The sequence below is a fragment of the Geobacillus sp. Manikaran-105 genome (assembly GCF_002809955.1).
Taxonomy (GTDB): domain Bacteria; phylum Bacillota; class Bacilli; order Bacillales; family Anoxybacillaceae; genus Geobacillus; species Geobacillus thermophilus.
In genome coordinates this window covers 1-47,529 of sequence record NZ_PIJG01000017.1, presented here as the reverse complement: position 1 = coordinate 47,529, position 47,529 = coordinate 1, and the positions used below count along the sequence as shown (strand labels likewise).

The 47,529-nt window shown below is 49.5% G+C and carries 43 protein-coding genes, 2 pseudogenes and 1 riboswitch; of the genes and pseudogenes, 37 read left to right on the top strand and 8 right to left on the bottom strand.

From position 1 onward, the window contains the following. Positions 1–236 precede the first annotated feature (236 nt). A complete protein-coding gene (locus CV945_RS07100; RefSeq protein WP_011230849.1) occupies positions 237–902 on the top strand; it encodes a ribonuclease H family protein in 666 nt (221 codons plus the stop codon). Positions 903–908: 6 nt separating this feature from the next. Beyond that, positions 909–1,124 carry a zinc-finger domain-containing protein gene (locus CV945_RS07095; protein ID WP_100659460.1) on the top strand — a complete coding sequence of 72 codons (216 nt, stop codon included), beginning with the start codon at positions 909–911 and terminating at the stop codon, positions 1,122–1,124. Between the two features lie 464 nt (positions 1,125–1,588). Here the strand turns inward: CV945_RS07095 and CV945_RS07090 are convergent, their stop codons facing one another. After that, entirely contained in the window at positions 1,589–1,858 is a 270-nt protein-coding gene (locus CV945_RS07090) for a DUF2564 family protein (protein ID WP_100659459.1), read from the bottom strand. Between the two features lie 130 nt (positions 1,859–1,988). Continuing rightward, positions 1,989–2,189 (bottom strand): cold-shock protein CspD, encoded by a 201-nt coding sequence (gene cspD, locus CV945_RS07085; RefSeq protein WP_033015550.1) that lies wholly within the window; start codon positions 2,187–2,189, stop codon positions 1,989–1,991. A gap of 322 nt (positions 2,190–2,511) precedes the next feature. On the opposite strand from cspD, the gene CV945_RS07080 reads away from it, so the two are divergent. The 12 genes from CV945_RS07080 (at position 2,512) to CV945_RS07025 (ending at position 13,455) form a co-directional block, all read left to right on the top strand. Continuing rightward, positions 2,512–2,763 carry a hypothetical protein gene (locus CV945_RS07080; protein ID WP_033015581.1) on the top strand — a complete coding sequence of 84 codons (252 nt, stop codon included), beginning with the start codon at positions 2,512–2,514 and terminating at the stop codon, positions 2,761–2,763. 197 nt (positions 2,764–2,960) lie between these two features. Next, complete coding sequence (locus CV945_RS07075) at positions 2,961–3,362, top strand: sporulation protein (RefSeq protein WP_050368554.1); 402 nt, start codon at positions 2,961–2,963, stop codon at positions 3,360–3,362. 207 nt (positions 3,363–3,569) lie between these two features. Then, on the top strand, positions 3,570–4,388 hold the full coding sequence (locus tag CV945_RS07070; RefSeq protein WP_100659458.1) for an MIP/aquaporin family protein: 819 nt from the start codon (positions 3,570–3,572) through the stop codon (positions 4,386–4,388). 49 nt (positions 4,389–4,437) lie between these two features. Then, complete coding sequence (gene glpK, locus CV945_RS07065) at positions 4,438–5,928, top strand: glycerol kinase GlpK (protein WP_100659457.1); 1,491 nt, start codon at positions 4,438–4,440, stop codon at positions 5,926–5,928. A gap of 320 nt (positions 5,929–6,248) precedes the next feature. After that, positions 6,249–7,274 (top strand): ABC transporter ATP-binding protein, encoded by a 1,026-nt coding sequence (locus CV945_RS07060; protein WP_100659456.1) that lies wholly within the window; start codon positions 6,249–6,251, stop codon positions 7,272–7,274. Further along, complete coding sequence (locus CV945_RS07055) at positions 7,261–8,187, top strand: ABC transporter ATP-binding protein (protein WP_100659455.1); 927 nt, start codon at positions 7,261–7,263, stop codon at positions 8,185–8,187. The genes CV945_RS07060 and CV945_RS07055 overlap by 14 nt, the downstream gene beginning before the upstream one ends. Positions 8,188–8,205: 18 nt before the next feature. Further along, positions 8,206–9,174, top strand: coding sequence for an oligopeptide ABC transporter permease (opp4B, locus tag CV945_RS07050; RefSeq protein WP_100659454.1), 969 nt, complete (start codon positions 8,206–8,208; stop codon positions 9,172–9,174). 21 nt (positions 9,175–9,195) lie between these two features. Then, a complete protein-coding gene (locus CV945_RS07045) occupies positions 9,196–10,104 on the top strand; it encodes an ABC transporter permease (RefSeq protein ID WP_100659453.1) in 909 nt (302 codons plus the stop codon). Between the two features lie 13 nt (positions 10,105–10,117). Continuing rightward, a complete protein-coding gene (opp4A, locus tag CV945_RS07040) occupies positions 10,118–11,902 on the top strand; it encodes an oligopeptide ABC transporter substrate-binding protein (RefSeq protein WP_100659452.1) in 1,785 nt (594 codons plus the stop codon). A gap of 61 nt (positions 11,903–11,963) precedes the next feature. After that, positions 11,964–12,068, top strand: a riboswitch (SAM riboswitch). Between the two features lie 81 nt (positions 12,069–12,149). Further along, positions 12,150–12,473, top strand: a complete 324-nt coding sequence (locus tag CV945_RS07035; RefSeq protein ID WP_198518487.1) for a hypothetical protein — start codon at positions 12,150–12,152, stop codon at positions 12,471–12,473. Between the two features lie 15 nt (positions 12,474–12,488). Further along, a complete protein-coding gene (locus CV945_RS07030) occupies positions 12,489–12,872 on the top strand; it encodes a VOC family protein (protein WP_100659451.1) in 384 nt (127 codons plus the stop codon). A gap of 100 nt (positions 12,873–12,972) precedes the next feature. Beyond that, positions 12,973–13,455 (top strand): PaaI family thioesterase, encoded by a 483-nt coding sequence (locus CV945_RS07025; RefSeq protein WP_015374490.1) that lies wholly within the window; start codon positions 12,973–12,975, stop codon positions 13,453–13,455. Between the two features lie 356 nt (positions 13,456–13,811). Here the strand turns inward: CV945_RS07025 and CV945_RS07020 are convergent, their stop codons facing one another. Then, positions 13,812–14,228 carry a PaaI family thioesterase gene (locus CV945_RS07020; protein WP_015374492.1) on the bottom strand — a complete coding sequence of 139 codons (417 nt, stop codon included), beginning with the start codon at positions 14,226–14,228 and terminating at the stop codon, positions 13,812–13,814. A 270-nt stretch (positions 14,229–14,498) separates the two neighbouring features. On the opposite strand from CV945_RS07020, the gene hutG reads away from it, so the two are divergent. The 5 genes from hutG to CV945_RS06995 all read left to right on the top strand — a co-directional run bounded on the left by hutG (position 14,499) and on the right by CV945_RS06995 (position 21,548). Next, complete coding sequence (hutG, locus tag CV945_RS07015) at positions 14,499–15,467, top strand: formimidoylglutamase (protein WP_100659450.1); 969 nt, start codon at positions 14,499–14,501, stop codon at positions 15,465–15,467. 4 nt (positions 15,468–15,471) lie between these two features. Then, positions 15,472–16,953, top strand: coding sequence for a helix-turn-helix domain-containing protein (locus CV945_RS07010; RefSeq protein WP_100659449.1), 1,482 nt, complete (start codon positions 15,472–15,474; stop codon positions 16,951–16,953). Between the two features lie 223 nt (positions 16,954–17,176). Then, positions 17,177–18,832 carry a urocanate hydratase gene (gene hutU / locus CV945_RS07005; RefSeq protein WP_198518486.1) on the top strand — a complete coding sequence of 552 codons (1,656 nt, stop codon included), beginning with the start codon at positions 17,177–17,179 and terminating at the stop codon, positions 18,830–18,832. A 14-nt stretch (positions 18,833–18,846) separates the two neighbouring features. Beyond that, positions 18,847–20,121 (top strand): imidazolonepropionase, encoded by a 1,275-nt coding sequence (gene hutI, locus CV945_RS07000; RefSeq protein ID WP_100659447.1) that lies wholly within the window; start codon positions 18,847–18,849, stop codon positions 20,119–20,121. A 98-nt stretch (positions 20,122–20,219) separates the two neighbouring features. Further along, on the top strand, positions 20,220–21,548 hold the full coding sequence (locus CV945_RS06995) for a YjiH family protein (protein WP_100659446.1): 1,329 nt from the start codon (positions 20,220–20,222) through the stop codon (positions 21,546–21,548). Positions 21,549–21,678: 130 nt separating this feature from the next. Here CV945_RS06995 and mscL read toward each other — a convergent pair whose 3' ends face one another. Beyond that, positions 21,679–22,074 (bottom strand): large conductance mechanosensitive channel protein MscL, encoded by a 396-nt coding sequence (gene mscL / locus CV945_RS06990; protein ID WP_100659445.1) that lies wholly within the window; start codon positions 22,072–22,074, stop codon positions 21,679–21,681. Between the two features lie 150 nt (positions 22,075–22,224). Between mscL and CV945_RS06985 the strand changes: the two genes are divergently transcribed. The 3 genes from CV945_RS06985 (at position 22,225) to CV945_RS06975 (ending at position 25,459) form a co-directional block, all read left to right on the top strand. Then, positions 22,225–23,445, top strand: a complete 1,221-nt coding sequence (locus tag CV945_RS06985; protein ID WP_033010151.1) for a YeeE/YedE family protein — start codon at positions 22,225–22,227, stop codon at positions 23,443–23,445. A gap of 167 nt (positions 23,446–23,612) precedes the next feature. Continuing rightward, positions 23,613–24,551 (top strand): carbohydrate kinase family protein, encoded by a 939-nt coding sequence (locus CV945_RS06980; protein WP_100659444.1) that lies wholly within the window; start codon positions 23,613–23,615, stop codon positions 24,549–24,551. 2 nt (positions 24,552–24,553) lie between these two features. Then, on the top strand, positions 24,554–25,459 hold the full coding sequence (locus CV945_RS06975; protein ID WP_100659461.1) for a pseudouridine-5'-phosphate glycosidase: 906 nt from the start codon (positions 24,554–24,556) through the stop codon (positions 25,457–25,459). 54 nt (positions 25,460–25,513) lie between these two features. Here the strand turns inward: CV945_RS06975 and CV945_RS06970 are convergent, their stop codons facing one another. Continuing rightward, positions 25,514–25,930, bottom strand: coding sequence for a hypothetical protein (locus CV945_RS06970; protein WP_100659443.1), 417 nt, complete (start codon positions 25,928–25,930; stop codon positions 25,514–25,516). 583 nt (positions 25,931–26,513) lie between these two features. On the opposite strand from CV945_RS06970, the gene CV945_RS06965 reads away from it, so the two are divergent. Together CV945_RS06965 and CV945_RS06960 are read left to right on the top strand one after the other, a co-directional pair. Continuing rightward, entirely contained in the window at positions 26,514–27,674 is a 1,161-nt protein-coding gene (locus CV945_RS06965; protein ID WP_033006286.1) for a helix-turn-helix domain-containing protein, read from the top strand. Further along, the gene (locus CV945_RS06960; RefSeq protein WP_232722051.1) at positions 27,643–28,026 is read left to right on the top strand and encodes a hypothetical protein; all 384 of its coding nucleotides are present in this window, start codon (positions 27,643–27,645) and stop codon (positions 28,024–28,026) included. Before CV945_RS06965 ends, CV945_RS06960 begins: the two co-directional genes overlap by 32 nt. 385 nt (positions 28,027–28,411) lie before the next feature. Here CV945_RS06960 and CV945_RS06955 read toward each other — a convergent pair whose 3' ends face one another. Next, positions 28,412–29,179: a DODA-type extradiol aromatic ring-opening family dioxygenase gene (locus CV945_RS06955; protein ID WP_100659442.1), complete on the bottom strand. Its 768-nt coding sequence runs from the start codon at positions 29,177–29,179 to the stop codon at positions 28,412–28,414. A 430-nt stretch (positions 29,180–29,609) separates the two neighbouring features. On the opposite strand from CV945_RS06955, the gene CV945_RS06950 reads away from it, so the two are divergent. Next, on the top strand, positions 29,610–31,289 hold the full coding sequence (locus tag CV945_RS06950) for an MrcB family domain-containing protein (RefSeq protein ID WP_100659441.1): 1,680 nt from the start codon (positions 29,610–29,612) through the stop codon (positions 31,287–31,289). Continuing rightward, a complete protein-coding gene (locus CV945_RS06945; RefSeq protein ID WP_100659440.1) occupies positions 31,258–33,801 on the top strand; it encodes a restriction endonuclease-like protein in 2,544 nt (847 codons plus the stop codon). Before CV945_RS06950 ends, CV945_RS06945 begins: the two co-directional genes overlap by 32 nt. A 78-nt stretch (positions 33,802–33,879) precedes the next feature. Here CV945_RS06945 and CV945_RS06940 read toward each other — a convergent pair. Next, a pseudogene (locus CV945_RS06940) lies at positions 33,880–34,008 on the bottom strand (IS982 family transposase); the annotation flags it as partial. A 119-nt stretch (positions 34,009–34,127) separates the two neighbouring features. Between CV945_RS06940 and CV945_RS06935 the strand changes: the two are divergent. From CV945_RS06935 to CV945_RS06900, 10 genes and pseudogenes are all read left to right on the top strand, one after another. Further along, positions 34,128–34,463, top strand: a complete 336-nt coding sequence (locus CV945_RS06935) for a hypothetical protein (RefSeq protein WP_100659439.1) — start codon at positions 34,128–34,130, stop codon at positions 34,461–34,463. A gap of 45 nt (positions 34,464–34,508) precedes the next feature. After that, on the top strand, positions 34,509–34,745 hold the full coding sequence (locus CV945_RS17035) for a hypothetical protein (protein WP_157807513.1): 237 nt from the start codon (positions 34,509–34,511) through the stop codon (positions 34,743–34,745). 108 nt (positions 34,746–34,853) lie between these two features. Continuing rightward, a pseudogene (locus CV945_RS17830) lies at positions 34,854–35,089 on the top strand (IS701 family transposase); the annotation flags it as partial. A gap of 133 nt (positions 35,090–35,222) precedes the next feature. After that, a complete protein-coding gene (locus CV945_RS06930; RefSeq protein ID WP_232722049.1) occupies positions 35,223–35,660 on the top strand; it encodes a hypothetical protein in 438 nt (145 codons plus the stop codon). Positions 35,661–35,680: 20 nt separating this feature from the next. After that, the gene (locus tag CV945_RS06925; protein WP_050368571.1) at positions 35,681–35,974 is read left to right on the top strand and encodes a helix-turn-helix domain-containing protein; all 294 of its coding nucleotides are present in this window, start codon (positions 35,681–35,683) and stop codon (positions 35,972–35,974) included. 237 nt (positions 35,975–36,211) lie between these two features. Further along, positions 36,212–37,003: a hypothetical protein gene (locus CV945_RS06920; RefSeq protein ID WP_232722047.1), complete on the top strand. Its 792-nt coding sequence runs from the start codon at positions 36,212–36,214 to the stop codon at positions 37,001–37,003. A 30-nt stretch (positions 37,004–37,033) separates the two neighbouring features. Beyond that, complete coding sequence (locus CV945_RS06915; RefSeq protein ID WP_100659437.1) at positions 37,034–37,363, top strand: nucleotide pyrophosphohydrolase; 330 nt, start codon at positions 37,034–37,036, stop codon at positions 37,361–37,363. A gap of 425 nt (positions 37,364–37,788) precedes the next feature. After that, entirely contained in the window at positions 37,789–40,662 is a 2,874-nt protein-coding gene (locus CV945_RS06910) for an SNF2-related protein (protein ID WP_014195555.1), read from the top strand. Positions 40,663–40,679: 17 nt separating this feature from the next. Next, positions 40,680–42,263 (top strand): site-specific DNA-methyltransferase, encoded by a 1,584-nt coding sequence (locus CV945_RS06905; RefSeq protein ID WP_232722044.1) that lies wholly within the window; start codon positions 40,680–40,682, stop codon positions 42,261–42,263. Positions 42,264–42,275: 12 nt separating this feature from the next. Further along, a complete protein-coding gene (locus tag CV945_RS06900) occupies positions 42,276–44,948 on the top strand; it encodes a DEAD/DEAH box helicase (protein WP_100659435.1) in 2,673 nt (890 codons plus the stop codon). Between the two features lie 56 nt (positions 44,949–45,004). On the opposite strand, the gene CV945_RS06895 is transcribed toward CV945_RS06900, so the two are convergent. Continuing rightward, a complete protein-coding gene (locus tag CV945_RS06895; RefSeq protein ID WP_100659434.1) occupies positions 45,005–46,255 on the bottom strand; it encodes a deoxyguanosinetriphosphate triphosphohydrolase family protein in 1,251 nt (416 codons plus the stop codon). A gap of 248 nt (positions 46,256–46,503) precedes the next feature. On the opposite strand from CV945_RS06895, the gene CV945_RS06890 reads away from it, so the two are divergent. Next, the gene (locus tag CV945_RS06890) at positions 46,504–47,457 is read left to right on the top strand and encodes a hypothetical protein (protein ID WP_232722042.1); all 954 of its coding nucleotides are present in this window, start codon (positions 46,504–46,506) and stop codon (positions 47,455–47,457) included. Positions 47,458–47,529: the final 72 nt, after the last annotated feature.

Genomic DNA, 47,529 nt, shown 5'->3' with positions numbered 1-47,529 from the left:
CTTCGCTTGGTGGCCCCGACGAGCGTCGCGAACAAAAGTTCGCAACCCTCGTCGGGGAATCATTCCTGAATGTCACCCACAAATATTTTACTCACACTGGAAAAAAGATGGGCGCCTGCGGCAAAATGGTTGATACAAGAAGAAATTGCGCATAATATTAGGTAATGAACAAGGGCGCAAGTGTGGTAAAATAAAAACCAGCTCCGATCATCGCCACGCGGAAGGGTGATAATGCGTTGGACGTACAAATCCACTGGACGTATATCACGCCGAAAAAACAAGAGGCGTTTCTTGTCTCCGATTGGGTCGATGCCAAAAAGGCGCTCGCTTTGGCGGATGATTTTGAAAAAACCGGGCGGACGAAAACAGTGGAGTTCGTCGATCGAAACGGCACGGTGTGGTCAAAAAAAGAGCTGCAAAAGCTGCTTGAGGAGATCGCCGGCGAGCCGCATGAGATCGTTGTGTATTTCGACGGCGGGTTTGATCATGAGACGTCCCAAGGCGGCGCAGGGGCGGTCGTGTACTATAAGCAAAACGACCACCGCTACCGGCTGCGCGCCAACCGCCGGCTCGGCGAAATCAAATCCAATAATGAGGCAGAGTATGCGGCGTTTTGGTTTGTCATGCAGCTGCTCGAGGAACTTGGCGTCCATCATTTGCCGGTGACGTTCCGCGGCGACTCCCACGTCGTGTTAAAGCAGCTGTCCGGCGATTGGCCGTGTTTTGAGGATGATTTCAACATCTGGCTTGACCGCATTGAAGCGAAAATGCGCGAGCTTCACATCGAACCGGCGTACGAGCCGATTTCGCGCAAACAAAATAAAGAGGCGGATTCGCTCGCCCGCCAGGCGCTTGAAGGGCAGATCATCACAAGCCGAACGGAATTGACAGGGAAAGGGTAAGGTCGTATGGGAAAGAAGCGGAACCGACGCAAAGAAATATTGGACCAAATCGCTTGGCTGGAGGAAACGTACTGCGATGGCTGCTTTTTAAAAAGCGCGTTCCGGAAAGAGTACGGCAAAACGTACGCCCAATCGTTTTGCATCCAGCAATGCACGGTCGGGGAACAAATGCGGCAGTACGGAGAGATGCTCCTGTCAGCGCCGGCGCGTCCGCGTCGGTAATGAAGGAATTTTTTTCAAGAGGCGGTTGGTGCGGGCGATAGGAGCCCTAATCTGCGCTTTCGCGGGCCTGGGGCGGTGCCGGCTGCGACCAGGCAAGCTTTGGCGTTTGAACGGAGGAAGCGGATGCGCTGCGAAGGCCGGTGATTGACAGAACATACGTTTTAACATGGAGAAACCTCAAAAGCAGTTCTTCTTTTCACTCCAAAAGGAAATCGCTGTTTGTCCTCCGCCTTAATAGATGCAATTTTTTACTGAGCATTGGATCGACTGTCGAGTGACCGAACAACACCGCTTCCAGACCCATGAATGGGTCTGGAAGCGAGTCGTTGTTCGGTCTTCCGTCACGCTAAAGCGTGACGGAGGCAAGCCATAGGCTTGCCTTCGACAGTCAAAAATGGATGAGCCACTTTTCCGTCAAGGATATGTTAAACGATTTCGTTGCATCTATATATATCGTTTTGCTGTTATTGCTGCGCCTCGCGAAGCTGATGCTCGGCGCGGGCCAACGTTTGTTCACAGCGGGCGAGGAAATCGCCATCGACGCCTGTCGCTTCTCGGCGAGCGCGCGCCAACTGGTCGCGGGCGTTTTTCACCGCTTGTTCGGCATGGTGAACCATCTCAGGGTCGAGTTGCATCGTCGCCTGGCCGACCATTTTCTCCGCCGTTTCGACGAACATTTCCACTTGCTTTAAGTCGTTGTATCCCGTATGTACGTCGGCATCGCGTCTGACCATATGAACACCCCCTTTTCTTTATTGTTTGCCGCTTGGTGAAATTTATGCCAATCAAATGAAAAAGGCATCCTGCGATGGTGCAGGATGCCTTTCTTTCCGCTCCCGTTCTCTCGTCTATGTCAACGAAGTCTTATAATTTGACAACGTTCGCTGCTTGCGGTCCGCGGTTTCCTTGTACGATTTCAAACGAAACTTCTTGGCCTTCTTCCAACGATTTGAACCCTTCACCTTGGATCGCCGTGAAGTGAACGAATACGTCCGAACCGCCTTCCACTTCGATGAAACCATAGCCTTTTTCGTTGTTAAACCATTTTACTTTACCACGTTGCATAATGCTGAATTCCTCCTAATACCTTTAGCCTGTTCGGCTAACCTCAAGATTTTTATCAAATAACAAAATATACTTCACAGCCATCCAAGATGCGTCTTCATGTTGAATGCCTGAAATATATTCTGTTATGTGATGACTTTACTATACACTACCGCGGGTGGCCGCGTCAAGCAAAAGAAAGGAAATTTCCGAAAAAAAGTTGTTTGCCGGCCCGAAAAACAATGCGTTGAAAAGGAAAACGGGCCGCTGGGGAGAAAAAAGTCATGAGCGGGCAACAACGGCCATACATTGGAATAGGAACGACGAAAAGGGGGAGAAGCGGATGTACCGCGGAAAAATCGCGGGAAAAGAAGTGATCGTTCGATTGGGCAACCGGGTCAGCCTCCGCTATTTCAGCGACAATAAAATTTACCACATGGTTCTTTCGTACGGAGAGTCGGCGTTTCGCAAAGGGCAGGATATGTTTTGCATCTATAATGACCGCGTCGGCTTGATTGTCGCGGAAGTCGAGCAACAGGACGTCCCGGTCATTCGAATCGATTACATTATCGAAAACGAAAATGTGTACGAATAACCAATTGACAGCGGAAGGCGAATGCGGTAATCTCGAATGTAAGCGGTAACAAAACAAGCCGCATTCGTCCTTGTTTCTCCCAGGGGCAGACGTGCCGCGCCAGCATCGTCTGTTTCTTTTTTGGCTCGCGTTGAAACAAGCGGCTTCGTTTTTTCGTATGATGATATGACGACAAGAGAGACAAAGAGGTGACTACGGTGTTATTGCGCAAAATGATGTCAAGAGTCGGAGTCGGGTCGGCGCACGTCGACTTGATCTTAAATAAATCGTTATGGCGCCAGGGGGAAATGATTCAAGGGATCGTCCACATTTACGGCGGAACAGTGGAACAAAGGATCGAGCGGCTCGATGTGGAGCTCGTGCAAAAAACAATCGAAAACAGCAAGGAACTGGATGCCATTGTCGCCGTCATTCCGGCGGCCGGAGCGTTTTCGATCAAGCCGAGCGAGAAAAAGGAAATCCCGTTTTCCTACACGATTCCGGAAACCTTTCCGCCATCGCGCCCCGGCCGGTCGTACCGGTTCATCACCCGCCTTCATATCGAAGACGCGGCCGATACGCTCGACTTCGATTATGTGCAAATTTTGTCGAAAAAATAGGTTGACAGCGTTTTCAACAGATGATATGCTAAAAGCAAGTTAATACGTTGTGGTGGAGAAGCGGAGACCCACACATATTCCTCGTTGATGGGCGGGGAAGTGTGTGGGTTTTTGCTTTTTCGCCCAACGGTTCACCCTCCGGAGGGGCTGGACAAACAGGAAATGGAAGAAGAAATCACGAAATGAAGAAAAGGGGGAAGAGAACAAATGTCGCCATTTTTAGGGGAGCTCATCGGCACGGCACTGCTCATCATTTTCGGCGCGGGTGTATGCGCCGGGGTCAACTTGAAAAAATCATACGCGGCCAACTCCGGCTGGATTGTTATTACGATGGGGTGGGGGTTGGCGGTGGCCGTGGCCGTATACGCTGTCGGCCAGTATAGCGGCGCCCATCTCAATCCAGCGCTGACAGTCGCGTTGGCGCTCGCCGGTGATTTTCCGTGGAAAGACGTGCCGGGCTATATTGCGGCGCAAGTGCTTGGGGCCGTCATGGGAGCGGTCATTGTCTACCTCCACTATTGGCCGCATTGGAAAGAAACGGACGACCCGGGCGTCAAGCTTGGCGTGTTTGCGACAGGTCCGGCCGTGCCGAATGCGGCTGCCAACTTGCTTAGCGAGCTCATCGGCACGTTTGTGTTGGTGTTGGCCATCTTGGCCATTGGCGCCAACCAGTTCGCCGATGGGCTTAATCCGTTTGTCGTTGGTTTTTTGATCGTGGCGATCGGCCTGTCGCTCGGCGGCACGACCGGATACGCCATTAATCCGGCCCGCGACTTTGGGCCTCGGTTAGCCCACTTTTTGCTGCCCATCCCAGGGAAAGGATCATCAAACTGGTCGTACGCATGGGTGCCGATCGTCGGACCGCTGCTTGGCGGCGCGTTAGGCAGTTTGGTCTATAAAGCCGTTTTCTTGGGAAAACCGACAGGCGCATTATGGGGAGTGCTGGCGGCAACCGCAGTCGTTTTGGCGGCGGCGAAGATGGCAAAAGGAAAAACAACCAGCGCCGCAAGCCGCCGTTCTCTCTAGTTGGCGTACCGGGTTTGTAAGCAAATAAAGGTGAAGGGGGAAGAATGTCATGAATCAATACATTTTAGCCATCGACCAAGGCACAACGAGTTCGCGCGCGATTTTGTTCAATCAAAAGGGCGAAATCGTTCATATGGCGCAAAAAGAGTTTACGCAATATTTTCCGCAGCCCGGCTGGGTCGAGCATAACGCGAACGAAATTTGGGGCTCGGTGCTCGCCGTCATCGCGAGCGTCTTGTCCGAGGCGCAAGTGAAGCCGGAACAAGTGGCAGGGATCGGGATTACGAACCAGCGGGAGACGACGGTGGTGTGGGAGAAAGACACCGGCAACCCGATTTACAACGCCATCGTCTGGCAGTCGCGGCAGACGGCCGGCATTTGCGATGAACTGAAAGCGAAAGGGTATGACCCGCTATTCCGCGAAAAAACCGGCTTGCTTATTGACGCCTATTTTTCCGGGACAAAAGTGAAATGGATTTTGGACCATGTCGAGGGGGCGCGCGAACGGGCGGAGCGAGGAGAGCTGCTCTTTGGCACGATTGATACGTGGCTCATTTGGAAGCTGTCCGGCGGCCGCGCCCATGTAACCGATTACTCGAACGCGTCGCGCACATTAATGTTCAACATTCATACGCTCGAGTGGGATGACGAGCTGCTTGATATCCTAGGCGTACCGAAGGCGATGCTTCCTGAGGTTCGGCCGTCGTCGGAAGTGTACGCGAAAACCGCCCCTTATCACTTCTTTGGCGTCGAGGTGCCGATCGCCGGGGCGGCGGGCGACCAGCAGGCGGCCTTGTTCGGGCAGGCGTGCTTTACGGAAGGGATGGCGAAAAATACGTACGGCACCGGCTGCTTTATGCTCATGAACACCGGGGAAAAGGCGGTCGCGTCGAAACACGGGCTGCTCACGACGATCGCTTGGGGAATAGACGGCAAGGTCGAATACGCCCTTGAAGGCAGCATCTTCGTCGCCGGTTCGGCCATTCAATGGCTGCGCGACGGCTTGCGGATGATCAAAACGGCGGCGGACAGCGAAGCGTACGCCGAAAAAGTCGAGTCGACCGACGGGGTGTATGTCGTACCGGCGTTCGTCGGGCTTGGCACGCCGTATTGGGACAGCGAGGTGCGCGGGGCGGTGTTTGGCCTCACGCGCGGCACGACGAAAGAGCATTTCATCCGGGCGACGTTGGAATCGCTCGCCTACCAGACAAAAGATGTGCTTGCCGCCATGGAAGCCGATTCCGGCATCTCGCTGACGACGCTGCGCGTTGACGGCGGGGCCGTGAAAAACAACTTCCTCATGCAATTCCAGAGCGATTTGCTGGCCGTTCCGGTTGAACGGCCGGTCGTGAATGAAACGACGGCCTTGGGCGCGGCGTATTTGGCCGGATTGGCCGTCGGCTATTGGAACAGCCGGGATGACATCGCCGCCCAATGGCAGCTCGAGCGCCGGTTTGAGCCGAAGATGGATGACAACAAGCGAACGATGCTCTATGATGGCTGGAAAAAAGCGGTGCGGGCGGCGATGGCGTTTAAATAAGCATTAGGAAACAAAACGGAAATCGATCGTGAATGGGCGGACGCGGCCAGCTATGCCATTTCCCGCTTTTCTGTCCATCACTTAGGCGGATGACTCCTTCACGGAGCGTCCGCCAATTTATTGTCCAAAACGGGGCGCTGGAAACCAAACTGTTGTTCACAGTCGCGTTTTCTATCAGGTATATGACTGGGAAGGAATCAAAAAATTTACTGATATTTTACAAAAAAATATTGAATTACTAAAAAAATATGATAGAATAATATCAAAATATTATACATAGTCTAAAATTTAGTGAAACTAACAAAAGGGAGAAGGACACATTGGCAAAGCAAACGTTGTTGGAAATTGAGGGGCTGCGAGTCTCTTTTCGCATTGGGGATGACTACTATGCGGCGGTCGACGACGTTTCGCTGGCGATCGAGGAAAACGAAGTCGTCGCTCTTGTCGGGGAGTCGGGGTGCGGCAAAAGCGCGCTCGCCTTGTCGATCATGGGCCTCCATCCGCCCGAAAAGACAAAGATTGAGGGGCGCTTGCAGTTTAAAGGAACAAATTTGCTGTCGCTCTCCATTTCTGAACTGAACCGTATCCGCGGCAAAGAAATCGGAATGATCTTTCAGGATCCGTTAACGGCGCTCAATCCGCTCATGACGGTGGGCCGGCAGATCGAGGAAAGCATGGACTACCATCTGCGCTTGTCGGCAGCCGAAAAAAAGAGACGAACGATCAACTTGCTTCACAAAGTCGGCATTCCGGAACCGGAAAAAGTGTATCATCGCTATCCGCACGAACTGTCTGGAGGAATGCGGCAGCGGGTCGTGATCGCGATCGCCATCGCTTGCGAACCTCCCTTATTGATTGCCGATGAGCCGACGACAGCGCTTGACGTGACGATTCAGGCGCAAATTATGGAGCTTTTGAAAGAGTTGCAGCAACAAATGAAAACGAGCATTATTTTGATCACGCACGATTTAGGGGTCGTGGCGGAAATGGCCGACCGCGTAGCCGTCATGTACGCAGGGGAAATCGTTGAATTGGCGGACGTCGATACCATTTTCCACCGGCCGCTCCATCCATACACTCGCTCGTTGTTGCAGTCGATCCCGTCCGCCCAAACAAAAAAAGAGCGGCTCCATGTCATTCAAGGGATCGTTCCGCCGCTGCATAAACTGCCGCGGCGCGGCTGCCGTTTCCAATCGCGCATCGGCTGGATCGGAGCCGACAAGCATGAGGAGGAGCCGAAACTGCGCGAAGTGGAGTCGGGGCATTGGGTGCGCTGCACATGCTACCAACATTTTTATTTTCCAGATGATCAAACAGTAGGTGGGGTCGACTATGGCGCTTCTTAACGTCAACCATTTGAAAGTATACTATCCGGTGCGCGGCGGTTTTTTCCGCCGTGTGATCGACCATGTCCGTGCAGTGGACGATGTCAGCTTTTCTTTGAATCAAGGGGAAACGTTCGGGCTTGTCGGCGAATCAGGTTGCGGCAAAACGACGATGGGGCGCACGATCATCGGCCTTATTCGGGCAACGGCCGGTGAAGTGCTGTTTGAAGGAACAGATTTGACAAAGCTCCGCCGCCGCGAGTTTCATCCGTATCGGAAAGACATCCAGATGATTTTCCAAGATCCGTATTCTTCGCTCAATCCGCGCAAACGTGTGCTCGATATTGTCGCTGAGCCGCTCCGCAATTTCGAGCGCCTGTCCCCGCAAGAGGAGCGGCAGAAGGTGCAATACGTTTTGGAACGGGTCGGCTTGAGCGCGGAGTCGATCTATAAATATCCGCACGAATTTTCCGGCGGACAGCGCCAACGCATCGGCATTGCGCGGGCGCTCACGCTCAACCCGAAGCTCATTATCGCCGATGAGCCGGTGTCGGCGCTTGATGTGTCGGTGCAGGCGCAAGTGTTGAATTTCATGAAAGAAATCCAGCAGGAGTACGGACTGACGTATTTGTTCATCAGCCATGATTTAGGGATTATCCGGCATATGTGCGACCGGATCGGCATTATGTACCGCGGCCGGCTCGTTGAAGAAGGGACGAGCGAGGAAATTTTTACGAATCCGCAACATATTTATACGAAGCGGCTGCTTTCCGCCATTCCGAATGCCGACCCGCGCGAACGCAGTAAACAGGCGGCGCTGCGCCGAGAAGTGGAAGAAGAATATGCGCAAGCGTATTCGCGCTATTTTGATGAAAATGGGCGGGCGTATCCGCTGAAATCCATTTCACCGACTCACTCCGTAGCGATTCCGTAAAGAGAGGAAGACGAAACGATGTTGAAGTTTATTTTGCGCCGAATCTTGATCATGATTCCGCAGCTATTTTTGTTAAGCGTCCTTATTTTCCTGCTGGCGAAGGCGATGCCGGGCGATGCGCTGACAGGACAGCTGGCGGCCAACCCGAAAATGGATCCGCAGACGCTTGCGGAAATGAGAGAAAAACTTGGCTTGAATGACCCGGTACATATTCAATACATCCGTTGGGTGAAAAACATGCTGCAAGGGGATCTCGGCCTTTCCTATACCCACCAGCAGCCGGTCACTGATCTGCTGGCCGGACGGATCGGGAATACGGTGTTGCTGTCGGCGGCGATTTTAATTTTGACGTACCTGATTGCCATTCCGCTTGGCATCGTGTCGGGGCGATGGACAGATACATGGGCTGATAAGCTGATCGTCGGCTACAGCTATCTCGGGTTTGCCACGCCGCTGTTCATTTTTGCTTTGATCATGCTGTTTATTTTCGGCTTTCACCTTGGCTGGTTTCCAACCGGCGGCAGCGTGGACGTTCAGGTCGAGGAAGGGACGCTCGCTTACTATTTAAGCAAATTGAACCATCTCATGCTTCCGGCGTTGTCGGGAGCGCTCATCAACACGGTCGTTACGATTCAATATTTGCGCAGCGAAATCGTCGATACGAAAGTGAAAGATTTCGTGAAAACGGCGCGGGCGAAAGGCGTGCCGGAGCGGCACATCTATTGGCGCCATATTTTGCGCAATTCGTTTTTGCCGATCGCGGCGTTTTTAGGGTATGAGATCACCGGGCTTGTCGGCGGTTCCGTGTTTTTGGAGTCGATCTACAGCTATCCGGGGCTTGGCCAGCTGTTTTTGCAGTCGATTATGCAGCGGGATTACAGCGTCGTGACGGCGCTCGTCATGATTTCCGGCCTAGCGACGCTGGTGGGCACGCTGTTGTCGGACATCATTTTGAGTGCGGTCGACCCGCGCATCCGGATTGAGTAGGGAAGGAGGAAGGCAGCTGACATGAAAGCGGAAATCAGCGGCCCAACGCCGGCCGGAGCGAACATCGAGAAAAGCCCTTCCGCCTTTTCGATCATGTGGCGGGAGGTGGCTCGGGATCGGCTCGCGCTTGGTTCGCTCATCATTTTAGGAATCCTTTTGTCGATCGTCTATGGCGTGTCGCTCTTTTTGGATCAAGAGGAAATCGTGAAAGTGGATTTTCTTTCCATCTATTCTCCGCCGTCAGCGGAACACTGGCTTGGCACAGACTACGGAGGGCGCGACGTGTTTGGCCAGCTCATCATCGGCGCCCGCAATTCGTTTACGATCGGGCTGGCCATTACGCTCATCACTGGGGCGATCGGCCTCATTGTCGGATTGGTGGCCGGCTATTTCGGCGGCTGGATTGACAATGTCATTATGCGCATCATCGATTTCATTCTCGTTCTGCCGTTTTTGATGCTCGTTATTGTTTTTGTCGCCACTGTGCCTAAATATAATGTATTGACGTTCATTTTGATCATGAGCGCGTTTTTGTGGACGGGCAAAGCCCGGCTGATCCGCGCCAAAACGCTTGCCGAGCGCGAGCTGGATTATGTCAGCGCGTCAAAAACGCTCGGCACGCCAGATTGGAAAATCATTATTTTTCAAATTTTGCCCAACCTCAGCTCGATCATTATCGTCAATTTGACGTTAAATTTGGCGGGCAACATCGGCATCGAGTCCGGGCTCACGTATCTTGGCTTCGGGCTGCCGGAGAGCACGCCGAGCTTAGGGACGTTGGTCAGCTATGCGACCAACCCGGATGTTTTGCAAAACAAATGGTGGGTTTGGTTGCCTGCGTCATTGCTTATTTTAGTGATGATGCTGTGCATAAATTTCATCGGCCAAGCGCTGAAACGTGCGGCTGATGCAAGACAACGACTAGGATAAGGGGGAAGAAAATGTGAAGAGAAAATGGCTGGCGGCTCTCGCCGCGCTCTTGCTCGTGCTCGCCGGGTGCACGGGCAAATCCGACACAACGAGCGGAAAGGGCAACAATAACGAAAAACCGGCGGCTCAGAAGGAAGACATCAGCAAATTCCCGATGACGGTGAAAAACGACGGGAAAATCATCGATGGCGGCGTGTTGAAATACGGCCTTGTGTCCGATACGCCGTTTGAAGGGACGCTCAGCTATGCATTCTACACCGGAGCGCCCGACGCAGAGATTTTGCAATTTTTTGACGAGTCGCTTTTCCGGACGAACGGTGACTATGAAATTACAAATGATGGGGCTGCCACGTATGAGTTGTCGGATGATAAAAAGACGATGACAATCCATATTAAAGACAATGTGAATTGGCATGACGGCCAGCCGGTGACCGCCGAAGACTTGGAGTATGCGTATTTGGTCATCGGCCATAAAGATTACACCGGCGTCCGCTATGGCGATGCGCTCATCCAAGGCATCGTCGGGATGGAAGAATATCATAGCGGCAAAGCGGATAAAATTTCCGGCATTAAAGTCATCGACAAAAAGACGTTGACGATCACATGGAAACAGGCCAATCCGTCGGTGTTGACTGGCATTTGGGCGTATCCGCTGCCGAAGCATTACTTGAAAGACATTCCGATCAAAGACTTGGCGAAATCGGATAAAATCCGGAAAAACCCGATCGGGTTCGGTCCGTTTAAAGTGAAGAAAATCGTTCCGGGCGAGTCGGTCGAATTTGTTCGCAATGATGACTACTGGGCTGGCAAACCGAACTTGGAAGGCGTCATTTTGAAAGTCGTCAGCCCGCAAGTCGTCCTGCAAGCGCTGAAAAAAGGCGAAATTGACGTCGCTGAGTTCCCGACTGACCAATATTTGAACGCGAAAGGGACGAAAAACATTCAGTTTATCGGCAGAGTGGATTTGGCGTACAACTATATCGGCTTTAAACTCGGCCATTGGGATGCGAAAAAGCAGGAAAACGTAATGGACAATCCGAAATTCCAAAACAAAAAACTGCGCCAAGCCATGGCGTACGCCATCAACAACCAAGAGGTGGCCGACCGCCTGTATCATGGTTTGCGCTTCCCGGCGAACACGCTCATTCCGCCGTCGTTCCCGGGCTATCATGACAGTTCCATCAAAGGGTATACGTACAATCCGGAAAAAGCGAAACAATTGCTGGATGAAGCGGGATATAAAGATGTGGATGGCGATGGCCTCCGCGAAGATCCAAACGGCAAAAAATTCAAGGTCAACTTCTTGGCGATGAGCGGTGGGGACATCGCTGAACCGCTGGCCAAATTTTATATGCAATGCTGGAAAGATGTGGGCCTCGATGTTCAGCTTGTAGACGGACGCTTGGCGGAGTTCAACTCCTTCTACGATATGGTCGAAAAAGACGATCCGAAAGTGGATGTCTACGCCGCCGCTTGGGCAACGGGAACGGACGTCGACCCGTACGGATTGTACGGCCGCAACGTCATGTTCAACTACTCGCGCTGGGTGAATGAGAAAAACGATGAACTGTTGGAAAAAGGTCATTCCGAACAGGCGTTTGACAAAGAATATCGTCGGAAAATTTACAGTGAATGGCAACAGCTGATGAACGAAGAAGTTCCGGTCATTCCGACGTTGTATCGTTCGGCCATTTATGCCGTCAACAACCGCGTCGCCAACTTCACGGTCGATCCGGGCTCGAAACTGACGTGGAAAGATGTCGGCGTCACGTCCGAGCAGCCGGAAGTGGCGGAATAAACAAAAAAGCGATTGCTTCTATGGGATTCGATATGGTAACATGAAAGACAAATGATCATACGTCTTATCAAGAGTGGGCGAGAGAACGGGCTTGATGACCCCACAGCAACCTGCCGCCGGCAAGGTGCTAACACCCGCAAAGCGGTCTCGCTTTGGATGATAAGAACGGCTGCCCCCTTTCGCATCATTCCGAGGCGAAAGGGGTTTTTGTCGATAGGGGGTGAAGGGGGAAATAGTGGAGAGGGACATGTCGATCCGAGCTTGCATGGCCGCTCATCTCCGTGCCGCTGCGTTCGCCGTTCATGTCATGCGCTGCGTGCAGGCGGAGCTGATTCGATTTGACCCTGAAGCGGCGGTTCATGTCGACCGTGGGGACGGATACGTTCATTTGTATGGGAAAGCGCAAGGGACAACCTTTTCAGTGTTGTTGACCGACAGCGAGGCGGACGAATGGAAGGCGGACGGACCGTACGCCCTTGATCGCTACATATGGACAGAGCTTGGGAAAAAAGGGATTTTTCCAATGCGGATGACGCCGTATTTACAAGCTGTATGGTTAATGGAGTCATAGAAAGGAAGAGGACGAATGGCAGTCAAAAAATTTGAGCATGTCGGCATTCAAGTAAAAGACATCGAGGCATCAAAGGCATTTTACCAAAACGTCGTCGGCCTGGAGTTGCTTGACGAAATGATTCATACGAACGGAACGATGAAACTGGCGTTTTTAGGGATTGACGGCTCGATCGTCGTCGAGCTGATCGAAGGATACAACCCGGATTTGCCGACGGAAGGAAAAGTGCACCACGTGGCGTTTACGGTCGAAGGCATCGAGCAGGAAAAAGAACGGCTTCAGTCGCTCGGCGTCCCGCTAGTGTGGGATGAAATTACAACGCTCCCAAACGGGGCGAAATACTTATTTTTCCTTGGTCCGGACGGCGAATGGATCGAGTTTTACGAGCCGGCGCAATGAACGAAGGGGAAGGCGGCCATCGGTATGGCCGCCTTTTGCCGTGCAAGAAGGAAAATAGGGAGTGCACCGCGTATAGGTAAAGGGGAGAGGAGGAGAACAGATGGAGCCGCAAGTCATTCGCGCCATTCAAGACGACTACCCGGATGAATTCGCCTGGTGCTACGGCTGCGGGCGTCTGAATGAACAAGGCCACCATTTCCGCACCGGGTGGGACGGAGACAAAACGGTGACCGTCTATACGCCGCGTCCGGAACATACGGCGATCCCCGGGTTTGTGTACGGCGGGCTGATCGCCTCGCTCATTGATTGCCACGGCACCGGTTCAGCGGCGCTTGCCTTGCATCGGAAAAACGGCCATGAGCCGGGAAGCGGGGAAACGCCGCCGCGCTTTGTCACCGCGTCGCTTCACGTCGACTTTGTCAAGCCGACGCCGCATGGCGTGCCGCTTGTCGCCGTCGGAACGGTGACGGAGATTCACCCGAAAAAATGGCAAGTGGACACCGAGGTGTTCGCCAACGGCGAACTGTGCGCCCGCGGTCAAGTCGTCGCGGTCGTCATGCCGAAAACGTTTGTCCAGGGATGACAAGCAAACGAAAAGCGCCGGAGGGCGGCTGTTTTTGACAGCGCTTTCTCCGGCGCTTGGCAACTGGTCGAAAACGGCTGCGCCTCACCTCGTTTCGCCATTGAGGACTGATGATGTCATGAAAAAGGCAACTCGACAACGCCTCTTCTCAAGTGGGGAAACCTTGTGAAATTGGTTCTCCTTTTTCAACAAAACCACCGATTTGGCGAACATCATCGTTTTTCACCGGTTTTCTCGGATTCCTCTGATCATCGCTTTCCATGCGTTTCAAAACAACAACAGCAGCTGCTGTTTGGACTCGTCGAATCCAAGGAGAACGAGCATGCGCAAAAACGCCTTTTGGAGATCCATCACCTTCACGGTTTGTCCATGATCAGCACCGACGACGTGGCGCTCGCCACTTCTTTGCCGTTTTGCCGGACGACGGCAGTCACATAGGCGACAGTTTTCCCGAACTTTTCCACTCGCGCTTCCACTTCAGCTTCCCCTGCCGCCGCGGGGCGGTGAAACGTCGTCTGCAAGTTGATGGACGCGTGCAGCTGGTCATCGCGAAGCAAGGTGGTCACCGCATACGCCATGAGAATATCCGCCGCCGCTCCGACGAACCCGCCCATGATCACCCCGTTGCCGTTGAGGAGCGATTCATGGATCGTCCATACCCCTTTCGCATAGCCGTCCCGGGCTTCCGCCAGGCGGACGCCGAGCGTCTCATCGCACGGCGGCGGCGCGCTTTTTCCGGCAATGACGTCATGCAAGTTGGTAATTGGCTTCATCTCGAACATCCTTTCTGTCATCCATTGCGTTTCCATGAAAATGGGGTCATTTTCATGCCCGGATGGAGGGCAAAACGCCGCCCGCGGATCGTTTCGGTGAACATCATGGATCCTAAAGCAGCGATTTTCATCGGGTGGTGAGCGAAATGAGCTCATGGATGTTTTATTCGCCAAACGGCGGCGATTTCCTCTTTTTGCGTGCACGGGAAGGAGAACAGTGAAAGAACGGCGAAAGAAACAAGCAGCGGATGATGGAAAGGAGAGGGTCTTATGTATCAACCGCCAGACGCCGGCCATTGGACCGGGCGGATCGACAGCGTGAAGGACGAGCGGGCGTTTCGCCTTCATCAGCGCATTCGCTTGCTTGATTTGTCGCAGCCATTCGCGCCGGCGGAACGGGCGGCGGCGTTCATCGGGTTTGCGTGCGACGAAGGCGTGCGCCGCAACCAAGGACGCCAAGGGGCGAAAGAGGCGCCCGCTGCCGTCAAAGCCGCGCTCGCCCGCCTGCCTTGGCATCTTCCGGAAGGGGCCGCAGCGTACGATGCAGGCGATGTCGTTTGCGTGGACGGACATCTCGAACAGAGCCAAGCCGAGCTCGGAATAGCCATCGCCCGCCTCCTGCAACACAACATGGCTCCTATCGTGATCGGCGGCGGCCATGAGACGGCGTATGGGCATTACTTGGGCGTCCGGGAAGCGCTTGGGACGGATGCCCGCCTTGGCATTATCAACATCGACGCCCATTTTGATTTGCGCCCGTACGATGACGGCTCGACATCCGGGACGATGTTTCGGCAAATATTGGATCAAGACGATCAAGTGAGCTACTTCTGCCTTGGCATTCAGCGGCTCGGCAATACGGCGGCGCTGTTTGCGGACGCCGAGACGTATCGGTGCCGTTACATGCTGGAAGACGAGCTGACCGCAGGGCCGATCGAGGCTGCCTATGAACAAATTGAGAAATTTGCCGCCGATCATGATGCGGTGATGCTCACCTTTTGCATGGACGCCATCAGCGCGGCCGCCGCGCCGGGGGTGAGCGCGCCGTCGCCGTTTGGGCTCGCCCCGTCTCTGGCGCGCGCGCTCATCCGCCGAATCGTTTCCCATCCGAAAACGATCAGCGTCGACCTTTGCGAAGTCAATCCACTCTTGGATGAAGGCGGAAAAACGGTGGCGTTGGCGGCCTCCTTTTGCATGGAGGCGCTCCTTCATTTTCAACGCTTGCAGCCAAGGCGGTGAGAACGTGAAATTGGTCATTGCCGAACGGGACGACAAAGAACGGGAAGCGATCCGCTGGCTCGTGTCCGCGTATTCCTTGCCGATCGAACAGGTGTATACGGCAGCAAGCGTGGAGGAGATGATGGCCGTTTTGGAGCGGGAGGCGCCGGAGCTGTTGTACGTCGAACTCGATATGATTCCGTATGAACGATGGCCGCAGGCGACCGCCCACGTCCGCTTGTTTTGCCAGCGGGTGATTGCCGCAACGGCCGAAGCGACGTTCGCGCGGGCGAAACAAGCCATCGACTGGCAATGCGTCGATTTGCTTGTGAAGCCGCTTGAGCCCGCCAAGCTGAAGCAGGCGCTGCGGACGGCGGCGTCGCGTTCCCCGGGGCGTCCAGGCTTGCCGACGGGGTTGGACGCCCATCACGACGATTACCGCTCATTATTTTGCGCTGTTCCTTCCACGGCCTCCGCGCATGTATGGCTCGTGCAGGCGGAACAGCCTGCTTTGTCTCAAGAAGTGATCCGTTTCTTGATGGATTACCCGTTTCGCGGACGGGCGCGTGTATTGCCGCTCACCCGTATGGCGGTTTGCCTGCTTCCCGATTTGCCGGGCGACGGGAAAGAAGAGGCGTGGAAGCTGCTGCGCGATTGGGAGGAAGATCATCATGAGCCGCTCGCGGTTGTCGTGATGCCGCCTGATGGCCGGAGGACGGTGCGCGCGCAATACCAAGCGGCGCGCCGGTTGCTCGAGACGACGTTTTTCATTGGCTATCGCCAAGTGATCGCTCCCGCTTCGGAATACGAACAGTGGCGTGAGCTCGATCCGTTTTTGACGCCCGAGGAGCAGCGGCAATGGATCGAGATGCTCGAGCGGTTCGACCACGAAGCGGTGAAACGGTGGCTGCAGCGCGAGTTTTGGCACTGGTCGCCGCCGTTTCCGAGTCCGGAGATGGTGCGGACGCGGCTGACAAGCATTTTGGCGCAAATCCGCCGGTTTATGAAAACATACGGCCTTGACCGCGGCGGAACCGAACGCGAATATATGCGCATCTTTCAAGACATTTTGTACAATCCCGTCTTGTATCGCATCGTTCAAGAATTGATTTTATTTTTATATCGGTTGTTCCACGAGGCCAAGCAGGCCGAGGAAGATGCGCGCGTCGACGCCGTGGAGCGCGGCCTCCGCTATATGGAGGCGCATTTTCGCGATCCGTCGCTCACGCTTGAGCGGGTCGCGGCCGCTGCCGGGCGCAGTCCCGCGTATTTCAGCCATTTGTTGTCGAAAAAGCGGGGCGTGACGTTTCGCCAGTGGCTGACGAATCGGCGGCTTGAGGAAGCGAAGCGGCTGCTTCGGCAGACGGACTTGTCGATCAAAGAAATCGCCGAACAAACCGGATTTCGCACCGCCCATTATTTGACGCGCGTCTTCAAAGCCGAACTGAATGAGACGCCGACCGCCTACCGCAACGAACAACGGCCGAAACCGCCATCGCCGCGGTAGGCGGTTTTGTCTGTGGCAAAGCGCAGCCTTGCCGGATCGCGGGCGAGAGGGGGCGGCGTATGTTTCAAAAGAAATGGATCGATATCGAAAAAAATGAACAAATAAAACGGAGAGGAAATAGAAAATTCAAAAAAATGTGATCACTTTTAAAAGACGTGCGCCTATCTTCTCCTTCTTCGCTCCCTTACAATGAAAAGCAAAGAGGAAAAAGGAGAGGATGACGATGGCAGAAAAACGGACCGTCAGCCCGCCCGCGGGAACTGAGCGGCGGGCGAAAGGATGGATTCAAGAAGCGGCGCTGCGGATGCTGAACAACAATTTGCATCCCGATGTCGCCGAGCGGCCGGATGAATTGATCGTCTACGGCGGCATCGGCAAGGCGGCGCGCAACTGGGAATGTTACGAGGCGATTGTGGACACCCTTCTTCGTTTAGAAAACGATGAAACGTTGCTCATTCAATCCGGCAAGCCGGTGGCGGTATTTCGCACGCATCCGGACGCCCCGCGCGTGCTGATCGCCAACTCCAACCTCGTACCCGCATGGGCGACGTGGGATCATTTCCATGAGCTCGACAAAAAAGGATTGATCATGTACGGACAAATGACGGCTGGCAGCTGGATTTACATCGGCAGCCAAGGAATCGTTCAAGGAACGTATGAAACGTTTGCCGAAGTGGCACGCCAGCACTTTGGCGGCACGCTCGCCGGGACGATCACGCTAACCGCCGGCCTTGGCGGCATGGGCGGGGCGCAGCCGCTCGCGGTGACAATGAACGGCGGCGTCTGCCTCGCTGTCGAAATCGATCCGGCCCGCATTCAGCGCCGCCTTGATACGAAATACCTCGACACGATGACCGACAGCTTGGAGGCGGCGCTTGCGATGGCGAAACGAGCGAAGGAAGAGAAAAAAGCGCTGTCAATCGGCCTTGTCGGCAATGCGGCTGAAGTGTTGCCGCGTCTCGTCGAAATGGGCTTTGTGCCGGACGTCTTGACCGATCAAACGTCCGCCCATGATCCGTTAAACGGCTACATCCCGGCTGGCCTTACGCTTGATGAGGCCGCCGAACTCAGGGCGCGCGATCCGAAGCAGTACATCGCCCGTGCAAAACAGTCGATCGCCGCGCATGTGCGGGCGATGCTCGCGATGCAAAAGCAAGGGGCGGTGACGTTTGATTACGGCAACAACATCCGCCAAGTGGCAAAAGACGAAGGGGTGGACGACGCCTTTTCCTTCCCGGGCTTTGTGCCGGCCTACATCCGCCCGCTCTTTTGCGAAGGAAAAGGCCCGTTCCGCTGGGTGGCGATCTCGGGCGATCCTGAGGACATTTACAAAACCGATGAAGTCATTTTGCGTGAATTTCGCGACAATGAGCGGCTTTGCCATTGGATTCGCATGGCGCAAAAACGCATTCAATTCCAAGGGCTGCCGGCGCGCATTTGTTGGCTCGGCTACGGCGAGCGGGCGAAATTTGGCAAAATCATCAACGACATGGTGGCCAAAGGAGAGCTGAAAGCGCCGATCGTCATCGGCCGCGATCATTTGGATTCGGGCTCCGTTGCTTCGCCGAACCGGGAGACGGAAGGAATGAAAGACGGAAGCGACGCCATCGCCGACTGGCCGATTTTAAACGCGCTGTTGAATGCGGTTGGGGGCGCGAGCTGGGTGTCGGTTCACCACGGCGGCGGCGTCGGCATGGGCTACTCGATTCACGCCGGCATGGTCATCGTCGCCGACGGCACAAAAGAGGCGGAAAAACGGTTGGAACGGGTGTTGACGACCGACCCGGGGCTTGGTGTGGTCCGCCACGCCGACGCTGGGTATGAGCTCGCCATCCGGACGGCGAAAGAAAAAGGCATCGATATGCCGATGCTCAAGTAGAAAGGGGGATCCATATGCGCCCGCTTTTTGTCCGCCGCGCCCGCCAGCTCGTCACGCTGGCGGGAAGCTCCGCGGCTCCGCTCGTCAAGGAGAAGATGAGCGATCTAGGCATCATCGAAAACGGCAGCGTCTGGATCGAAAACGGCACGATCGTGGCGGTTGGTGCGGACGATGAACTGGCCCGCCAATTTGCCGATCGGCTCGCCGAAGCGGAAGTCATTGACGCTAAGGGCAAAACGGTGACGCCTGGGCTTGTCGATCCTCATACTCATCTCGTTTACGCCGGCAGCCGCGAACACGAATGGACGATGCGGCTCGGCGGGGCGACGTACATGGAAATCATGAACGCAGGCGGCGGCATTCATGCCACGACAAAAGCGACGCGCGAGGCGTCGGAAGAGATGTTGTATGAAGAAAGCAAGCGGCGGCTCGATCAGTTTTTGCTTCATGGGGTCACGACCGTCGAAGCAAAAAGCGGCTATGGTTTAAGCCTTGAGCACGAAATCAAGCAGCTTGAAGTCGCCAAGCGTCTTGATGACACCCACCCGGTCGATATCGTCTCCACGTTTCTTGGCGCTCATGCCGTTCCGCCGGAGTGGAAGCACGATCCGGATAAATACGTCCGCCTTGTCATTGACGAGATGATTCCCGAAGTGAGCCGGCGGGGGCTCGCCGAGTTCAACGACGTCTTTTGCGAGCGCGGCGTCTTTACCCCCGACCAGGCGCGCCTCATCCTCGAAGCAGGCAAAGAGCACGGCTTGACGCCGAAAATCCACGCCGATGAAATCGAGCCGTATGGCGGGGCGGAACTGGCAGCCGAAGTCGGCGCCATCTCCGCCGACCACCTGCTTCGGGCGTCGGACGAAGGAATCCGCCGCATGGCCGATGGCGGCGTCATCGGCGTTCTCTTGCCAGGCACGGCGTTTTTCCTCATGACCCAAGCCGCCGACGCCCGCCGTTTGATCGACGCCGGCGTTCCCGTCGCCTTAGCGACCGACTGCAACCCCGGTTCGTCGCCGACCGTCTCGCTGCCGCTTGTCATGAGCCTTGCCTGCCTGCATATGGGCATGACTCCCGCTGAAGCGATGGCCGCCGCCACGATCAATGCCGCCCACGCCATCGGCCGCGCGCATATGATCGGCAGCCTTGAACCAGGCAAGAAAGCGGATTTGGTCATTTTCAATGTCCCGAATTATATGCAAATCATGTACTATTACGGCGTCAACCATGCGGAGACGGTGATCAAAGGTGGAAAGGTGGTGGTGAACGACGGCAAGGTGTACATCTGAAGGGGGAATGGTCTTCCGTCGAGGTGTTTAGCGACCGGAAGCGGCTATGCTTCCGGCCGCGCAAGTTGGGGTAAAAAGAACAATGGGGGTGGAGGAGAATGAAAACGGATACAAATATAGCGCCATCCGTGCCGACGCCAACGCCGGCCAGCGGGGCATGGAAGTTTTTCGTCTTTAGTGCCATCGGCATTTTCGTATTTTTCGTCCCGGTGTCCATCGGCGGCACATCATCGATTTTGCTCGATCATATTGTGACATGGATCCGCACCCAGTTTTCAGCACTTGTTCCTTATTATGCTCTGATCGTGATCGCTCTCGGTGCAATTTATCCATTTTATAAAAAAACGTGGAACAAAGATGCCGTAACAGTCGTTTTTTCGCTGCTGAAAGTTGTTGGGCTGATTACGGCGGTCATGTTGGTGTTTCGCATCGGTCCGTCATGGTTGTTTCAGCCGAATATGGGACCGTTCTTATATGACAAGCTCGTCATTTCCGTCGGACTTCTTGTGCCGATTGGCTCCGTCTTTCTCGCCATGCTCGTTGGCTACGGGCTTTTAGAATTTGTCGGCGTATGGATGCAGCCGATCATGCGGCCGATTTGGAAAACGCCGGGCCGTTCGGCGATCGACGCCGTCGCCTCCTTTGTCGGCAGCTACTCCATTGGGTTATTGATCACTAATAAAGTGTTCAAAGAAGGCAAATATACCGTGAAAGAAGCGGCGATCATCGCCACCGGCTTTTCCACTGTATCCGTGACATTTATGGTCGTTGTGGCGAAAACATTGGGGCTCATGCCAATCTGGAATACGTATTTTTGGGTGACATTTCTTGTCACGTTTGCCGTTACAGCGTTCACCGCTCGGATTTGGCCGCTAAGCCGCATGAGCGACGAGTATTACGATGGCAAAGGAGATCCCGAACAAAAAGTGACGGGAAGCTATATGAAGCAAGCTTGGTCCGAGGCGATGAAAGCGGTAGGACAGTCAAAAGGGATTGGGACAAACATATGGGAGAACTTGCGCGATGGCTTCATCATGACGATGGGCATTTTGCCGTCCATTATGTCAGTCGGACTGATCGGGCTGTTGCTCGCTGAATATACGCCGGTGTTTGACTGGTTGGGTTACCTGTTCTATCCATTCACCCTTCTGTTGCAAATCCCTGAACCGCTGTTGGCCGCGAAAGCTTCGGCCATTGAAATCGCGGAAATGTTTTTGCCCGCTTTGCTTGTCACCGAAGCTCCGCTTGTCACGAAATTCATTATTGCGGTTGTATCCGTATCAGCGATCCTATTCTTTTCCGCTGTCATTCCATGCATTTTATCTACAGAAATTCCGCTCAGCTTGCCGCGGCTTCTTGTCATTTGGTTCGAACGCACCGTCTTGACGCTCATCCTCACCGCGCCGCTCGCATATTGGCTGCTTTGACGGGAGCGCGGCGCTTCGATGAAAACGGACATCGATGGGGTGGCTGCGATTTTCAGGTTCGCCGCCATTCCATCAACCCGATTGAGAAGTTTCAGCGCCATGAAAGCCTGTCCACCTTCGAGACAGGCTTTCACGTCGTTTCCCGCTGCTGCTTTAACAAATCGCGAATCTCTGTCAATAGCTCCTCCTCTTTCGTCAGCGTCGGCGCGTTTTCCTTCACCTCTTCCTGCTTTTTCACCCGTTCATACAGCGTGTTGATCAATTTCACAAACAGGAAAATCGAAAACGCGATGATCAAAAAGTCGACGACTGTTTGGATAAACGCCCCATATTTCACTTCCGCTTTGCCGACTTTCCAAGACAAATCGCTGAAATTGATGCCTCCCAACAATAAGCCGACGAGCGGCATGATGATGTCATTGACGAGCGAAGACACGATTTTGCCAAATGCCCCGCCGATGATCACCCCAACGGCTAAATCGATGACATTGCCGCGGACGGCGAATTTTTTAAACTCGTTCCACATGCCGATCTCCTCCTTATTGAAACGATTCGTTTGCATTATACCCGATCAGTGGCAACATTGAAACTTTCTGATTTAATTCATAGAAAAACAATCTATTTTATAGTATTATAAAGTAAGCTAATGAACAAACAGCAAAGGAGGAAGTGCACCATGGAAATGACTGCACAACAAGATGTTCGCGCGAAACAAGCAGCGAACGCCCCGAAACATCTGACTGCGTGGATTATTGCGGTCTCCATCCTCATATTGATCGGTGGCACGTTGTTCTTATATAGCCGCGTTTCTTGGCAACAGGCGCTTTTGTATGTGCTCGGGGCGTTTGGTGGATTTGTATTGTACCAGGCGCATTTTGGCTTTACATCCGCCTGGCGAAAGTTTATTCTATACCGCCAAGGGGAAGGCATTCGGGCACAGATGATCATGATGGCGGCAGCCAGCGCGTTGTTTTTGCCGCTGCTCGTGAAAGGCTCGGCGCTCGGGCACCCGGTGTCAGGGTATGTATTTGGCGTGGGAGTATCGGTCATCGTCGGTGCTTTTCTGTTTGGCATCGGCATGCAGCTTGGCGACGGCTGCGCGTCGGGGACGTTGTACCATATCGGCGGGGGCGATGCGAACGGCATCGTGACGCTCATCGGGTTCATCGCTGGCTCCGTCATTGCGACGACTCACTTTGACGTGTGGGCGAAGATGCCGCAATGGGAGCCGTTCTCGTTCATTGGCGAGTTCGGCCCCTTGGGAGGGTTTTTGCTTCAGTTGGTTTTGCTTGCGGTCGTCTACTATGCGGTGACGGTGATGGAAAAACGACGCCACGGCCAACGCGTTGCTGCATCGCTTGAGAACCATCATGGCTGGAAAGCGATTTACAAAGGGCCGTGGCCGCTTCTGGTCGGGGCGTTGCTCTTGGCTGTAACGAACGCGCTTGTGCTGATGATTAGCGGCAAGCCTTGGGGCATTACGTCCGCCTTCGCCCTTTGGGGAGCGAAGTTCGTGCAGCTGTTTGGCATCGACCCGACCGCTTGGGCGTACTGGCAAGATGAAGCGAAACGGCAGGCGCTTGCGAATCCCCTCTACTACGATACAACGACTGTGATGGACATCAGCTTGATGGTCGGCGCCTTATTGGCGGCGGCGCTCGCGGGCCGCTATACGAAGCCTGTGCAATGGAAGCGTCCGACGCGCATGACGATCGGTGCGCTGATCGGCGGCCTGATGATGGGATACGGCGCCCGGCTGGCGTTCGGCTGCAATATCGGCGCGTATTTCGGCGGCATTGCGTCATTCAGCGCCCACGGCTGGGCGTGGTTTGTCTTTGCTTTCCTCGGCAGCCTGATCGGCGTCAAACTGCGTCCGTATTGCGCGTACAAAAACTAAACGTTCCGTCGTTTTGGCGGGGTGCTTTCTTTATGCAGGACGGCATATGGTACAATGGGCAGTGAGGCTTCGACAAGAGCAGCTGCCTGCTTGTTTGAAATCGTTTTCCTTGTTTTGGGAGAGCGGAAGGAGGACAGCGGTGTTCATTGGGAGAGGAGGGAAAAGGCATGCGGCAAACGGCCTCGATCGTCTGCATTGGCGGGGCGAACGTCGACCGAAAGGCGCGGTTGCTCACTCCGTTTCGGCTCGGCACGTCCCATCCCGTCACCACGACGCAAACCGCGGGTGGGGTGGCGAGAAACATCGCCGAAAACTTAGGACGGCTTGCTCAACCTGTTTCGCTCGTCAGCACCGTTGGCGATGATCGCGATGGACAGTGGCTCGTTGACGTGACGAGCCGATATGTCAATACGAGCTTCATCGTGCGAACGCCAAAAGCGAACACCGGGACGTATACAGCGGTGCTCGATGAACACGGCGAGATGGTTCTCGCCTTGGCGGATATGGCCATTTATGATACAGTGGGGGAAGAATGGCTAAAGCAGCAATGGACTCGGCTCGGTCCGATTTCTGCAGTTGTGCTTGATACAAATTTCCCGGAGGATGTCATTCGTTCGGTGATTGCACAATGTCGCCAAGAGGACATCCCGCTTTGTGTTGTGACGGTGTCGGTTCCAAAAGTGAAGCGATTGCCCAGCGATTTGTCTGGTGTGACGTGGTTTGTCACGAATGAAGCGGAGGCTAAGGAATTTGTGGGACGCGACGGACATACGGACGACATCATGAAAGCGATCCTTCAAGCCGGCGCCCAGAACGTTGTCGTCACGCGCGGCGCAAACGGCGTCGCGTACGCCACCAAGCAAGGGGAAACAGAAGCGATTGCGGCGCCGAAGGTTGAGGTCACCGACGCCACCGGAGCGGGCGACGCCTTTGCGGCTGGATTTTTGTACGGCGTCTTAGGCGGACATACGGTAGAAGACGCCTGCCGCTTTGGGATGAGCAGCGCGGCGCTTACGCTGCAAACGGCCGAAACGGTGCATCCCGCTCTGACGGAACAACAGTTGCGAGCAGCGCATGAACAGTATTTTCGCGAAGGAGGAGAATGATGATGAACGACATCCTTGTTTTTTCTGAAGAAGTGGCCGCGGCGAAAGCGGAACAAAAGCCGATCGTCGCTTTGGAATCAACGATCATTTCCCACGGCATGCCGTACCCGGAAAACGTGCAGACGGCGAAAGACGTCGAGCGGATCATCCGTGACCGCGGCGCCGTGCCGGCGACGATCGCGATCATCGATGGAAAGATTAAAATCGGGTTAACGGATGACGAACTTGAATTGTTAGGGACAAGCCGCGATGTAGAAAAAGTGAGCCGCCGCGACTTGCCGTATGTCGTCGCCATGAAGAAACACGGGGCGACGACCGTGGCGGGGACGATGATTTGCGCCCAGATGGCGGGCATCCGCGTATTTGCGACCGGCGGCATCGGCGGCGTGCACCGCGGCGCCGAACAGACGATGGACATCTCGGCTGACTTGCAGGAACTCTCGCGCACAAACGTCGCGGTCGTCTGCGCCGGGGCGAAATCAATTTTGGATTTAGGCTTGACGCTTGAATACCTCGAGACGCACGGCGTTCCGGTCATCGGCTATCAGACGGACGTCCTGCCGGCGTTCTATTCGCGGACGAGCCCGTTTCGCGTCGACTATCGCCTCGACAGCGCAGAAGAAATCGCTCAGTTCATCGAAACGAAATGGAAGCTTGGGTTAAACGGCGGTGTTGTGATCGCCAATCCTGTCCCAAAAGAAGAGGAGCTCGAGGAGTCGTATATCACCGCCATCATCGAACAAGCGCTTAAGGAAGCAGAAAAGCAGCACATCACCGGCAAAGCGGTCACCCCGTTTTTGCTTGACCGTGTGAAAACATTAACCGGAGGCAAAAGCTTGCAAGCAAACATCGCCTTAGTGAAAAACAACGCCGCCTTGGCGGCCGACCTTGCCCGAGAGCTTTCTTGATGCGAACGCCCCCGCCCTTCCCATCAGGGCGGGGGCATGATGGCAGTGGAGGATTTATCGAGCGTGAAGCAAATGGCGGATTTTTCGATCGTGCTGGGCGATTTTGACGGAGTGGAAGTCGACCGTTTCTTGTGTTTCAACTAGTTCGACGCGGATGTGGCCGAGTTTCGCTTCGAGCCGTTCGAACCGTTCGTTCACGGTGCGCTCCAACTGGGCGATCTGCCGCTCAAACCGTCCATCCATCTCCTCGATGCGTCCGTCCATTCCTTCCACACGTCCATTCATTCCTTCCATGCGCTTGTCCATGTCTTCGATGCGTTTGTTCATCGTGTTCGTTTGTTCGCTCAACGCTTGGACTTGGCGTTGAAGCGAGTCGAATTTCTCATGGAGCGCTTCGAACTGCTTGCGCATATCGGACGCGTACAAATCCAGCACTTGCAAAATTTGCGCCAATATCGTTTTTTCTTCCACCCTCTTCACCTCCTTCCACTCTAGTATATCAAACAAGCGAGTTTGCGAGAAGGAACAACAGTTTCAAATCTGGCGGGATTTCGTTTATGATGGATAAAGGAGGGGCGCTGCTATGGCTGAAATGATCACGTATTCATCTTTTGCCACTGACTGGCTGCCGATCACCATCATTGCGGCCGCTGTCGCTGTCAGTGTTTTCATTGGTATTCTTATTATAAAACAGAAATCGTGAACCCGTCGTGAGGCTAGCTGAACGTCGACGCCCAGCCGATACTACGGGCGAAATCGGCAGCGGGAAAAGTGGAAAAGTGCTGCGAAAAGCAAGTACACGTACTTTGGCTAAAAAAACAGCCTGCCTTCGCGCATGGAAGCGAGAGGCGGGCTTGTTGCTTAACAAAGACTTAAACCTATTTGAAAACGTTTACCAATAATGTACAATGCTTATTCCCAAAATGAATGGTAAAGTTGATTGATGCCAACCCGATATGGTATGTTAAAAGAAAAGGTTAATAAAAATTAACATTAATATCGGTTTATGACTCTATTTTGTGTTAAAAATAATTAACACAAAGGAGGTGTGATGATGGAGATTAAACAAACGATCGCGAAAAATCTAAATCGGGTCAAAAAAGAGATGGGGTTGAAGAATCAAGATTTAGCCGAATTGATGGGCGTGACGAGACAAACGATTGCCAAATATTTAAAAGGGGAACAAATTCCTGACAGTGCAAAATTATTTCTTCTGTCGCGACACTTGAATATCCCGATGAAGGATTTGATCGTTTCTTCAGATGATCAGCGTGAACCAATGTCTTCTTTCATGTTTCGCGCGGATAACCCTAAAGAAAACTTTCGTCTGATTGATCAAAATCAAGTGAATCGGATCATGGATGATTATTATGAGCTGCTTGCCTCTTTTGGAGAGGCTAGTGTTGCTTATTTGCCCCCGACGTATAAAGTAAAGCTCGTTGATCATGAGTTAACGGAGGAGCATAAAACCATTATTCGACAAGCAGCGGAACAAACGAGGAAAATGTTTGGCCTTGATCATGTGATCCCAAGCGATATTTATGCGGTTTTAGAGCGCCATGGTATACATGTCATCGCGTTGAAAACGATTGATAAAAAAATTGATGGTTTATCGGCTTACTCCGAGGAAAAAGGAGCTTTTATTTTCCTTAATGATCACGACGAAATACCTGAGGAACGAAAACGGTTCAGCGTCATTCACGAACTTGGCCATCTTATTTTTCATCGCGAGGAGTACCGAAGTGATCTTAGCTCTCTTACTTACAGCAGCGCAAGAAGGGAAATCAATGAAAAAGTCGCCACGTTGTTTGCAAGCTACTTTCTTATTCCTCGCGAACAGTTGCGGGAATATGCTTATTATTTTAAACGATATGTTACCCTTGAAACGATTATGGAGCTTAAGCGCCAATTTTTTGTCAGTGCTGAAGCCTTCATGAGGGCCTTATTGGATGAACAATACATTTCCGGAAGGACGTACGGCCATTTGCGAAAAACGTTGCGGGAGCAAGGATATAAAGAACAAGAACCCGCTCCAATCGAGTATATTCCCAAAAACCGCAAACTGACCTATTTTGTGAAACAGGCGTATTTTGAGGGGAGCATTACGATTAACAAAGTATGCGAAATCCTTGGATGCGATTTGCGGACTGCTAGAGAAATGGTCAAGGGATGGTATAAGGAGCATGGATGTTCAGAAAATACGGGGGCTTTATAAAAAGAGAGCGGTGGTGGACAACAATGTGTTAAACGATTTTTATGAGTTGGACAGGATGGATTTACTGACGAGAGTGTTTGGCCGAGTGTGTGTTCCCGAAAGTATTTTGTGGAATGAGACTCCTGACGATATCCGGACGGCTTTGCGACAAATCGATTACGAAACGGTCTCTTTGCATACGGAAGAGGGATACGGGCTCATGTATCAGCTGCTGACAGAATGGACAGGATTGAGCGAATATGATGCAGAACTGATTGCCATTGCCGGTCAAGATATGATTGTATGCACATCGAATGAAAAAAGGATCATCATGCATGTGAAAGTTATGGCATCGAATATACGGGAACTTTAGGAATTTTATGTTGCGCGTATGAGCGTCGGTTGATCGGACGGGAAGAATTCAAGGGATTGATTGACCGGTTGTTTTCCGATGAGTGCAGCTGCCACTTGCATCCGAGGTTGAAGAACCAAATTTATAAACAGTATCATTTGCAAGATGTGTAGCCGTGTTGAACAAGACTAGCGCCTTTTGCATTGAAATAGGGAACGGTCCTGTCTGGATGCGATTCAAGGACGGCCTTTCTTTGAGAACATTCCACGTCTTCCACCAAAAACTGGCCGCAAAGACCCATGTGGCAACGGGCAAACGTATAAAACGTGCTCCGGGCAGTAGCAACGCTGTTTTCCATCAAAGAAACAACCCGCCCCATGCGTTGAAGCAGGGAGCGAGCTTTCCATTAAAACGCCACCGCCATCAAGCTTAAGCTCCCATACTGGTACTCACGGAACAACACGCGCGGCGCCCCGCCGCGATCGCCGGCCCCGTAGGCGATCCAGTACGGCGCGAGATGCTCGGGCGTCGGCACGGCCTGCTTGGCGTACGGCGCCTTGTTCTCATACTCGAACACCTCTTCACTATGGGCGGCGGATCGGCTGAGAAGCCAATCATCAAATGCGACGGCCCATTCGTCCGCCTCCGCATGCCCTTCCCAACGGAGCGCCATCAAATTGTGCACCGTCCCGCCGCTTCCGATGATCATCACGCCCTCATCCCGCAGCGGGCGCAGCGCTTCCCCGAGCTGCAACAATTGCTTCGGCGTCCACCACGGCACGACCGACGCCTGCACAACCGGAATATCCGCTTTCGGAAATAAGCGGTAGAGTAGCACCCACGAACCGTGATCCAATCCTCGGGTCCGATCGACGGCCACTTCCGCCACACCGCCTAGGCGCTCCCGCACGCGCTCCGCCCACTCGACCGACCCGCGCGCCGGATACACCACTTCATACAACTCGCGCGGAAACCCGGAAAAATCATAAATCATGTTATACGTCCCCTCAACCACCGAAACCGTCGGTTGGCGCGTCATCCAATGGGCGGTAAAGACGACGACCGCCTGTGGGCGAATTCCTTCCCCGAGTTTGCCCAAAAACGCCGTGTACGCATTGTCTTCGATTGCCAACATCGGCGAACCGTGAGCGAGAAATAGGGCGGGGGGTCTCATCGTTCCATTCCTCCCTTGAACCATATTGACAAATCTGCTTGCGGCCTAATGCCGCCTCCAAACGATTCGCCGAAAAACGGCGCCGGAATTTCTCATCCCTAGTGTAGTATAAACATCTTTCGCTCTTCTATGCACACGCTTTCTTAAACCGTGCGATGGAGGTTTGAATCTTCTCGTAGGCGTTTCTGTCTCCCTTACGATGAGGAGCTTTTCTTTGTCTCCCGCCATATTCATCGCCGCCCAACCCGATCGGGCGTTTGGGGAGAATGAAAGAGAGATATCACCAAGACGAATGTGCTCCTTCAATGCGCTTCTCCCACGCGAATGCTCGAAAAAGCGGCTCTCTTACTAGTTAAGAGAGCTAATTTTTTAGTAGAATAGAAGAAAAATAGAAACGAAGAAAACATTTCGGCACGAAGGAGCTATTCTTATGTCATTGCACGATCTGTTCCGTGAAGTAATGGCCATCTACGAGCAAGACAAGCAGGAAAAACTGTCGAAAGAGCGGCGGACGTTTCAGTTAGTGACGCGGGCGATTCCAGAGGCGTTGAAAGCGCTGCCGTTTCTGCCGCCTGATCGGTATATGGTGAAAGGGTCGGTCGGTCAAGGGAATTGGACCGACGTGCCGTGGGTGGCGGTGATGGACCAAGAAGTGACGGATTCGACGCAGCGCGGCTATTATATCGTCTACTTGTTCAGCGAAGATAGGCGCCGTCTCTATTTGACGCTTGCCCAAGGAGTGACGGAGACGCCGAAAGACGAAATGGAGCGGGTGAAGCGCGGCATCCGCCAACTCATTCCTGCCGGAGAGCGCGTGCGGACCGATGATGACATCCGTCTTGGCGAAAGCAAACGGGCGAAAGACTACGAGCGGTCGGTGGCGGCGTATATCGCCTATTCGTTTGACGATTTGCCGTCCGATGAACAACTCGCGCGCGACCTCGAAACGATGATCGATTATTACCGACAGTATGTAGAGCGAACAGAACCAATGGCACCGCCCGAGCAGGTCTTTTCCTATCGGGAGGCGGTTGAGCATATTCATTCATACATATCCGCTAAAGGGTTTTACTATACGAAAGAGGAAGTGGCCAACCTCTTTCTATCGTTAAAAACAAAACCGTTCGTCATCTTATCCGGCATTTCTGGAACGGGGAAAACGAAAATCGTTCAATGGCTCGCCGAGAGCGTCGGCGCCACGGAAGACAACGGCTGCTTCGCCTTGATCCCCGTCCGCCCGGACTGGAACGACGGCTCCGATTTGCTTGGCTATGTCGACATTAAAGGCGAGTTCAAGCCTGGGCCGCTTGCGAACGTCATCATCGAAGCCGAGAACCATCCCGACAAACCGTATTTCGTCGTGTTGGACGAGATGAACCTCGCCCGCGTCGAGCATTACTTCAGCGATGTGCTGAGCGTGATGGAAAGCCGCCGCTGGGAAAATGGGCGCATTGTATCGTCGCGGCTGCTGCCGCGAGAAACGGTGGGGCGCGACCTTTTTCTCCCGCCGAACGTCTACATCATCGGCACGGTCAACATGGACGAGACGACCCACCCCTTCAGCAAAAAAGTGCTCGACCGCGCCAACACGATCGAGTTCAACCGTGTCCGTCTCGACCATCTCGACTTTTTGCGCGATGTGCCGACCGTTGCACCCCAACCTGTCGGGCAGGAGCTGTTCGCGGCGCGGTATTTGCATTTGAAAGATGTATATGCCGATTATCCAAAGCTGGTAGAAGACGCGACGAAACAGCTCGTGGACATCAACCGCATCCTTGAGCCGCTCGGGGCGCACATCGGCTACCGCGTCCGCGATGAAATCTGCTTTTATCTTGCTTACAACGAAGAAGGAAAGCTGATGGAATTTGACAAGGCGTTCGACCATTGCCTCATGCAAAAAATGTTGCCGCGCCTTTCAGGAAGCGACGCGCGGCTCGAGCGGGCGCTCAAACAGCTGTTTGTCCTGTGCGCCGGTTTTGAACCGGATGGGGACTACAGCGGTGCGCTTGATGTGTCGTACGCCCGCTATCCAAAAAGCGCGGAGAAAATTTGGCGCATGCTGCGGAGGTTAGAGGACGATGGCTTCACTTCGTTCTGGCTTGGGGCGTGACGACTATGAGCTCGTCCATATCGAAACGGAACAGCTCACGCTCGTAATCAAAGGAAAGCCGTACCACGAACAATACGAAGGGCTTAAGCAGTACCGCCGCCTCGATTTCCACGAGACGATGGAGTTTTTCGCAAGCGGCGAAGGGGTGCGAAACGTCAAGCTGTTTGACGTGGACGCGGGGGCGCTTGTCTACTGGTCGGGCGGCCACCGCCCGATTTTCTTTGAAAACGGCATCTATCAGCTGCTTGTCGTTCCGAAAACCGACCGGGTTCTCTCCTTTTACCATGAGTCGCCAGCGCTGAGAAACGCCATCAGCCGTGTTGACATCGGCGGACAGGCGGTGTTGATGGGAAATCTTCACTTCCCGAATGAAGTCGGGCTGTCGACGTTGGAAATCCGCGACGGCCACCGCTCCGTTTTGGACGTGACGATCGAAATTTTCCCGACGAAATTGACCTACAAACAAGACTACCAGCGACTGCTTGATGAAGTGAGCGAAGAAATTTACAACTTGGCGTTTCACTTTATCAAGCGCACGTACCAGCGGGCGAAGGCGAAGCGCAGCGGCGCGCCGTCCCGAAGTGAATTTTTCCGGCTTATGGAGGCGCATATCGGCGATTTTTTGCAGGCCATTCGCCATATCGAGCGGCAGCCGCACCATCAACTGTCGACCGTCCATGTGAGGGTGCGCGGCGACCAGCTCGACCGTTTGGATGCGGCAGGACGGAATGATTTGCGCAAGCGGCCGCATGTGTTCCGCGATGTCAAACGCGGCATCGACATTGGAAGTCGAACCGTCATGCCGCAATCGGGGCTCAAAGCGAAACAAGAACTGACGTACGACACGCTCGAAAACCGGTTCGTCAAATGGATGATGACGCGCCTTGTCGAGAAGCTGCGCGATTTGTTCGAACACGTGCAAGGGAAACAAAAGCGGTACGAAACAGAACCGGATCCGGATTTGCTGGAGCGCATCCAATCGATGATCCGCGCGCTCGAAACTCGGCTTCGTCACTCCTTTTGGCGGCCGATCGGGCGGCTTGACCGCTCTGTTGCGAGCCTCGTCCTGCAAATGGCGCCTGGCTACCGCGACGCCTATCAGCTGTTTCTCCTCATCACCCGCGGCCTCGCCTTGCAGGGAACGCTGTACCGAATGTCCGTCAAAGACGTGGCGACGCTGTACGAGTATTGGACGTTTCTAAAACTCGGGCAGCTTCTCGGGAAAAAATACAGACTCATCAGTCAAAACGTCATCCAAGTGAACCGCTTGGGGCTGTTCGTCCATCTCGACAAAACCCGCTCCGCCAAGCAAGTGTACGAACATCCGCACACGGGCGAGCGAATCACGCTCACGTACCAGCTGTACGAAGGGAGGCTGCCGACCGTCCCGCAAATGCCCGACACGGTTTTGGCGATTGAAAAGAAGGGAAAAGACTATACGTTCAACTACATTTTCGATGCCAAATACCGCCTTGATTTCGCCGTTTCCGGCAGCGCGTATGAAAAACGGTACGGAATGCCGGGCCCGATGGAAGACGACATCAACACGATGCACCGCTACCGCGATTCGCTTGTCGCCCGCCGCGGCGGCCCATACGAGCGCACCGCCTTTGGCGCCTACGTGCTGTTCCCGTGGCATGACGAAGACAGCTACCAAGCGCACCCGCTGTACAAAAGCATCAACGACGTCAACATCGGCGGCCTGCCGTTTTTGCCGAACGCCACCCGCCTGGTCGAGCAGTTCATCGAGCGGTTGATTGAAAAGAATCCCGAAGAACTGCAAAACGAAGGCATCCTGCCGCAAGGGATCATCGAAGAATGGCGGTCGGCGTTCGACGAGCATGTGCTTGTCGGCATGGTGCCAAGCGCGCGGCATTACGAAGCCTACGTGAAGCACCGCTTCTACCACATCCCAGTCAAGCAGCTGAAAAAAGGCTGGCAAAACGCGCGCTACATCGCCCTTTACCCGAAACAAGGAGCCGCCCCGCAAAACGGGGTCACGTGCTTTGGCAAAATCACCGCCGTGAACATCGTCAAACGCTCGGCCATCGCCGAACTGCCAAAACGAAGCGATGACGAATACGTTCGCTTCGAAGTCGAACGCTGGCACTTTCTCCAACACGTCATCCGCCCCGTCGGCTACGGCATCGCCGTTTATGCGATGACGACGCTCAACACGCTCAAGCAGGCGAAAGAACTGCCCGAACTGTTCATGAAATCAAGCGACGAAATCGCCCTTTGGCGCATCCTGCGGCGGCTGTCCGACCGCATCCGCTTCGACCTTGACGCCCGCTACTTGGATCAGGCGTCCAAAATCACCGCATACCGCGTCAAAAACGTGTCCATCCGCCTGGAAAGCGGCCGTCTCATCATCACAAACGGCGCAAAGCACAAAACAATCCCCGCCGACCTGCTCCGCAGGCAGCCGTCGGCCGTGTTTCACGAAGTGGTGGGGATGATGGGGGAGGGGTGCGACCAGAAAATGAACCTTGAAAAGTCAACTTTGCGATGACATTGCACACCTCAAGCATTGTAGCATTTCCTCTGGGCGTTTATGAATATCGCTTTTACGGAAGCAAACGTTTTGATCCAAGTGACAATTGTGACGATGAAGATACATTTGAATCAACGACAGTTGGGCAGAAACAAAACAGAAAATGACGGCATATTGTTTTGGCAGTTTGGCTGGATCTGTAGTAAAATGAAAGTGCTCTTGCATGGGAGATCTCTCCTTTCGAATGATGGGTCACACTTTCATTCCAATGGAGATCCGCCAGCAAGGGCTATTTTTATGCTTGATCAAGTTTATCTAGCACCATGGGTAAGGGGATAGTATGAGTGAAAAAATTTTTTGTAGGGGTTTTGTGGGCGTTTGTCATGTTCACGTTTTCTCTCTCTTTGTTTAGTGATGTTGCCTTTGTCATTGCCATTTTACCGTTTGCGGCATTGGCTATTTTTCTTATATGCGCAGTGACAGAAGTGTTTGTTTCTTATTTTGAGAGAAGATGGGGAGTGAAGTGGGGGTGGACAGTTGTTTTAGGAATTGCAATGGTTACGTCGCTTCCCTTTTATCCGTCTGTTGTCTTTATGATTCCCATTTATATTGGGGCAATGGGGTATTATGTAGGGAGGCGACTATTTTCTAAATTTTGTAGAATGCAAGGAAAAGCGTAATCACTCACTTTTTTGCACCCTCCCGACGAAAATCGGGAGGATTTTTTGCGCCCATCGTCGATGCCGTTTTTGCCGAACGCCACCCGCCTCGTCGAGCAGTTCATCGAGCGGCTGATCGAAAACAATTTTGGCATGTTTTTCTGGAATGTTTTAGCGACTGTAGATGAGCCAATTCACCAACATAAAATGACAACCAAACAAAAAGGAGACATGAACCGGATTCCTTGGGTAAATATAGATGTGCTCAAAACCTATTCGCACAAGGGCGTTCATGTCTCATAAATCGTTGAGCACATCACCTAGGAATTGACATCTTCACGTTAGGGTTGCCGTCGCTGCTGTCCAAACCGGTCATCAAGCACCTCGTTCATATCGTCGATGTCTTGACCGGCGAAAGGCCAACTGAAGATGGATGAATACCGCGTTCGCCACATTCGAGGGGGATGAAACGGTATGGGGCGGCGGTGCTTTCCGACTGCATGTACAGCATCGCCGAATCTCAACAACCCTCTTTTCGCCGAACGGGAACAGCTTCGATCGCAGAAAAGCCGCAGCGCCGTCGAGTTCATTGATGACGCCGCGATATTCCCGTTGGTGTGATCAAAAAACAGCTCCGTATCGTATAAGGGGGGGCCTGCTTGTCTTTCTAACAATAGAAATTACTGTAACGAAAAAGGCTCATCTACAGTTATAAATGATTGCATGTAAGTAGCATAAATGCTATCATTGTGTATAATAATTGGTAAAGGGTAGAGGATATTGTTTGAGGTAATATACACAGGAAATGTAAAGGAATTTGAAAATCATCTACTGAGTAAAGCCGAGCAAGAACTTAGACAAAAAGGTCGTCCGGGTATATGGTGTCATGTTGCTGATGTATATGCCAGGCAACTTACGATTATTCAACATCATCCATATCCTTCTGATCCGGAGGACAACAGCTTTCCGGATGATATCACCCCTCCGTCATTGAAACATCTTAGCATGAATACTCGTTATGATCATTTTTACAGATGGGGGATAAGAGGTGGAAGAACTGGAAATCACAGAATTATATTTGCGATTCACAATTTTTCAAAAGTCATATTGCTTCATTATTTTGACAAGCAGTATAACGGAGCGATAAGACGAGAGGATATTGTGCCGGCTGAATCAGCATATGAACGTTATTGCGCTTTCGACCCTTGCCTTTATTAATGGACTGGGAGGGAAAAACAATGAGTGATTTTTTTAAGAAATATGCAGCCATTCGAGGCGAGCAACATGTTCAAAAACTTCGATTGGAAGGAACGATAGCTGCACAGATTAAAACAAGACGAAAGCAGCTGAATATGTCTCAACAGGAACTGGCAGATCGCATTGGAGTTCCAAAATCCACGATTGGGAGAATTGAAGCGGGACTTACAAGTCCTAGGGTAGAGACGCTTTTTAAAATTTCGCAGGCATTGAATACTCCTTTTATCATTGATGGTACAAGCAGACAGGATCATAACCTGAATGTTCGCGTTTAGCGCATAATAGAGAAATCGGTGAGTTCTTTGATCAACTGAGAGTACATGTGAATTTTCCTCCGATGATTTGGTGCCGGCTCCTTTCCCATACGGGAAAATTCGCATTTTTTGTATCCTCTATTTTCCCAATGCGCACCTATCTTGCCGTAAATGATCAAGTACAACTTGTGGTGAAGAGCCGGAAAAGCTTAACCATTCGTTTTTTTTCACCCTCCCGACGAAAATCGGGAGGATTTTTTGCGCCCATCGTCGATGCCGTTTTTGCCGCACGCCACCCGCCTCGTCGAGCAGTTCATCGAGCGGCTGATCGAAAAAAGCCCGGAGGAACTGCAACAGGAAGGAATTTTGCCGCAAGGAATTATGGAAGAATGGCGGTCTTCTTTCGATGAAAAAGTGCTTGTTGGAATGGTCCCAAGCGCGCAAAACTATCACACCCATCTGAAGCACCGGTTTTATCATATTCCGGTCAAACGTCTGAAAAAAGGATGGCAGGAAGCGAAATACATCGCTCTTTATCCAAAACAAGGAGCGGCGCCGGTCAATGGAGTTGCTTGCTTTGGAAAGATCACCGATGTAAAGTTTGTAAAACGATACGAAATCAATGAACTGCCAAAAAACAGTTCAGAGGAGTACGTGAGATTCGAGATCGAAAGCTGGCATTTTTTAAAGGACATTATCCGACCGGTCGGCTACGGAATATCTGTCTACACAATGACTACCTTAAATACGTTAAAAGAAGCGAAAGAACTCCCTGAATTGTTTATGAAATCGAAAGAAGAAATCACTTTATGGAGAATGCTGCGGAGACTGTCCGACCGCATTCGCTTTGACCTAGATGACCGATACTTAGATAAAGCGTCTAAAATTACAGCGTACCGCATCAAAGATATTGTCATAAAGCTCGAAGGAGAGCAACTAGTCATCACAAGAGGAACTAAACGCAAAACACTTTCGATTGACGCTTTGCTTAAACAGCCGTCGATGGTGTTTAAGGAAATGGTAAGATTGATGGATAGCGACACCATTTAAAGAAAAATAGCACTAACGGAGGTAATAATCATGAAACACTTGCAGCAAAAAATCATTGAATTTCGCGATGCGCGTAATTGGAAACAGTTTCATACCCCAAAAGACTTAGCGATTTCATTATCTCTAGAAGCAGGAGAGTTGCTGGAAAATTTCCAGTGGAAAAGCAGCGAAGAAGCTGTAAAAACAAATTTGGAAAATATAAAAGACGAAATTGCCGATGTAGTCATTTATGCACTCCTGCTTTCACATGAATTAGGAATTGACCTGGAAAAAGCTGTTGTTGATAAAATAAAGAAAAATGAACAAAAGTATCCGATTGAGAAGTCGTTTGGGTCAAAAAAGAAATATACTGAATTATAAAGTTGAAAAAGTTTTGGTGATTTGTTAGATTCATGTTCGCTGTTCCAATTGGAATCATGATCGTGTTCACCCCTTATTTTTTTGGTCACTGTATATGACCTTCCAAGGTGGTGGATTTTTTATGTACATTATGCATTGGTTATGCGTTTTGCAACACGTTCAGTATTACTTTAAACTATAGATGTCAATCGTTATACTATCATTGAGTAAATCAAGAACAAAAAATTATTAGGAGAAATGAAAGAAGCGGATAAACATTTTTTAATAAATTGAAGATAACAGTGAGAGAGCCATGGGACCTTAGGAGAACATTGTCATATGTTGTCAAATGTCTGTTATTGTAAGATAACGTCGAATATAATAGAAATATAGATAACGTCCGGCATGCGAGTAACGTTGGGACTTTATATTTGGGGGGCTAGTTAATGATAACGTCATATCAAAGCAAATACTTTGCTTACGAACTGACAAAACAAAACGCTTCAAATTCGATAGGACGGTTAAGCCAATCTCTCATTAATGCTACGGTCGATTTAAACCCACATCAAGTGGAAGCAGCATTATTTGCCTTTCGTGCTCCATTGGAGAGAGGAGCGATTTTAGCGGATGAAGTAGGACTAGGAAAAACGATTGAAGCGGGATTGATTATTAGTCAATTGTGGGCAGAACGAAAGCGAAATATCCTTATTATCGTACCGCCTCCGCTAAGAAAACAATGGCATCAGGAACTATGGGAAAAGTTTTATATCCCATCCATTATATTAGAAAGCAAGAACTTCAACGAAATGGTACGTTCCGGTCACCGTAATCCTTTTTTGCAACAAGATCAAATTGTGATTACTTCTTATCCATACGCTCGAAATAAAGCGGATATGATACGAAAGGTCAACTGGAATCTAATCGTTTTTGATGAAGCACATCGCATGCGAAATGTATATAAAAAATCAAATAAAATTGCTCGCACGTTAAGAGAAGCTACAGCTGGTTATCCCAAAATTTTATTGACGGCTACGCCGTTGCAAAACTCGTTAATGGAATTATATGGACTTATCAGTTTTATTGATCCGCATATTTTTGGTGATGAAACGACGTTTAGACGCCAGTTTTCCCGCGGAACGAAAGAAATGTCGGAAATGGATTTTATTGATTTGAAACAACGAATTAAGCCTGTTTGCCATCGTACATTAAGACGGCAAGTGACTGAGTACGTGAATTATACACAGCGTATTCCGATCACTCAAGAGTTTATGCCAACGAATGAGGAATGGGAACTGTATGAAAAAGTATCGGCATATTTACAAAGAGAACATCTTTTTGCGTTACCGGCAAGCCAACGGGCATTAATGACGCTTGTTGTTCGCAAATTGTTAGCTTCTTCTTCGTTTGCTATTTCCGATACATTGCTTTCTCTCATCAAAAGGCTTGAGCAATTGTTAGAACAATTAGATAGCGGAAAAACAGAGATAACTGTAGAACACTCTGATGTTTACGCTGATGTTGACGAATTTGATGATACGGTGGAAGAGTGGGAAGAAGACGATCAGCCATCATACATAGACAAATTATCGCCAGATGAAATGAAGCGTCTTATTCAAGAGGAAAAAGAAGAATTAGAACAATATTATTCTCTAGCAAAATCAATTAAAGAAAATTCAAAAGCGGAAGCATTGCTTATTGCGCTTGAAAAAGGATTTGAAAAATTAAGAATGCTAGGTGCAAATGAAAAAGCGGTTATTTTTACAGAGTCACGTCGAACACAGATGTATTTACGTGAATTTCTTGAACGTAATGGCTACGCTGGCAAAATTGTTTTATTTAATGGCGAAAACCAGGATGAACAGGCAAAACAAATTTATGAGCAATGGTTAGAAAAGCATCGGCATGATGATAAAATTACCGGATCGAAGACAGCAGATATGCGCGCAGCGCTTGTTGAATATTTTAAAGAACAAGCGTCGATTATGATTGCAACGGAATCAGCATCAGAAGGGATTAACTTACAGTTTTGCAGCCTAGTCGTTAACTACGATTTACCTTGGAATCCACAGCGGATTGAGCAGCGAATCGGACGTTGTCATCGTTACGGTCAAAAGCATGATGTCGTTGTGATTAACTTTTTAAATTGTAAAAATGAAGCCGATAAAAAAGTGTATGAAATTCTCTCCGAAAAATTTAGGCTGTTTGAAGGGGTTTTTGGTTCTTCGGATGAGGTGCTAGGTTCGCTAGAGTCCGGTGTCGATTTTGAAAAACGGATTCAACAAATTTATCAGACGTGTCGCACGGCGGAAGAAATTGAACAAGCGTTTAAAAACTTGCAAGCCGAGTTAGATGAGCAAATTCAATTAAAAATGAAAGAAACACGTATGCATCTATTAGAAAACTTCGATGATGAGGTAAGAGAGAAACTAAGAGATCATTATCATCAAACAAGTTTACACCTCAATCGTATGGAACGTTACCTTTGGAATCTATCAAAATATGAAGGTGCAAGAGAGGCAATATTTGATGATGAAACATTAAGTTTTGTCAAAGATTATGAAACATATCAAATGATATCACAAGCAAAGAAGCAAAACAGCCCAAACGTTCATCATTTTCGTTTTTCTCATCCGCTTGCACAAAAGTGGATCGAGCAGGCAAAAAGCCGGGAACTGTTGCCGAAGGAAATTACGTTCCGTTATTCGGATTATAAAGGGAAAGTCAGTATTTTAGAGCGATTGATTGGAAAAGAAGGTTGGTTATCGCTTGATTTGCTTCATGTACAGTCATTAGAAAGCGAACAGCACCTTATTTTTTCAGCAATTGATACAGAAGGTGGACAGCTCGATCAGGAAATGTGCGAAAAAATGTTTGAACTGCCTGCTGTTGAAGGAGAAGAGGTGGAAATTTCTGATTCGATTCGAAATACGCTTCGCCGGATTAGCGAAGGGCAACAAGAAGCAATTTTAAATGAGATTATGGAGAGAGCATCGGCTTATCTTGATTCTGAATTAGAAAAGCTGGAAAAGTGGTCGCAAGACTTGAAAAATAAACTTGAAAAAGATATAGATGAAATGACGGTAGAAATTGAACATTTGAAGCGAGAAGCAAAACTTACACGTAACTTAGCTGAAAAGCTGGAAAAAAACAAGCAAATTAAGGAATTGGAAAAGAAGCGCAACGAGATGCGGAGAAATCTCTATGATCAGCAAGATGAAATTGATGAACAAAAAGATCGCTTATTCGAGGAAGTCGAGAAAAAACTAGAACAGCGTACGGCAACTGAGCACCTTTTTACAATCAAATGGAGAATTGTGTAGCAACAGGAGGGATTACATTGGCACAAAAACAAAAACTAGAATTAACATGGATTGGCAAAGACGAACGACCAAAACTGGAACCGCGTATTCTTCTCGAAGACCCGGAACTCTCATATCATGCAAAAGAACGAGTGACGGAAAATGATATTTTTGATAATCGGCTTATTTTTGGGGATAACTTGTTAGCGTTAAAGGCGTTGGAGCAAGAATTTACTGGAAAAATTAAATGTATAATCATTGACCCACCATATAACACAGGGAATGCGTTTGAAAAGTATGATGATGGAATTGAACATAGCCTTTGGCTTACTTTAATGCGTGCTAGACTAGAAATACTTCACAAGCTACTTTCTAACGACGGAGTCATATTTATTAATATAGATGAAAATGAACATGCTTATCTAAAGGTACTTATGGATAGTATTTTTGGCAGAGAGAACTTTATTGGGGATTTAATATGGAAAAAGAGAAAAGGAGGAGGAAATGATTCAAGATTTATTGCTCTGGATCATGAATATATTTTAGTATATGCAAAAAATAAATTAAGTCATACTAATAAATGGAGAATTAGTTATGACGAAAAATATTTGGATAGATATAAGGAAAGAGATGAAAATGGAAGATTCTATTGGGATACTTTATCCAGACCCGGTCTACAAAATCCTATTATTTTTACATATAGATGTGAAGATGGAACAGAATTAAAAATTTATTCTCAAAAATCGGAAGAAACTTTCTATCAAGAATTAGAAAAAGGAAATATTAGGGTTGTTAAAACTAGAAATGGCTGGACTGTCCATCATAAAGTTTATATGCCTACAGAGGGAAAAGTCCTTCGTTCGATACTTGATGATCACGGAACAAATAATGATGCAAAAAAAGAAATGGAAAACTTATTTGGAAGCAAAAAAGCATTTGATTATCCAAAACCCGAAAAATTAATTATGACCTTAATTGATTTAGTAACCGAAAAAGGCGACTGGGTCCTTGATTCTTTTGCCGGTTCGGGAACGACTGGTGCAGTGGCGCATAAAATGGGACGGCGATGGATTATGATTGAGCTTGGCGAGCATTGCCATACGCATATTATTCCGCGAATGAAGAGAGTTATTGATGGAACGGATCAAAGTGGGATTAGCAAGGCGGTGAATTGGAAAGGTGGAGGGGGGTTCCGCTATTACAAATTGGCGCCAAGTTTGTTGAAGAAAGATAAGTTTGGTAATTGGATTATTAATCCAGAATACAACCCCGAAATGTTGGCGGAAGCGATGTGTAAACATGAAGGGTTTACGTACAATCCAGACCCGGAAGTGTTTTGGAAGCAAGGTCAATCTACGGAGAACGATTTTATCTATACAACCACACAGCTTGTCACGCAACAAATGGTGGAAAGTATTGTCGAGCAAATGAAAGAAAATGAAACATTGCTCATTTGCTGTAAAGCATATAACGTTAACGTTGAGGATTTCCCGCAAGTGACGATTAAAAAAATTCCGCAAGCTATTTTAAACAAATGTGAGTTTGGTCGCGACGATTACAGTTTAAATGTCAACAACTTACCAATGAAAGAAAAAGAACCAGAACAATTAGAGTTATTTTAGGGGGAAGAGGTCATGAATCGTATCGTTAACGTTATCTCATCTCGGCTTAGTCTCCGTAAACCACAAAAAGAATCATTGGAAATTCTTGCCGAAGTGATTGAACACTTCGGCTTAGATAAACAAAATGATCCACAATCGTTAAAAGAGAAGTTAGCGGCTGTTAATGCATTATTTCCTAGTGTTACTGATTTTGAACGAGAATTTCCATCGCTCTGTTTTGCGTTAGCCACTGGCGTCGGTAAAACACGTCTGATGGGAGCGTTTATCGCTTACTTACATATGGCAAAAGGAATTCGTAACTTCTTTGTTTTAGCACCTAACTTAACAATTTATGAAAAATTAATCCAAGATTTTACGCCTAATACACCGAAATATGTGTTTAAGGGGCTTTCCGAGTTTGCTAATAAACAACCGAACATTATTACAGGGGATAACTATGATCAGCAAGCCCTCTTTTTAGCTGATCCGTTAGCTGTAAACATTAACATCTTCAACATATCTAAGATTAACAGCGAAGTTAGAGGAGGAAAAGCGCCAAGAATTAAACGGTTAAGTGAATATTTAGGACAGAGTTATTATGATTATTTAAAATCCCTTCCTGATCTTGTTTTATTAATGGATGAATCGCATCGGTATCGAGCATCAGCTGGGGTGAAAGCGATCAATGAACTGAACCCGATTCTTGGTCTGGAGTTAACGGCTACGCCGCAAGTGGAAAGCGGAAACAGAACGATACCATTTAAAAATATAATCTATAGCTATCCTTTGTATAAAGCGATGGAAGACGGATATGTGAAAGAGCCAGCTGTAGCGACGAGAGAAAATTTTAATCCAGCAAAATTCACCGAACGAGAGTTAGAACGTTTAAAATTAGAAGACGGTATCCGTGTCCATGAAGAAACGAAATTAGAGCTAGAATTATACGCTCGGGAAAACAACGAAAAATTAGTAAAGCCGTTTATTCTTATCGTCGCTCAAGATACGAATCATGCGGAAGAGTTAATGAACATCATTGAAAGTGATGATTTTTTTGAAGGACGCTATAAAGGTAAAGTCATTACTGTTCATTCCAACCAGCGTGGCGAAGAAAAGGACGAAACAATTAAGCAATTGCTTGCTCTTGAGGATCCGAATTCAAAAATAGAGATTGTCATTCATGTGAACATGTTAAAAGAAGGATGGGACGTAACGAATTTATATACGATTATCCCACTTCGTGCGGCAAACTCCAAAACATTAGTGGAACAGTCCATCGGTCGAGGACTTCGTCTCCCATACGGAAAACGGACGGGAGTTCCAGCAGTCGATCGTTTAACGATTATTGCGCATGATAAATTCCAAGAAATTATTGATGAGGCGAATAATCCTACTTCTATTATTCGCCGTGGGGTTGTCATCGGTCGTGATGTGGCACAGACAGAGAAAAAAATAGTTACTGTTGAGTCAAACGTAGAACGTTCATTAATTGATGAACTAGTTGGAACGACGGAATCCACTTCTCCAGAAGACGAAAAGAAAATAGAAATGAAAAGAAACATTGCGGAAACAATAGTAAAAGCCATTTCTAAGCAGCGCACATTATATAGTTCTAAACAATTAAAAGATCCTGAAGTACAACAGCAAATTGTTAGCGATGTGAAAGGAACATACACAGTATCACAATTGTCTATATTTGAGGAAGAACCTGAAAAAATGATTGAGAGCATGGTTGCAAGAGCAGTTGATGTACTTCCTAATTTGACTATGGAAATTCCGAGAATTATCGTGCAACCTACAGGAGAAATCTCGTGGGGGTACCGCGATTTTGATTTAAACTGCGATTTAATTCCAAAATTTCAGCCTGTTGCTGAAAATATTCTAATTGAACATTTGCGTACACATCAAAGAGAAGTGTTGCGGATTCAAAAAGATACGAATATGACGGAAGAACGTTTAGAAGATTATCTTGTCTTTCATCTAATGGATTATCCAGATGTTTCCTATGAAGAACATGCTGAATTGTTGTATAAGTTATCAGGACAGTTAATTAATTATCTTCGAAGTTATTTGAAAACGGAAGATGATGTCAAAAATGTAGTAATTTACAATCAAAAACGTTTGGCAGAATTGATTTATAAGCAAATGAAAGAACATTATTATGAAGAGCAAACGAATTATGAAGTGACTGTTCGAATAGGGTTTGATACGTTAAAAGATACCAGTGTCACTGTAGATGTCAATGAAGAAGTGCGCGATTTTCGCCAACCAGTAGCAAATAAAGCGGCGATTCGAAACATGTGTTTTGGCGGATTTAAAAAATGTTTGTATCGAACACAAAAATTTGAATCTGATGCGGAGCGAAGATTTGCGGTCATTTGCGAAAACGATCCATCCGTTTTAAAATGGCTGAAGCCAACGAAAAATCATATTAAAATTTATTATAATCAAACACAAGCATATATCCCGGATTTTATTGTGGAAACAGAAGAGAAAATGTATTTATGTGAAATTAAGGCAACAAACAGAATCGAAGAAGATCGAGAAGTAGCACAGAAAGCACAAGCGGCTATCACCTGGTGCAAATATGCATCCGATCATGCTCGTCAAAACAACGGAAAAGAATGGGTATATTTATTAATTCCACATGATGATGTGGATTCGAATAAGACGATTAAGGGATTAGAGGCAGTGTATAGAAAGAATTAATTTTATTATCTAAACAGATAAGCAAGCCAAGCAGCAGGCTTGCCTATCTGTTATTTTTATATTTTCAATGTATTTGGATCTCCAAAGTATTGTTTGTAAAGTTGTTCAGCGTAATGATCTGTCATTCCAGCTATATAATCGCATACAACACGCTTTTTTGGTTCCCCGTTTTGAATTAAGGCTCGATACTCAGGAGGAAGTAGTCTTTCATATTTGTCATCATTTAAGAGCTCAAACAAGCGATTGACTATCCGGGCTCCTCTGATTTCATACAACGCTACAGTTGGTTTTTCGATGAGAATCTCCCTTACAGCATTTTTTAATCCGTCCATTAACTTTGCTTTTGTTCGCAATCCTAAGCCGTATTTAAAGGAGGTGCCTTTCCGTTGACGTTGTTCTTCAGTTAATTCCACTACACCGATGTCTTTAATAAACGTATCGATTAATGTAGAGGTGAGTGATTTAAATGCAACGTCACCAAACGTCTCACCACAATTTTTATATGCTTGTTGCAATAGTTCTTGAAACTCTTTTCTTAATTCTTCTTTAAGTTGCCCTAATACAGCGTCTATCGATAAAATTCCTGATTTTAATCCATCTTCAAGGTCATGAGTGGAGTAGGCGATGTCATCTGCAAGTTCCATAATTTGTGCCTCTATCGTTTGGATTTTCATTGTTCCGTTATCTTCTAAATTCTGCTTATTTTCTTTATAAAGAAATTTTTGTTTTTCGATTTGTTTTGGAGATGTGTTATAAACGCCGTATTTAACAACGGAATATAAAGCGGCTTTTGTTAAATTCAGCCCATCATAATAAGAACTTTTCTTTTCTAATTTACAGAGAATGCGGAGTGTCTGTGCATTTCCTTCAAATCCTCCATCGTCTTTCATTAATTTATTTAACTCTTTTTCTGCATAATGACCGAATGGTGGATTGCCAATGTCATGTGCCAAACATGCCATCGCAACCAATGCCGAGTTTACTTTAACACCTTCATGTTCTATTTTTCTAGAAATGGTTGTTCCGATTTGGCTCACTTCAAGCGAATGAGTAAGACGGGTGCGATAGTAATCACTTATTTGAGTGCCGAGAAGTTGCATCTTTCCTTGTAATCGTCGAAATGAAGAAGAATGAAGAACACGAGCATAATCTCTTTGAAACGGATCTCTCCAACCATCTATTTCGTCTTGTTTAGTGGAGATAAATAAATCTTTATATTGGCGAAATGTGTGAAGTTCATTTTGATTGCTTGCTATTTCTTGTCCTTCTTCAATCATCTTTGAAATATCGATTTGACTAGAACTCATGAAGAACCCCCTTTGCTTTTCTTAGTATTATCCCCTATTATTTTATAACAATTTAAACAATTATCAAAATTTTTATTAAAACTCGGATAATCTTTAGTCTACCCCTTGTTTTTGTACCTTATTCCCAAGAGGATGCGTTTTTATAAACATATATTCATAGTTTTTATTCAAGTCATAATATTTTTGATATAATTACAAGAGATGATGATATAATATAGAATGGATCGATTTGGAAAGGCGGTGAGATTGTGAACCACTATTATTTTTCTGAATGTAAAGCGAATGAAAAAGCGTCGGATATTCCCATTCATCTTTATACGGTTCCTTTATCTAATCCACACGAAAAATATTCTTATGCCCATTCGATCGCTTATGAACTGAGAAAGCTAAATTCGTACATAACGGTGGTGGCGCACGGACAGTATATAGCATCGTTTGAAGAGATTTGTCATTGGGGAGATCATCGTTATATTCAACACGAACATCGGCCCATTCAATGTTCTTTGCCTATGGAAAGAACAATTTTAGAAAAATTATTTAAGAAAGAATTAGAGAATCGTTGTAAAAGCAGCTATAAGATGGATAACGACTTATTCCGTTTAGCCAATGAACAATCAATGCATGTCGGTGAAATTAGCATTCATCCGGCGATCTATATTTCCTTTTCAGTCGAAGAAAATGGAGATATTTTCGTCGGTTTTGATTATCAGCACCGTTTTGAATATCGAAAAACATTGCAAGATGTGATCAATAATGATCCATCGCTTCTCAAAGAAGGAATGGAGGTTGTCGATCTATTTAATAGACGAGCATACTATTACACTTTTGTGGGGATGGCTGACTATACAGCCGGACAAAAAAGTCCGTTTTTACAACAAAGTGTCATTGATTATTACTTAGAAAAAAATGAACTGGGGAAGCTAAAAGGGGTTCATGAAAAAACACCGGTCGTACATGTAAAAAACAGAGACGGTCATCTTCTTCCATATTTGCCCCATTTGCTAAAATTAACTTGTTCATACGAGCAATTGCCGCCATCGATGACGAAGAAAGTCAATCGCCTGATTAAGCTGTCACCGCATGAAAAAATGTTTAAGCTTTATACAGAAGCGTTCCGCTTGCTTAGTCAACAGCAAGTGTTGACGTTCCAAAAAGAAAATGTGCGGGCGGTTAACCTATATAGATGCAACGAAGAAGTTTAACATATCCTTGACGGAAAAGCGGTTTGTCCATTTTCGACTGTCGAAGGCAAGCCATAGGCTTGCCCCGTCACG

What these genes read in the sequence shown, in the direction of transcription:
- CV945_RS07095 (WP_100659460.1), top strand. Translation starts at nt 909, where the DNA reads ATGGGAAAGAAGCGGAACCGACGCAAAGAAATATTGGACCAAATCGCT.
- CV945_RS07090 (WP_100659459.1), bottom strand. Translation starts at nt 1,858, where the DNA reads ATGGTCAGACGCGATGCCGACGTACATACGGGATACAACGACTTAAAG.
- cspD (WP_033015550.1), bottom strand. Translation starts at nt 2,189, where the DNA reads ATGCAACGTGGTAAAGTAAAATGGTTTAACAACGAAAAAGGCTATGGT.
- CV945_RS07080 (WP_033015581.1), top strand. Translation starts at nt 2,512, where the DNA reads ATGTACCGCGGAAAAATCGCGGGAAAAGAAGTGATCGTTCGATTGGGC.
- CV945_RS07070 (WP_100659458.1), top strand. Translation starts at nt 3,570, where the DNA reads ATGTCGCCATTTTTAGGGGAGCTCATCGGCACGGCACTGCTCATCATT.
- glpK (WP_100659457.1), top strand. Translation starts at nt 4,438, where the DNA reads ATGAATCAATACATTTTAGCCATCGACCAAGGCACAACGAGTTCGCGC.
- CV945_RS07055 (WP_100659455.1), top strand. Translation starts at nt 7,261, where the DNA reads ATGGCGCTTCTTAACGTCAACCATTTGAAAGTATACTATCCGGTGCGC.
- opp4B (WP_100659454.1), top strand. Translation starts at nt 8,206, where the DNA reads ATGTTGAAGTTTATTTTGCGCCGAATCTTGATCATGATTCCGCAGCTA.
- CV945_RS07045 (WP_100659453.1), top strand. Translation starts at nt 9,196, where the DNA reads ATGAAAGCGGAAATCAGCGGCCCAACGCCGGCCGGAGCGAACATCGAG.
- CV945_RS07035 (WP_198518487.1), top strand. Translation starts at nt 12,150, where the DNA reads ATGTCGATCCGAGCTTGCATGGCCGCTCATCTCCGTGCCGCTGCGTTC.
- CV945_RS07030 (WP_100659451.1), top strand. Translation starts at nt 12,489, where the DNA reads ATGGCAGTCAAAAAATTTGAGCATGTCGGCATTCAAGTAAAAGACATC.
- CV945_RS07025 (WP_015374490.1), top strand. Translation starts at nt 12,973, where the DNA reads ATGGAGCCGCAAGTCATTCGCGCCATTCAAGACGACTACCCGGATGAA.
- CV945_RS07020 (WP_015374492.1), bottom strand. Translation starts at nt 14,228, where the DNA reads ATGAAGCCAATTACCAACTTGCATGACGTCATTGCCGGAAAAAGCGCG.
- hutG (WP_100659450.1), top strand. Translation starts at nt 14,499, where the DNA reads ATGTATCAACCGCCAGACGCCGGCCATTGGACCGGGCGGATCGACAGC.
- hutU (WP_198518486.1), top strand. Translation starts at nt 17,177, where the DNA reads ATGGCAGAAAAACGGACCGTCAGCCCGCCCGCGGGAACTGAGCGGCGG.
- hutI (WP_100659447.1), top strand. Translation starts at nt 18,847, where the DNA reads ATGCGCCCGCTTTTTGTCCGCCGCGCCCGCCAGCTCGTCACGCTGGCG.
- CV945_RS06995 (WP_100659446.1), top strand. Translation starts at nt 20,220, where the DNA reads ATGAAAACGGATACAAATATAGCGCCATCCGTGCCGACGCCAACGCCG.
- mscL (WP_100659445.1), bottom strand. Translation starts at nt 22,074, where the DNA reads ATGTGGAACGAGTTTAAAAAATTCGCCGTCCGCGGCAATGTCATCGAT.
- CV945_RS06985 (WP_033010151.1), top strand. Translation starts at nt 22,225, where the DNA reads ATGGAAATGACTGCACAACAAGATGTTCGCGCGAAACAAGCAGCGAAC.
- CV945_RS06980 (WP_100659444.1), top strand. Translation starts at nt 23,613, where the DNA reads ATGCGGCAAACGGCCTCGATCGTCTGCATTGGCGGGGCGAACGTCGAC.
- CV945_RS06975 (WP_100659461.1), top strand. Translation starts at nt 24,554, where the DNA reads ATGAACGACATCCTTGTTTTTTCTGAAGAAGTGGCCGCGGCGAAAGCG.
- CV945_RS06965 (WP_033006286.1), top strand. Translation starts at nt 26,514, where the DNA reads ATGGAGATTAAACAAACGATCGCGAAAAATCTAAATCGGGTCAAAAAA.
- CV945_RS06960 (WP_232722051.1), top strand. Translation starts at nt 27,643, where the DNA reads ATGGATGTTCAGAAAATACGGGGGCTTTATAAAAAGAGAGCGGTGGTG.
- CV945_RS06955 (WP_100659442.1), bottom strand. Translation starts at nt 29,179, where the DNA reads ATGAGACCCCCCGCCCTATTTCTCGCTCACGGTTCGCCGATGTTGGCA.
- CV945_RS06950 (WP_100659441.1), top strand. Translation starts at nt 29,610, where the DNA reads ATGTCATTGCACGATCTGTTCCGTGAAGTAATGGCCATCTACGAGCAA.
- CV945_RS06945 (WP_100659440.1), top strand. Translation starts at nt 31,258, where the DNA reads ATGGCTTCACTTCGTTCTGGCTTGGGGCGTGACGACTATGAGCTCGTC.
- CV945_RS06925 (WP_050368571.1), top strand. Translation starts at nt 35,681, where the DNA reads ATGAGTGATTTTTTTAAGAAATATGCAGCCATTCGAGGCGAGCAACAT.
- CV945_RS06915 (WP_100659437.1), top strand. Translation starts at nt 37,034, where the DNA reads ATGAAACACTTGCAGCAAAAAATCATTGAATTTCGCGATGCGCGTAAT.
- CV945_RS06910 (WP_014195555.1), top strand. Translation starts at nt 37,789, where the DNA reads ATGATAACGTCATATCAAAGCAAATACTTTGCTTACGAACTGACAAAA.
- CV945_RS06900 (WP_100659435.1), top strand. Translation starts at nt 42,276, where the DNA reads ATGAATCGTATCGTTAACGTTATCTCATCTCGGCTTAGTCTCCGTAAA.
- CV945_RS06895 (WP_100659434.1), bottom strand. Translation starts at nt 46,255, where the DNA reads ATGAGTTCTAGTCAAATCGATATTTCAAAGATGATTGAAGAAGGACAA.